Consider the following 49,040-nt stretch of genomic DNA (forward strand, 5'->3'; position numbering starts at 1 on the left):
GGCGGTCGCGTAGATGAAGAAGTCATAATATTCGAGAGCCGACCCGATCCAGCCGCTTGCAGCGGCCTTCCTTGACTGGCTCATATCATGGATCGCGCGCGTCGTAGCCATTAGGTTATTTGCTCTCGCTCAGTTGTTTGGCGACGTCCCGCGGGCGGGCTTCGCTGACAGTTGGACAGCAATCGCGCGCTCTCATATCCCGCGCGACACCCGGGAGAGGAGGGCCACGGCTTTCGCTCCGTCCGGGGCAGCCGGCTTTCTCGGCAAGCCTGATGGCCGAGAATCGATCATGCGGCTCCGAAAGTCGGGCCGCTAGCGTCGAGAACCGCGGCCGCGCCGTGGTGGGGAGAGCTTCCGGCAATGACAGGCTGCATTGCATCGATGCCGATGCCGCCTCCGACTTGATGAGTGTGAAGTACATCATTTGCTCCAGAGGCCGCAATGCGATCGCGGCAACACAACTCTAAGTTACAAACTGGCAATGCGCTTGAACGTCTTGGGCCACGATTGATCAATGCATGCCTCGAAAGCTGATCCCGCACGGTCGATCTACAAAAATCACATTTCACCGAATAGAATCCGGCCGCAATTTGCCGCACTTGCAAACGCGTGATCGACCAGAGTTCCATGCACTCGTCGCCCTGACAGGACGCAGCCACGGTCGATAACGGGGGCCTGCACCAGATCGGAAGACAAGAGCGAACGGCTCGACATGGTGCCGGGGCAGTTCCGCGTTGTCGTCATCCGACGTCCCAAATAGGCCTGCCGAGCCTGCGAAGATGGCGTCCTGCAGGCCGAGGCTCCGGCCCGGTTGACTGCCGACGGAGGCACCCGTCGCCCAGGTCTTGGTGTCCAAACATGCCGATCATCTGCCGCAGTACCGGCAGACCAAGATCTATGCCCGCCAGGGCTCGCTCTCGATCGATCGACACTGATGGACTGGGTTGGGCATCTTGCCTTCCATCTGCGCCCGCTGCATGAGCGCCTTCTCACGGTGCTTCGAGCGAGGTCTAAGCTGTTCGCCGACGAGACGACGGTGCCGGTGCTCGCTCCTGGTCGAGGGCGCACCAAGTCTAGCCAGCTCTGGGCCTATGCCGCCGACGACAGGCCTCGGGGCGGCCCCGATCCACTCGGACCCGGTATCGCCTATATCTATGCACCCGACCGCAAAGCCGAGCGGCTGTTCAGCCAACTTGCCGGCTTCAAGGCCGTCCTGCAGGTCGATGGCTACAATGCCTATCCAAAGCTTGCCGAATGTGGCGAGGTCGAACTCGGCTTCTGCTGGGTGCGCATGCGACAGTCCGGTCCCGCGCCGATCGCGAGCGAGGCGCTGAAGCACATGCGCGGACGAGCGTCGCCTCGGCGTCAGCAGAGAAGCCGGCCACTGGCTGATGCCTTCGAGGTATGGCTGCGCGCCAAGCTGGCTCTCATCAGCTAGAAGATCAAGCTCGTCGCTGCCATCCGCTACGCTCTCTCGCGCTGGCAGGGGAGATCCCCTGGCGGGCGGCTCTCCGACGTTGAACTCCTCCAGCGACCGCACGCGCTCCTCTGCAATGAGTGGCGCAAAGCGTTTCCCGATCAGGTCGGCGCATTGATAGGCAGTGTAGAAATTAGCCCAGACCACCGGCCCCTGCCCGACCCGTTTGATGCATGGCACTCATCAATCAGGACACCAAGGCGAGCCCGGTTCCTAGTGGCTCATCGGCAAAAATGGCTCCCGAGATCGCCGTGGCTGTCGGACATGCCAAGGCAGCGAAGGTCCAGGCAACGCGCAGGGCCTACGGGACCGACTTCCAGCTATTCGGCGCCTGGTGCAAGGGCGTTGCGCCGTTCCCCACCCCATGCTCAAGTTCGTTTTTCCTCGCCGTTAGCCCGATGGCGATCGGCCGTCGGATGTTTCCGCAACTTGACCGCGAGCGCAAGAGAGAGGGCGGTCAATCAGTCATGCGTACGCCCGCTTGGACGAAGCCCGTCTCATCGCCCCCAGCGATCCTGCCAGATCTTCTCGCCAATCGTGCAACTGACGCGCGGCTCCTTTTCAGCTACCGGAACGATGCGGTGTTCGGGCCTCCTTCCGGCGACCTCGAGCAGAAGTTTCGTACGGATCGCCTCCTTAAACTGGTCACGGTCCTTGATCGTCACGACGAACGAGCCGGGCCCGCCGATGACGCAATCTTCGTAGTACCAATCGAGATTGTCGATATCCATCGTAGAATAGGACGGCTCCTTGATCATGATCGGCAGTCCGTTGATGACGATGCCTTTCGCCAGCGCCTCGTCGCGAACCCGCGTGACCGGGTCGCCGTTGTTGTTCGGTCCGTCGCCGGAAATGTCGATCACGCGCCGCAATCCCCGCTGCGGATCCTGGTCGAACAGCGGCATGGCGAAAAGGATGGCTCCAGAGATCGAGGTCCGCGATCCCCGCCGGACCGGCGTCTGCATGATCTCGTTGGCGACGGCGTCGGCTGTCTCGGGGCCGTCGACGACGCGCCAAGGAAAGATGATCTTCTGGTCACTGGAGGCCGACCATTCGAAGTAGGTCACCGAGATTTTGCCGTTTGGACCGGAGCGCAGCGCCTGCAGGAATTCCTTGGACACGATGGCCTGTGCGTAGCCCTCCCGCTGGACCGCGAGCTCGTCCATGTCCATGGAATAGGAGACGTCGACCGCGATGACGAGTTCGACGTCGACGGAAGGCGCGGCCTGCTTGTCCACCACTTCCGATCTTTGGCTCGGCGCGACGATTCCGGCGACACCGCTGCCGGCGAGCAGACTACCGAGGATGACCGCACCCAATGAGACACACCGCTGCATCGTGGACCTCCGCATCCCCAATGGTGGCACGAGAGGTAAATCAAACAAAGCAGAACATGCCTTCGTCGCGTTCAAGTTAATGGGATTGCATGTACACTGGTTGGCGCGGCGCCTTGAGCGGTACCGACTAGGCCGACTTCCGTGCCGCTAGTTGCCAGCTTCCACCGCACGAACATTGAGGGAATGCGGGCGCTGATAGGTGTCGGCGGTTGCTGCGATGGACCCCCGGGAACTATGCCGGCGATGTCCAAAGGTTTTCTAGAACAAATCTTCCGGCCGGGCTTCGCCAGGGAGAGACATTTCCCGAGGCGCCTGCTTACCTGGCGTTCGGACCGCATCGTTGTAACAATGGGTATGCCCGCGGCGGTCTATTGCTGGTAATAAAGCCGATCCACGAAAGTCTCTGTGGACTTACATTCGCGGACGAGCATAAACGTGCGCGCTGGATCGAAGACATGCGCGGATACGGCCGATGCGGCAACTAACGGCGGACTCTCATCGCTGCACCGGCCGTAGCACGATCGAGCTCGGCCCACGCCCCAGCTTCCGTCTTGATTTGCCTCAACCTCGCCTCGCTCACCTTTGCTATTGTGTTTCTTGCTGTGGGCGAACGTGAAGGTCTATGACCATGGACGACGTATCCAGGCGAAAGATTCAGGCATTGCTCGATCAGCACCGCACGATGCGTATCGCGACGCTGCGTCCGGACGGCTGGCCCCAGGTAACTACCGTGGGCTACGCCAACGACGGCTTTGCGATCTATTTCCTGTGCGGGAAAGAAAGCCAAAAGGCATCCAATCTGACCCGCGATAACCGCGCATCTCTCGCGATCGACGACGACACGCCGCAGGTAATGGAAATCACCGGGCTGTCCATGGCGGCGCGGGCCGAAGTGGTCAACGATCCGGTCGAAGGCGAAAAAGCGTTGCGGCTGCTATTCCAGAGATATCCGGAACAGAAATCCATGCCGGGTGCGCTGCCGATGCCCGGAGATGTTCGCATCTTTCGGCTGACGCCAACCGTGATCTCAGTGCTCGACTACACCAAGGGATTTGGCCATACCGATCTCGTCACGTGCTGAACGCAGCTTCTATCCAGCACGTCCCTTACCGAGACGGTCTGAGGGGTGACTGGATGTCGCCTTTGGCTCATCGCGACATTTTACTGCCGCGCAGCAATTATGTCGCTCTTCACCCTGGCTGCGTGAAAACGCAAAAGTGCGAAACACGACTAGAATTGGATTCTACAGTTCGTCGTCAAAGTTGAAGGCACTTTCGACGTTGCGCGCGACATCGGTCTTGGACAAACAACTTCTTCTATCGCGCTCAAGCCTCTTAGCGTTTTCACGCAGCCAAGACCCGAAACGGACTTCGTTAGCAAAGAGAAGCTCGTTATCAATCGCACACCTCAGTCATTATTCCGTGAGTGAAAGCACCCTTGGGCAGCTGCAAGCGGCACCCTTGTCGCACTGGACGGCTATCTGAGAGTTGCAATAGAACTGCCCCGTGGCCTGCGGCTTTGCAGGCGCGGCTTCGCTCTTCTTTCTCTCGTCGTCTCGCGGCTTGGCATCCTCGCGGGTGGCAACCGGCTTCTTATTCGGCGTCTTCCCACACTCGTTGGCGTCGTTGACGCGATAGCCCGCGCGGCAGGTGACCTTCACGCAGGCATCGCCATCGGCCTTGAAGCCGTGCTCGCAGACCAGCGGGCAGACCCGGCCTGATTTGGCCTTGATGGCATCGAGCGCTTCGAAGCTCGCCTGCTTGGCGTCAAACTTCGTTCCCGCGTATTTGTTGAATAGCGTCAGCGAGCGTTGCGATGACGCGTTCCAGTCGCCGTCGGCCGCGGCCGCGAGACAGCCGACCCGGCGGAGTTCGGACTGTACCAGCCTCGCAGTCTCCTGCGGAGATAGGCTCGACGGTGAAGAGGTCGGGTCAACGGCGGCAACTTTCTGTTCGCTCTCCCGCGCTTTCGCGTCCGCCGCCTGCTTCGCAGCCATTTCTGCGGCCGCCTTGTCGCTTGCGATCTTGTCGGCGAGCGCCTTCTCGGCGGCCTGCTTGTCGGCCAGCGCCTTGGCGACGGCGGCTTCTGCATCCTTCCTGCGCTGTTCTGCTGCGGCTGCCTTGGCTTCCTCAATCTGCTTGGCCTTCTCTGCCGCTAGCCGCGCGTCCTCTGCGGCCTTGGCGGCCGCAGCTGCCTTGTCCTGTTCGGCTTTCTTGGCCCGCTCGGCGGCAAGCCGAGACTTCTCGTCCTCGGCTTGCCTCACCTTTTCCGCGGCGGCGGCCCGGGTTTCTTCGGTGACAATCTTGCACAATTGGCCCTTCGCAAGGTCGATATAGAAGCCGCTTGGAAAGCGGTTGATGAAAGAGGACCAGAACGTCGCGGGTGCTAATCTGGAGCGCGAGCTCGTAGTCCCGCCGGATTTCGCTGTCCGGGCTGGCCTGCGGTCCAGCCGCGACCGGCTTCGCCGGAACGAGCGACACGTCGTCGCCGCCGAGCGAACCATAGACAAAGGGCTCCTGCTTGTTGCCGGTGGCCTTGAGCACGTCGTCGCGGACGAAACGGAACGCCTTGCCCAGATCGAGCCCCGGCGTCGGCAGGCGTTCGACCAGCGCGGTGGCAAACGGGCTGTTCTTGCTATCGCCGTCCGAGGCGGTCGAGCCTGCCTTCGCAGCGAAGGCGATCAAGGTGTTCGGGCTGGTCGGCTCGACCTTGGCAAGGCCGCGGCCGATCGCGCGCGAGGCGATTGTCCGCTTCATGGTCTTGGCGAACGGGTTGTCGCGGCAGGCATCCAGGATGACGAGCCGCAGCTGCTTGGCCGGTTCCACGGCGAACAGCGCGCGGTCAAGCGCAACGGTCTCGTCGAGCACGTCACCGTCTGTCTCCAGCGCGGCATCAGTGGGGATCAAATAGTTGGTGCCGTCGAGCTCGATGCCGTGGCCGGCATAATAAATGACGGCAACGTCGGCATCGCGGGTCCGGCCCGCAAACTCGCGCAACGACCTGCGCATGCCGGCGGCATTGAGGTCGACCCTTACATCGACATTGTCGAAGCCGGCCGTCTTGAACATGCCACCCACCAGAGTGGCGTCGTTAACCGGATTGGCGAGCCTCGGGGCGCTCTTGTAGGCCGAATTGCCGATCACCAGCGCAACGCGCCGTTCGGCCATCGCCGGTCCGCATCCGAGCCACACGGCAAAAATGACCCAAATCAATGGTAGCAGCGTATCCAGAGCGTGGCGAAAGGCAAGCGGACGGTATGTGATGCCGATCACAGGGGGCTGGCAAACGCGCGTTGAGGGCCGATGGTAGGTAGTATTTCATACTCGGGCACAAGCGCCGCGGCGCAAAGCCAGTTCGTAGCGAGCGTCGAGAAAGTGTATTTCAGCTTGTGGCCCAGGCTGTGTGATAACCCTTTTGCCGACTGGTAAGTCGAGAGGCCCGGGATCGGTTTCGCGGCTAGAGTTGGCTCCGATACAAACTCCTTACGTCTGCATCGCCTCCAGCAGGGTTCGGCAACCCAAAATCGCTATTGCACGTTTCATATTGTAGGCGAGCACGTTCAGCGCCATCTCGGTCGCAACCTTGTGCTGTCTTCGCATCAGGAAGTGCGTGGCACCCATCCAGGCCTTTATGGTCCCGAAGGGATGCTCGGCCGTCTTGCGGCGTAAGGTCATCTTGTTGGGGTCTTGGTCGAGCCGCTGCTGAACCTTCTCCAGCACGGCCTCGTGCTCCCACCGCGCGATGCGCCGCTCAGGGCCGGTCGTGCACTGAGCTTTGAGCGCGCAGCTTTGGCAGGCGGTCGTCCAGTAACGGCGCAGCATCTTACCGTCCTCTTGGCCGGTGAAGCGGTACGTCAGCCGTTCGCCAGCAGGGCAGCGATAGACGTCCTCGGCAGCAAGATAGACGAAGTCCTGCTTGCCAAAACGACCTGCGGCTTTCGCGCCTGAGGTCATCGGTTTCGGCAATGTGACCGTGATGCCGGCCTGCTCACAGGCGCGAAGCTGTTCGCTGTCATAGTAGCCGCGATCAGCAACGACCTCGAGTGTCTCGACAGCCATCTCGGCACGGGCCTGTTCGGCCATGTCGGCAAGCTGGTGGCGATCGTTGCCCACGTTGGTCACATAGTGAGCCACGATAAGATGATGCTGCGTATCAACAGCAATCTGCACGTTGTAGCCAACGATGCCGGTGTCCTTGCCACTTGTAGCCATCGAGCGTGCGTCAGGATCGGAGAGCGAGATCTGCCTGTCCTTGCTCTTCATCATTTCCGCGTTGATCGCGTTGAGCCGGACGATCTCCTCCTTGAGCTTCTCGATCTTGCCCTTCAACCGCTCAACCTTCACCTCTGGGACCGCATCCCCATGCCGATCGGCGGTTTCAAGCTGAGAGAGGTACCGGGCGACGCTCTCATCGATGCGCTCAAAACGCCTCTTCATCTTGGCCTCGGTGAAGTTCTTATCCCGTGCATTGACAGCCTTGAACTTTGATCCGTCAATGGCGACGCTCCCGGTACTGAGCAGCTCAAGCTTGCGGCACAGCGCGACGAACTCGCGACAGACCTCACGGATGGCCTTGCCATTGTCCTTGCGGAAGTCCGCGATCGTCTTGAAGTCCGGCGCCAGATGCCCGGTCAACCAGATCATCTCGATATTGCGCAGGCATTCCCGCTCCAGGCATCGGCTCGACGGAACCCGATTAAGATAGCCGTAGATGTAGAGCTTGAGCATAGTGCCCGGGTGATAGCTGGGTCGGCCCGTGTCGAATGGCTGGACTCCGATGAACCCGAGCTTGTCGAGATCGAGACCATCGACGAACACGTCGACCGCTCGCACCGGGTTGTCCTCTGCCACATAGTCATCGAGCGATGCCGGAAACAATGTGCTCTGGCCGCGATCCAATCCTTCAACAAAGCGCTTCATTGGATGCCCCCGCAAACGCAGGGAATCTTATCGCGCGAATCACTCCAAACAGAGCGTTTTCACACAGCCTGGGCCCGTGGCTGACCTCAGCCCAGAGCACGGTGGTGTCGGCTTCCGAGAGATGACCCGACCAAGGGCATGCTGGCTGCCGAGGGCAGCCTTTGACCCATAGCGCTTCCCGGCCATGGCGCGAAACTGCGAATTTGTATAAGCTTGAGCATCGTTCTGACCCATCCGGGGGAGCGAGATGCGGCGACGCAGCGGAAGTGAGCATCCGGTCAAGGAGCGGCGCGTGAGCGGGCGAAAAGCGCCCAACCCGTCGAGCGCAGCCCCATCCATTGCCGACCTGCAACAGCAGCTAGACACGCGCACCCGCGAACTGAAAGAAGCACGTGAGCGGGAGGCCGCGACCGCGGAGGTGCTGCAGGTCATCAATTCCTCGCCCGGCGATCTCGCCCTGGTGTTTCAGGCGATGCTCGAGAAAGCGATAGGGCTGTGCAGAGCCGGGTTTGGCACTCTTTGGACTTACGACGGGGAGCGATTTAGCGTCGCCGCCACCTACGCGGTGCCAGCCGCGCTCGCCGAGTTTGTCCGCGAGCCTGTGCCGGTGGCGGCTTCGGCAAGTCTTCTGGACATCGTGCGCGGTCAAAGTCTGGTTCATGTTGTGGATTTGGCGGCGACAGAGCTCTATCAGGCCGGCAATCACGTGCGCCGCGCCTATGTCGACCTGGGCGGTGCGCGCACGCTGATCAGCATCGCGCTGCGCAAGGATAACGCCCTGCTTGGCGCTTTCAACGTCTACCGTCAGGAGGTGCGACCATTCTCCGATAAGGAGATCGCGCTCGTACAGAACTTCGCCGCACAGGCCGTGATTGCCATCGACAACGCGCGGCTCCTGGGCGAACTGCGCCAGCGCACCGACGAGCTTACAGAAGCATTGGAACAGCGGACGGCAACCTCCGAAGTGCTCCAGATCATCAGTCGTTCCCCAGGCGATCTTCAGCCAGTGTTTGCTGCGATCCTGGAGAACGCCTCGCGCATCTGCCAGGCCAAGTTCGGCATGCTGATGCTGGCAGAGGGTGATGCTTTTCGACTGGGCGCGGCCCACAACGCGCCGCAAGCATTCGTTGATTTCATGCTGCGCGGGCCGGTACGGCCCAATCCGCACATCACCTTTGGCCGCGCAGTAGCAACCAAGCAGGTTGCGCAAACGACAGACATCACCATCGAGCAACCTTACCTTCAAGGCGACCCTTTGGCGGTGGCAGCCGCCGAGCTCGGCGGCTATCGAACTGTCCTGGCTGTGCCAATGCTCAAGGAGAGCAACGTCATCGGCAAGCTGGTGTTTTTCCGGCAGGAAGTACGCGCGTTCAACGACAAGCAGATTTCGCTAGTCCGGAATTTTGCTGCTCAAGCCGTCATTGCCATTGAGAACGCGCGGCTCCTGGGCGAGCTACGCGAGCGCACAGCCGACTTGACTGAATCCTTGCAGCATCAGACCGCGACCGCCGATGTGCTGAAGGTCATCAGCCGCTCGACCTTCGACCTCAAGCCCGTGCTGGAGACGGTCGCCCGGACCTCGGCGCATTTATGCGAGGCTGAGATGGCGTTCATCTCGCAGCGCGATGGCGACGTCTTCCGCTACATCGCGGCCGTCAGTTCGACTCCTGAAGCGGCGGCTGGCGCCGTCAGATTGCAGAAGTACCTTGATACTCATCCGGTTTCCGGGCTTTCGGGCCAGCGCACGATGACCGGACGCGTCATCTCGCAACGCCGCGCCGTTCAGATCGCCGATATCACCGCCGACGCGGAATATCAGTTTCCCGAGATCTTCGAGCTCGCGAGAGTACGCGCGCTCCTCGGCGTGCCGCTGCTGCGCGACGGCGAGCCGATTGGTATGATGAGCATGGCGCGCCAACGACCTGAGCCGTTTACCGAACGGCAGATCGAACTGGTGTGCACCTTCGCCGACCAGGCGGTCATCGCAATCGAGAATGCGCGGCTCTTGACCGAGCAACGCGAAGCGCTCGAGCGACAAACCGCGACCGCCGAAGTGCTGCAAGTCATCAATTCATCGCCGGGCAATCTCGCGCCGGTGTTCAATACCATCCTGCTGAAGGCACACCGCCTCTGCGATGTCGCTTATGGCAGCCTGCAGGTCTACGATGGCGATCGGTTCCGCGCTGTCGCGGTGCATGATCTGCCGGAACAATTCGCCGATATCTTGCGACGGGGTTTTCGGGCATCAGATCATCCCGCCGGCCGGCGCCTGCTCGCCGGCGAGCGCCTCGTGCACCTCGCCGACTGCGCCGAAATCGACCATCCGGTGATGCGAGGTGCAGTCGAACTTGGCGGGATTCGTACCGCGCTGTTCGTGCCGCTGCGTCGCGACGAGACGCTTCTCGGAATGATCGTCTGCGGCCGACGCGAAGTCAGGCCCTTCACCGAGGACGCGATCGCCATCTTGGAGGGATTTGCCGCACAAGCCGCGATCGCGATCGAGAATGCTCGGCTGTTGGGAGAGTTACGCGAGCGCCAGGCCGAACTACGCACAACCTTCGACAATATGGGTGACGCTGTCGCAATGTTCGACGCCGCGGGTCGCCTGGCGGCATGGAACCACAATTTGCAGGAGATGCTCGACCTGCCGGAGTCCCTGCTTGCCGCGCGGCCGCGCCTTGCTGAACTTTTCCACTATCTCGCTGCGCGCGGCGAGTTCGGCTCGGCCGATCTCGAAACGCAACTGAGCCGCTCCCTCGAAGATACGAGGCACGAAATGCGTTACGAACGGACGCGTCCGGACGGTCGCGTCGTCGAGGTGCGCCGCAATCCAGTGCCGGACGGCGGCTTCGTGATGATCTATGCCGACATCACAGAGCGAAAGCGCGCGGAGGAAGCTATCGGCGCGGCACGCGATGCCGCCGAGGCCGCATTGCGTGACTTGCAGGCGGCTCAGGATCGCCTGGTCCAGACCGAAAAGTTGGCCTCACTTGGTCAGCTCACGGCGGGCATCGCGCATGAGATCAAGAACCCGCTCAATTTCGTCAACAACTTCTCCAGCGTATCGGTGGAACTGATCGACGAACTGCATGAGGCGCTCGGGCGAGTGACGCTCGACGACAATGCGCGCACCGAGATCACCGAATTGGCCGACACCCTGCGCGCCAATCTGGGCAAGATCGTCCAGCACGGCAAGCGGGCCGATTCCATCGTCAAGAACATGCTGCAGCATTCGCGCCAAGGTTCTGGCGAGCGTCGTCCCGCCGACATCAACGCGATCGTCGAGGAAAGTCTCAACCTCGCCTATCACGGTGCGCGCGCGGAGAAGCCGGGCTTCAACATCACGGTCGAGCGATACCTCGACCCCACCGCGGAGACGGTCGAACTCTACCCGCAGGAAATCACGCGAGTGTTCCTCAACCTGATTTCAAACGGCTTTTACGCAGCCACGAAGCGCAAGGAAGGCGCCGGCGACGGTTTCGAGCCAAGGCTGAGCGCAGCAACAAGAAATCTCGGCAGCGCCGTTGAAATCCGGTTTCGCGACAATGGCGCCGGCATTCCCGCTGAGGTCAAGGAGAACATATTCAATCCATTCTTCACCACCAAGCCGGCCGGCGAAGGAACAGGGCTCGGCCTTTCTATTTGCCATGATATCATCGTAAAGCAGCATGGCGGACGGATCGACGTCGATACCGAGCCTGGCGCCTTTACCGAATTCATCATCACGCTGCCGCGCACTGCGACCGCACCACTGCAGACCGGAGGCAAGAGTTGAGCGTTTATATCCTGGTCGTAGATGACGAGCCCGACGTGGAAGTGCTGTTCCGTCAGCACTTCAGGCGCGATCTGCGGCGCGGCCGTTTTCTAATGGAGTTTGCACGTTCGGCGCCGGTCGCGCTGCAACGCGCGCTCGAGATTCGCGATGCCACCCTCATCCTGATCCTGTCGGATATCAACATGCCCGGGATGAGCGGGCTGGAGATGCTGCCGATCGTGCGGTCGGCCCGACCCGATGTTCCCGTCATCATGATCACAGCTTATGGCGATGCCGAAACCAAGCGCAAAGCGCTGGAGAAAGGCGCGACCAACCTATTGACCAAACCGATCGATTTCGAGGCGCTGCGCCAGGAGATTGACGCAAGGATCGAGCAAGCCGCATGACCGCCACCATCCTCGTGGCCGATGACGGTATGCGTTCCGGTTGATGCGCACCAACCGCTGGCCCCATAATTTGAGATGGGAACGACATCTCCAAAGTCCGCTTTTGATGCTGTGGACCGCTCCTCCACCGGCACGAGAGTGCCAAGGAATGGTGCCGTCTTGAGGCTCCCACGATTCGGAGGAGCAACCTATGCAGTCGATTTCGACGATTGGCCTTGATATTGCGATGTCGGTCTTCCAAGTGCATGGCGTTGATGCAGCCGGCCAGGTGGTCGTACGCCGTTAGTTGAAGCGCCGCCACATCTTGGCGTGTTTCCAGAAGTTGCCGCCATGCCTGGTGGGGATCGAAGCTTGCGCATCATCGCACCATTGGTCAGCGAGCGCCGCTGCTGGCGCAGGAGCGCGTCGGAATCGCAACCGGCGAGAGCGGCGAACGAGGGCGTCTGGAAGAAAGTCAGCCTAAACGCAGCAATCTAGGAGGCTTCACAAATCCCGCAATTCAACAAAAAGAACCTCGAACTCACTATCCGCGCGATAGAAAACTGGCGGTCGTCCCAACGGCGCCGCGACAGATAGGTCCTGTCCGCCTGCAAATGACTGGCCGGTCCAGACATGAATCCAGTCGGTCCCTGTCGGAAGGTAGAGGCTCCGCTGATCCTGACCCGCCTGCCAGACGGGCGCGACAAGCAGATCACGGCCATAAAGGTAGCAATCCTGAATGCCATAGGTTCGCCGGTCGTCTTCGTGATGGAGAAACAGCGGACGTTGCACCGGCAGGCCCCGGCGCGCAGCTTCCAGCGACAACGCCCGCAGGTAAGGCGAGAGGTGAACGTAGATCGACGTCATCGCAGCGAAATGCGCGAGAACCGTCGGATTGCCGTCGAGCTGAAGATTGTCACGGGGCCTGTTGCCTTCGTGGCTGCGCATCACAGGCGTAAAGGCCGCCATCTCGCTCCAACGCATCAGCAGCTCGGGTGTGCGCACACTGCCGAATAGGCTGGTGTAGCCGCCGATGTCGGAGTGGTGATAGGCGTTGCCGAGCAATCCCGACGACAGGGCGGCGCAGATCACCGTGACCAGCCCGTCATGCCTGGAAAAGTCGACCGATTGATCGCCGGCCCATAGCCACGGGCAGAACTTCTGCACGCCCGTGAAGCCGGACCGCATGAAGAACACGGCCTCGCCAGTGCGGCCGCGGCTCTCCACCGCCTTCGCGTTCACTTCGGCCCACAGCGTCGGCCAGAGGTTGTGCGCAAGCCTTGCATCGATGCCGCTGGCAAGACGCACGTCGACCGGCAGATATTCCCCGAAATCAGCCATCCAACCGGATAGGCCGTAGTCGAGCATGTTCCTGCCGATGATTTCCTCGTTGAACCATGCCGCGGCATGCGGATTGGTGAAATCGACGGTGCCGCAGTGGAATTCACCGAAATCGATCAGGGCCGTTTGTCCGGAGGCATCCTTGACGAAATAGCCGGCATTCTCGGCCTCCGCGAACAGGACGCCATCGCTGGCGAGATACGGGTTCACGTAACCGAGAAAGCGGACGCCCTGGTCGTTCAATTCGGCGATGCGCTGCCGCAGGCCAGGATAACGCGTCTCGTTCGCCTTCCAGTCCCAGAACAGCCGCGCACCGAAGGTTGTCTGTCGAATCCCGACCCAGTCCTCGCACCAGAGACCGGACACCTTGACGCCCGCCGTGCGCATGGTCGCGAGGCGCGTGAACGAGTTCGCGCCGTCCTTCAGGCCGATGATCGCGCCATTGTAGATCCATTCCGGAAGCGGTGGTTGGCGACCGAACCGATCGGACAGCGTCTCCACCAGCGCGACGAACGACGGCGCGGCAAACAACTCGATGCGTTCAGGGACGGCCCAGGCCTCGATCTCGTGAAACTCGCTCTCGCGAAAATCGAACACGCTGTAGGCTGACGTCTCGACGTGAAGCGCGTAGCGCGCTGAGGAGATGTAGGTCGGCTGCGGATAGTTGGTGTGATAGTAGTCGCCGCCCGCGTGGCCGGTCGCGTCCGCCTTGAAGGTGATCTCCGTCGTCTTGTCGCGTCCGACGCCCGGCTCCGAACTCCACAACGGATACCGTCGTCCACGCAGATCAAAATAGGAGAATTGCTCGCCGCCGCCCCAGATATGCTCGTCGCGGTCAGCCACGACGCGCAGCCAGAATCGATTCACGGCGGAATCGAGCGAGCGCAGCTTCAGCGCATTGCCCTCAAGCGTCGCCGCGAGGCGCGGCGGCTGCCCGGTGGCAGAGGACAACATGATCGTGTTGCCGTCGATCTCGGCATGCGCGAGCGGGCAGCGTTCGACGAGGCGATCCTCGATTTCGAAGCGGCCGCGATGCATTTCGATGCGGTCATTGCCGCGGCCGATGAAGAAACATGGCGCCGCAGCGCTGTGCAAGAGTATCCGGCGACCCGAAATGGACAGCACAAAGCCGGACGAGGTCGTGTCAAGTTTCAAGTCCATTTCTTCCGGCCTTTCCGTCAGCCCTTGACGCCGCCTGCGGTCAACCCCGAGACGACGCGCTCCTGGAAAATCACGATCAGGATCGCGATGGGCACGATGCCGACCACAAGCGCAGCCGAGATCACCGGCCAGGGAAACGCAAACTCGCCCTGATAGAGCTGGATGCCGACCGGCAGCGTCCGCAATCCCGGATTGGAGTTGAACGACAGGGCCAGCAGGAATTCGTCCCAGGCGTTGACGAAGGCGAGGATGCCGGCGGTGAAGACACCGGGCGCCGACAGCGGCACCACCACCCTGAACAGGGCGCCGAACCGCGTGCAACCGTCGATCATGGCCGCATTCTCCAGATCGCGCGGAATACCTTCAAAGAAGGAGGTCAGCACCAGGGTGCAGACGGGCAGGCTCAGCACGGTGTAGGGCAGGATCAATGCCGTCCACGAATTGAGGAGATTGAGAGCGCGCATCGTCTCGAACAGCGGGACCAGCAGCGTCACCAGCGGAAAGGTGGAGACTGCGATGATGACGGACATGATCAGCCCCCTGAACCGCAAGTTCAGCCGCGCGAGCGCGTAGGCTGCGAGCACCGAGACCAGCAGTGTCAGCGCGGTCGAGAGCAGCGCGACCATGAAGCTGTTGAACAGGAAGGTGAGCAGCGGCTGGTCGGAGAACGCCTGGATGTAATTCCGCAGCGTTGCAGCGTGCGGGAGCCAGGTGATCGGCTTCTGCGTGAGCTCCGCCTCGGTCTTGAATGAGGTCAGCAGGATCCAAAGCGCCGGGAATAGGCCGTTGACGATGAGAATGAGCGCGGCGATGGCCCGCAGCGGCCTGCCTGACAGAGCCGAGTCGAACGTAGAGGCGGCAGCCGTGGTCATGATGCAGCCCCGCTGCCGCGGATCATGCGCAAGTATAGCGCGGTGACCAGCATCGACAGGCCGAACATCACCACGGCGAGCGCCGACCCGTAGCCCAGGTCAAGGAACGACACCGTGTTTTGATGAATGTACATGGCCAGCGTCGCGGTTTCGGTGCCCGGCCCTCCGCCCGTCATCATGTAGGGAATGTCGAAGGTCTGCAGCGCGGTGATAGTGCGGAAGATCAGCGCGACGACGATCGTGGGCTTCAGCAGCGGCAGCGTGATCTCGAAGAACTGCCGCACGCGCCCGGCGCCGTCGACGTCGGCGGCCTCGTAAAGCGAACGCGGAATGGTCTGCAGGCCTGCGAGAATGATCATCGCCATGAAGGACGAGGCCTTCCAGATGATGGCCAGGCAGATCGCGGCGAAGGCGAGCCGCGGCGAGTTAAACCAGATCACGCCCGGCAGGCCGATCCGGTTGAGTACGTCGTTGACGACGCCGTACTCGGAATGGAAGAACCAGCCGAAGATCAGGCCGGCGAAGGAGAGCGGCAACGCCCAGGGAATGAGCAGCGAAAGCCTGACCGGCCATTTCATCTGGAATGGCAGATTGGCGAGCAGCGCGAGTGCGAACCCGACGACGAGCGAGCCGGGCACGGTGATGAGCGTGATCAGCACCGTGTTCCAGGTCGCCTGCCAGAACACCGGATCGTCGGGCATCTGCTTGAAGTTCGCGAGCCCCGCGAACCGCGCCGGCAGGCCCGACGTCAGCGAGAGGTCGAGAAAGCTGGTGTAGATCAGCCGGCTCACCGGATAGACGATCATCACGCCGAGCAGGATCGCGGCGGGCGCCAGAAGCATCACGGCAAGTGTGGTGTCATCAGGGTCGGACCAGCGCGACAGCCACGAACGCCGCACAACCGGGCGATCGGCCTCGCTCTTGAACATCGATGTCGTCGTCATCAGGTCCGATCCGGACTGCAGTACGCGCTTTAGCGGATGATCCGCTTCAGGCGTGCCTCGATCTGAGCGGCGCCGTCCGCCGGCGTGGTCGCGCCCGCCAGCACCGCGTTGACCGTGGTCCGGATCGCTTCACTGACCTCGTTGTAGCGCGGCGTCACCGGCCGCGGCTTTGCCGTCTCGACGATCGACTGCGCGTCGGCGAACCACGGCACCGCCTTGGTCACGTCGGCATCCTTGTAAAGCTTGCCGTAGGTCGGCAGCAGGGAGCCGTTGATGGCCACGAATTTGGAGACTTCTGGACTCGATAAATATTCAACCAGCTTCTTCGCTTCGTCCTGATGCTTGGAAAAGGCGGAAACGCCCCACTCCCAGCCGCCAAGGCAGGTCGCCTGTTCGCCGCCCTTGACGGCCGGAAGCCGTGCGACGCCAACCTTGCCCGCGACCGCGGACTCGGCGCCCTGCGACATTGCCCATGCATAGGCCCAGTTCACCGCGAACAGGACGTTGCCGGCCTGGAACTCCTTGCGCGTATCGTCGGTCGCGACCTCGGCAATGTTCTTCTTGGCGACGCCGCTCTCGGCAAAACCCTTCCAGAGCGCGAGCGATTTAGTCGCCGCCTCGCGATCGAAATCGAGCTTGCCATGCTTGGTCACCACCTTGCCCTGGCTCCAGTACGGCACCAGGAAGGTGCAGACCGCACCTTCGATCGCCTTGCCCTGGAACGACAGACCCTGCAGGTTCGGATTGTTCTCGCCGTCCGCGACCTTCTTGGCGGCGTCCGCGAGTTCGTCCCAGGTTTTTGGCGGCTGAAGCCCGTATTTGTCCAGCAGGTCCTTGCGGTAATACAGAAACATGGAATCGGCGAAGGCGGGGAGCGCCACCACCTTGCCGTCGATCGTGTTCGCCTCGGCATAGGCGCGCAGATAGGAAGACATGTCGCTTGCGATCGGGCTGGTCCAGCCCGCCGCCGCAAACTGCGCCGGGCGGATCACGTCGAGCATCAGCACGTCGAGGGAGGAGTCCTTCGCCGTGAGCACCGTGTTGAGATATTGCGCCTGCATGTCCGAGGTCGTACCGCCGAGCTCGATACTGACCTTGACGCCGGGATTGCGCGCTTCGTACTGATCAAGCAGCGTGCGCCAGATGGCGGGCTGCCCCTGGCTCGTGACGAACACCTTCAAATTTGTCTCGGCGGATGCCCCGGTTGCGAATGCGGCCGCGGCACACGCGAGTAGCAATCCCGCCATCTTGGAAATGCGTCCTGAACTCATGCCTTCCTCCCGGATAATCCGCCGCTTGTTGCGGCTTGACTGGCTTGCTGTTGGTGGTCTCGCTGCGCACTCTTTACTGCAAGGCGCGCTCCGTCTCCGGATCGAACAGGTGAATCTTCGCGGGGTCCAGCCCCAGCTTGATGGCTTCGCCGGCTTGCGGGCGCAGCTCGGGCGGCAGCCGCGCGGTCAGCGTCGCGCCGCCCACCGCAAAATGCACCAGCGTATCGGAGCCGAGCGGCTCGACGACCTGAACCTGGCAGTTCAGGCCGATGTCGGACATCAGGGGCGTGAAATGCTCGGGCCTGATGCCCACGATGAATTCACGCCCGTCGGCGGCCCAGAGTTTTGTGCCGGCGAGGCTCGCAAGCGGCAGACGGTTGCCGTCGGCGAAGTCGAGATAGCCTTGGGCGGCCCTGGCCTTCGCAAAATTCATCGAAGGAGCGCCGACGAAGCCACCGACGAAAACGCTCGCCGGATCATTGTAGACTTGGTCCGGCGTGCCGATCTGTTCGATATCGCCACCGCGCAGGATGACGATGCGGTCGGCCAAGGTCATCGCCTCGACCTGGTCGTGGGTGACATAGACGATGGTGGTCCCGATCGTCTGATGCAGCCGCTTGATCTCCGTGCGCACCTGCCCGCGCAGTTTTGCGTCGAGATTGGAGAGCGGTTCGTCGAACAGGAAGACCTGCGGCCGCCGGACGATGGCGCGGCCCATCGCGACGCGCTGACGTTGACCGCCGGAGAGCTGTCCCGGCCGCCGGTCGAGCAAATGCGTGATGCCGAGCACCTCCGCCGCGTCCCTGATCTTGGCGTCCGCGTCCGCCGCATTCGCGCCGCGCACCTTCAGGCTAAAGCCCATGTTCTCGCGCACCGTCTTGTGCGGGTAGAGCGCGTAGTCCTGGAAAACCATGGCGATGTCGCGCTCGCGCGGCGGCAGATCGTTGACGATGCGATCGCCGATCCGGATCTCGCCGCCGCTGATGCGTTCAAGGCCGGCGATCATGCGCAGCGTGGTCGACTTGCCGCAGCCGGACGGACCGACGAGCACGACGAATTCACCGTCCGTGATCTCGAGGTCGATCGCCTTGACGACGCGAAACGCGCCGTAGCTCTTCTCAAGCTTGCGCAGGCTGACCGAAGCCATGAGCCCGTTCTCCCGTCCCGACGGTTCTTGCAGCCGCGGTGATCATCTATAGTAGCGCTGCGATTTATGGAAATCAACGACTGAGCCACACCCAGCTCAATCCGGCGAACTATGATGTACAACTCCATGATATCTAGCTGATTTCACAAACTATATCGTTAGACAGGCGAAACGAGGTTGTATGGCTTCCAAGCTTCAGTTAAGTAATAGCGCTATTATCTTGAGCCACGACCGCATGGCCGCATCAAAGCCCACACGCACCCGGCGCAAGATGCAACGGGTCACGATCATGGATGTGGCGGCGCGCGCAGAGCTGTCGCCCTCCACCGTGTCCCTCTATTTCAGAAAGCCAGATGCGGTCTCGGCCGCGGCGAGCGGGGCGATCGCACGCGCCATCGAAGCGCTCGATTACGTGCCGAACCTGATGGCCGGTGGCCTGGCAGCGGCCTCATCGCGCGTCGTGAGCATCATCGTGCCATCGGTCCGCAATGCGTTCTTCGCCGAGACCGTCGCGGCCCTGCAGGACGAACTCGGCAAGCAGCGACTACAGGTGATGCTCAGCCACACCGAGTACAAGGAGCACGACGAGGAGAACCTGGTCCGCACGGCACTGTCCTGGGCCCCCGCCGCTGTCGTCTTGACCGGCCTTTCTCACAGCCCGGCAACGCGCAGGCTGCTCCGCGACAGCAAGGTGCCTGTTGTCGAGATCTGGGAGCTTGGTTCCCCAACCATGGACATGGCAGTCGGCTTCCACCACGACCAGGTTGGTCATGCCGCTGCGTCGCATCTTGTTCAGCGCGGGCGCAAGCGATTACTGTATCTCGGCGCCCGTCTCCACGAGGATCGCCGCGCGGCGCGGCGTGCCCAAGGCTTCGTCGAGACGGCTCGAAACGTCCCTGACGTCACCGCAGAGATCATCCAGCACCCCGCTCCGGCGAGCGCCGAAGTCGGCGCCATGCTGCTTGGCGAGGCCATGCATCGGTTTCCGAATGTCGACGGGGTCGCCTGCTCCAACGATCATGTCGCCCTGGGCGTAATTTTCGAATGTCAACGGCTTGGCATCTCTATCCCCCAGCGCCTGTCGGTGGTCGGCTTTGGCGACTTGAGCTTCAGCGCAGCCGCAAATCCATCGCTGACGACAATCCGCCCGCCCGGCGACCTGATCGGCAAGGAAGCCGCGCGACTTATAATCGCTCGGATCCTGCATCCCGACATCGGGCCGGAACAGGCTGTAATCGATACGCGGTTCACCCTGCTGCATCGGCAAAGCAGCTGATAGTCAGACGATCACGCCGGGTTGTTTCAGCGAGATAGGCAGTGCTAATATCAATGGAGCGGCGTGGCGCTCATGCTGGTCCCCAACTTCCCGGCCGTTGTGGCCGAGCTTCGGCTCGAGCAGGTCGGCGGCGTGCTCCTCTTCTGCAACTCGCGCCAAGCGTGTCATTCGGCGCACTGATTGAGCCCTTCTCTGGAGTGCACCCCTCGGGCCGGACAGGATCAAGCTGTCATTGCTGATCCAAATGGGATCCCTGCCTTACCGGGCGCAATAGGCTGATAACATTTGAGAAGTTGTTCTTTCAGAGGGTTCCAATCGGCGCCGATTGGGCCCCCTCTCAAAGTGCTGAATTCGATTTTGAATCACGGATGAGGTCCCGACTTCGGTGCCGAAACACGTGCTGATCAACTATCCCGCCGAAGAAGAGCACGCCTGGGACGACGTCGTCACCCACATAACGGGATCGACGGCAGGTATCGACCGGGCCAAGATTGGTCACTGGAGGTGGCCGATGCAGCCAATAGGCCGATCTTCTCAATCAGCATATCTTCTACACGAATGCGTTAGGAACCAACTCCGGCTCTTGAACCAAGCCGCTCTATCCTTGGTTGCTCATGAATGGAGGAAGCTGCAATGCCTCGTTACTTCTTTCATTAGCATGCGCGAGCCAAAAGACAGAAGACCTGCGTGGAGAACTGTTCCCGACGGATGGGGCAGCATGTCACCGAGCCGCGCAGCGGATGCCAGACGGCCTCAAAAGAGCTGCGGAGCGTTCCCGCAACACCTATGTCTTCCATTGAGGTAACTGACGGCAACCGAATCCTGTTCGTGGTGAGGGGAACAGTCGTTGTCGAACGGGGGTAAGGCCACGTCGGCCGCGAGCGCGCGCGGGTCGCCGTACTGCCACTACTGCGGTGCATGAGTCCGGAAATGGCCCTTCGCTTCCCAGCGGCCCCTCTTAATTTGAGAATGCAAAAATGAGGAGGACAACATGCCGAACGGGTATTGGATCGGGCGCATCGATGTGATCAAACCCGAATACACCAAAGCCTACGGCCCCGCCCTCGCGGCGGTGCTCTGCAAATACCACGCGAAATTCCTGGTACGCGGCGGCACATTCGAGGCGGTGGAGGGCAAGGCGCGCGACCCCAACATCGTGATCGAGTTCAAGGACTACGAAACCGCGCTCGCCTGCTACCGCTCACCTGAATACACCAAGGCGAGGGCACTGCGCGCGGGCGCGACATCGATATCATCGTGATCGAGGGCTACGAGGGCCCGCAGCCCACGGATTGAGCCCCGCCTCGGCGGCGCGCACCACGCAGCTCTAATTGGCAGGACTGAAGATCATGATGGGACATCGGCAAGTCGAACAGGCTGCTTTGTTCTATGAGTTCTCGCTCGAGAGGCACTTCCCTTCCGACCACTTGCTTCGCTCGATCGATAGATTTGTCGATCTTGAACAGATTAGGCAGGACTTGGCGCCCTTCTACAGTAAGATCGGCCGGCTTCGATCGATCCCGAGCTGATGATACGGATGCTCCTGATCGGCTATTGCTTCGGCATCCGATCGGAGCGGCGGCTGTGCGATGAGGTTCATCTCAATTTGGCCTACCGGTGGTTCTGCCGGCTCGGCCTGGACGGTGCGGTGCCGGATCACTCGACATTCTCCAAGAACAGACATGGTCGCTTCCGAGAAGGCGATCTCTTCCCTCGCGTGTTCGAGAACGCCTTGCACCGTTGTATCGAGGAGCGGCTGGTCGGCGGTGAAGGATTTGCCGTCGATGCGAGCCTGATCAAAGGCCGACGCCAATCGGCAAAAGGGGATTGAAGGGGACAAGGGCCTCCCACCGGAGGCGGCAGGCCGGGCGATAGGCGAGTACCTCGCCGTCCTCGACGATGCCGCTTTCGGAGCAGCGACCGAGGTCATCCCGAAGTTCGTGTCGCCCGCCGATCCGGCGGCACGCTGGACGGGCGCGCACGGCGGCCAAGCCTTCTTCGCCTACTCGACAAACTATCTGGTCGACGTCGAGAACGCCATCATCGTCGATGTCGAGGCAACCACGGCAATCCGGCAGGGCGGAGGCGTTGGCTGCCAAGCGCATGATTGAGCGCTCGCTCAAACGGTTCGACCTTTACCCCACCAGGCTCCTCGGCGACAGCGGCTACGGCTCGGCCGAGATGCTCGGCTGGCTGGTTTACGAGCACGGGATCGAGCCGCACGTGACGGTGTTCGACAAGTCGGTCCGCGCGGACGGGACCTTTTCGCGCGAGGACTTCACCTATGACCACACCAGCGACGTCTATACCTGCCCCGGCGGCAAGATGCTGACCGCAACCGGAACACTGGTGAACGATGGCGCAACGATGCTCTACCGTGCGAGCAAGCGCGATTGCACCGGCTGCGCCTTGAAGGCTCGCTGCTGCCCCAAGGACTTGGTCCGCAAAGTGTCTCGCTCGATCTACGAGGGCGCTCGCGACATAGCACGATCATGGGAGGGCCGTACTTCACGCCGGTTGCGGAAGAAGATCGAGATGCTGTTTGCGCACCTCAAGCGCATTCTCAAGCTCAACCGTTTGCGATTACGAGGCCCAAACGGCGCACGCGACGAATTCACTCTCGCAGCCACCGCCCAGAACCTTCGGAAGATGGCCAAGCTGATAGCGACACCTATCGCAAGGCCCGCATAGGGACCACTTCGATCTCATCCCCGGCCCAACCATTACAACGGAATACTGCCGGCCTTTTTCAACAGAATCGACCCTTAGCCGACCTCGGCCAAGCATCGCGTGCCCACCTTCGCCGAGACGAGGCGTCTCAGCCGTTGTCAGCGCCGGCAACGTATTTATCGGGATGAAGAGGAGCCAAGAGGCTCCCCTTCGTCGCTGCGGTGGTACTGATGACCTCAGAAATCAAACGTCATACCGGTCGTGACGGCTTCGGCCTTGTTGCCGGCAACAACGTTGTTGTTTGCATCGCGGCCGCAGACGCCGTAGCCGTGTCCGCTGACACCCAGGCAGTAATGCGCGCCGGGGCCGTTGCGCAGATAACTGCCGACCATGTACCAGCTCACGAATGGGCTGAAGTGATACTTCACGCCGATGGCGTATTGGTCGGCGCTGGAGTCCACCGTGTTAAGCGCGAAGTCGGCGGCTCCGGCCGGAGCGGAGACCGCGACCCCGGGGGTGGGATAGGCGTTGATGACGCCCGTGCCCGGCGAGCCCGGCGAGGCATTGGCGTGCGCCCAGGAGGCACTGAGGTCCCACTTGTCCACGGTCTGCGTCGCGCTCAGGAAGTAGCCGTCGCGCGATCGCTCGTCGAAAGCGGCGACCGTGTTCTGACGGCGCATGACCTCGTAGATGCCGTAGAGCTGAAGGCTGCCGATCACGTCGTTGAACTTGTAGCCGGCGCCGACCTTCGCGGCCCATTCGTTGGCGATGCCGACTGCGCCGGGTGGCACGACCAGCACACCGCCGTTGCTGAGCGGTGTCACCGCCTCGTCGCCGGTCCGGTTTGTGCCTTCATGCAGCTCGTAAGCGGCGATGCCGGTGAAGCCGCCCTGATTGTAGGTCAGCGATGCGCTGTAGAGGTTGCCGTATGAGCCGTCGTTGCAGCCTTCCGGTGCCGATGTGAGCGGGAAACCCGAGCCGCTGCCGCGCGCCGAGGTGGCGGGGCAGTTGAAATCGCCGAGGGCGAAGTCGCTGTTGTCCTTCGCCGTGTTCTGGCCCGGCGAGATCATGAAGGTGGCCTGGAAGCCGTTCCACACCGGCGATTCATACCAGATCGCATGCGCGGCGCGCCAATCGAACTCGGCGCGGAGATCGCCGCCGGTGTTGCCCATGATCGAGTTGTAGTCGCCGAGCGTGGCCGAGAACGGATCGAACTTCGCCGTTGCTTTCTTGTAGGGCGTGTCGGCTTTGCCGGCCTTGATCGTACCCCACGGGCTCTCCATGCCGAGGAAGCTGTCGCGCGTGCCGAACGCTGCGCGCTCGGTCGGAACGGCTGCGACCTCGACGAGCGACTCGAACTGAGCGATGGCCGCCCATCCGGGATAGCCATAGGGATCGAGGTTGTGCCGCGCGCGAACGCCGAAATAGGTGAGGTTGCTGGAGACACCGAACTTCGTGCCCTGATCGTAAACGCGGGCATTGAAGATGTCGCCGGAGAGGTCGACGTGGCCGTAGAGTGTCACCGTGGTGTTGTCGATGAACGGATTGCTTCCGGGCGCCTTGCTGTAGAGCGGGGCGCCGCCGATGCTGACGACGGTGTGCTCGGGCGCCGCAGGTGCCGGCGCTGGGGACGGCGCGACCGCCGCGTGAAGAACCGGGTTGCCCTTGGGCGAAGCCGGGGCGACGGCTGTCGCCGCGGCCTTCGGCTCGCTCATGTGATTGACGCGATCGCGCAGCTGCGCGTTTTCCTTGGCAAGCTTGGCATTGCTGCGCTCGAGCGCATCGAGGCGGGCAACGACGTCATCTATAGTTGCAGCTCTTAACGGATAGCTAATATTGGTTGCACAAAGGGCCGCGAAGCCTGTGCCGAGCAGAAAGGCTTTCCTCATTGGTTTCCCCTTTATCGCCGCGGACTCTCAGTGGGTCCGGATAAAGTGGAGGGTAATGTATGCCAGATACCATATACAATGTGATTGGTGTGATGGTACTCGCTTTCGCAACCGAGTGTGTCTCGCAGGCAACTGTTCCCGACAAAGCGTGTCGCGCGGCGATCTGCCGCATTGCGGTGTTTGCCGCAGGTTTCGCGCTAAAAGGCCAATGAATTCTGGGGTTTGCGCTGAGCTAAATTCAGTCACCCCACGGCGTTTCGCCGCGGGCGAGACGGTTGGCAATGTCGGTCTGGAACACGGGCGGCCCGAATGCGAACCACTCGTCGCCGATCTGGTAGACCAGCAGTCGCCTGTTCTCGGCGCAGAACCGCGTCAGCCAGTCCAGCGCCTTCTTCTTTGGCCGCTCGCCGACCGGCACCGCGACGTCGACGGGCAGGCCGCGCCAGGCAAAGTTGGCGGCCAGCATGATCATGCCGGATTGGTCCGGCCGCATCCAATCGGGCAGCGGGCTCGACGCGACCAGCCAGCCGCAGACGAATTCGCGGCAGGGATGCTGGGGACGCTCGGGATAGATCGAACATTGGTGGGCAACGCTGAACGGGCAAGGGTGCCCTTTGGCCACCTTGTGGCCGCGCACCTCGATTTGCAGCCAGCCATCGCAGCAGGCAGTGCAGCTTCCGCAAGTTCTGGTGAGCTTAGTCAAGATCGCGACGACACTAGGTGCTTTCCTGGCACAGAGACTACTCACGATCATCGCATGCGTCGAGAACACATTAGCTAGTTAGACGCGCACCTGAAGAGCCGAATTGGAGAGTTAACATCTCAGCCTTCTCGCGCCTCTTTATCAGCTTTGGGAGATGTCAGTTTATGGCCCGTCTGCGAATCCGGACAACGTCCGCAATTGGTCGGCAAATGGTAGCGGACCGGACATCAATCGCGGGCCGCTCGATGAGTATGGCTTTGGCGATCGTCGACAAAACTACTGACAGAAGATGTTGCAACTGGTGCGGTGTTGATATTCGCGACGATCTTACTTAGAAGGCCCCGGTCAATAGCGACTCGGGAATTCAAAATGGCAAAAAAAAGCCAAGAAAAGAACACACCGCCCTTACAGCGCAGATGACGTCAAGCAACTGCGTGCGCACTCCAAGGCACGCACACCGATTGCGAAGATCGCCAAACAAATGAAGCGCACTGAAGGTTCGCTTCGCCAGAAGGCAATCAAGCTCGGAATCGGACTCGGTCACCAGCGTTGACTCGTCTCAGTTCGTTCTCTTGACGCGGAAAAGTCTTGCCCATTTCTGGAAAGACTTTTCCGAGTCGAACCAACCGCGAACACGCTACGACGTCGCGGCAAAGGATTGCTATCGCCACTGCGATTCCCCTCAGCCTGCCCTTGCGTTGCGTGCAGGCGAAGACCCAGCCGACTTAAGCCGCTTACTGCCTGCGGATGATCTTGAACGAGAACTCGACTTCCATCACAGGGCCGGTTTCATCGCACACCGCGATTGCCATTTGACGGATTTGGGAACCCCTGAAGCTTATCATGCTATCCGATGCAAGCCCTGCCAGAGCGCGAGCCGCCTCTCTTTGCACTGCGACTATGTCGCGCAAGTCGATCCCTTCCTCATCGAGGATGAGCTCATCTCCATCACGGAAGTTATCCAGCGTGTCGGTCGAACCGGGCGTGCCGCGTTCAATGATGTGATGCGCCGTTAGCCTGTCGTTCGGGGTGCTGCAAAAAGCCTCGGTGCACCGGTTACCGTCACGCTGCAGGCACGCGACCCGTAGCGCTCGCCACACTGCAGATTTGTAGAACGCGTCTGACTTGAAGACGGGTCTAACGTAGGGTCGCCACTGAGGCGGCCGGAATTGCTTTGCTCGTGTTGGCATTATAACATTTCGTGGTTGCAATTGTGAAACCCAGCCCTCGCTGGCGCGTTAGGGCTCGGTTACCGACATTTATTTCAAGCCTTGGCGTTTCGCCCTTCGCGGAGGGTTTTTGATGGATCAGCACCGGACAGCATTGGTCTTGTTTGCACTTGCCGTGGTCGCCGTTGTCGTGATCGCGTCTGCAGTCACCGTGGAAAAGGTCAACCTCCCGACAGCGAGCAACGACGCGCCGCCGTATACGACGGGCCTCGCGAGACCGCATCAACCACTTGATCGGGCTCCCGGTGAGCCGCTACCGACCGTAGGCGGGCCGGCTGGAGCGACTAGACAGCGTCCCTGACCGAACACAGCGGCGGTGCTTCCACCGCCCTGGGGGTATAAGGGGTTGGTAGCACATGAGGTGGAAGCCGGTGGAAGGGGGTGGAATAGGAGGTGGAAGCTTAGGATGCCCTCACCGCACGGAAAGAACTGGAAGCCAAGATCGCACGATTGAGGCAAGTCGCCGATGGCGTGGATGATCGCGAAGCCGCAACGCAAGTTCTAATTTCAGATACTGGCTCTGGAGGTTGAACTGCTCAGTGAAGAGTGAGGCCGCCTGAGTTGACGGCCTCTTTCTATTCTCCCCGCCGGGTATGAACTTTGATAGCGCCGGGCCGTTCACAGAGAAGTCTGCGGTGGAAGGCATGCTCTGGAGCTATCCTCGTGGGAAAGGCGGCGGACTTCAACATGACGCCTGCATCCCTGCCGACCTGCGGACGATGCCGCGGCAGCAGCGACGTAATCGTGAGCGAACTGGTCAACACTCGCATCGATGGGACGGTGACGATGTATCGGTGTCGATGGTGCGGGTATGTGACCTGGGACGAGCGCCCGGGGCCGCGCAATCAGCAGAGGCACGAGGACGTCCCTTCTTCATGAAGCGCTCTTAACTTCGACAGGGTCCTTAAAGTTGATCCCGCTTTTCCACACCCACGACTCCCAGTGGCTCGCGCTCGTTCAGTGCCACAAGGAATCAACCATTTGACTCTCGGCAGTACCGACGAGTGTCCGCCTTCTCAAACACGAAGCCGTGCCCGGCACAGGAAGCTTCGAGGTACGCTTCGCTGATGGTCGCCGGAGCGTCTATTTCTACTTCGACGACCTGCCATCGCGGCGGCTCCGTCCAGGACAAGTCCCGCGCGAGCAAGCGATCGATTGGCGAGAATGTTCGTTCGAATTACGCGTGGCTTGATCGAGGGTTGGGGCGCCTAACCCTGGTGCGTTGCTGGCCGTCTGCCAGCGTGCCGATTTCTCGTTCGGCCATTCTGGCCTCAGGAGTCACATGATGAAGAGCGATGAAAGCTGCAAGGAATACTTCGGGACGCGCCAGGCGGCTGAAATGAGAGCCGTCCGATTTGGCTTCAAGATCGAGCCGCCAAAGGCCTGTTCCCCGGTGCAAGGTGACCGGAAAGGAGCCTATCGAGCGCCAAATTTCACGGGGTGGAGGGCCCGCCAGCATGAACCGACGGTATTTCTGACAATCAAACGCTCGTGGCCCGGCGCGGTTCTTGTCCGGTGATCGCGCACCGGGCCTAACCATTCCCCGCTTCCCCCGTGAGGTTTGGCTAAGGTGAAGATAAAACGATTCTCGGGACAGCTTGTACTTGTTTGTGCAAGCCCCAGAACGCGATCAGCAGACGGGTGATGGCCCCATTCGAGCAACAAGAGAACGCTTTCCACACCCACGCGCGCAGTAGCTCGCACGGCCCCGACCAACTTTGGGCTTTGGAGGAGGACGGGTCGGGGCCGCTGGAGGTGCTTGGTTCGAAGGCACCAAGCAATGAAAAGCCTGCTCACAGATCGCAGGGTGGCTCTGTTCGCTTTCGCACAGTTCCAGCTGCATATTTTTCCCGACTAGATTCACATGTGTCTTGCAGCCGCGGAATGAGCGAGGCCTACTCAACAGATTGCAAAAGAGACCAAGAGACCGTGGTGGGTGAAAGTGGGCGAACCACAAGCAGATTTTTCATTCGAATGGGGGGCAAAGGTTGGATGGTTTACGATCGAGAGCGCCGGGGCCCGGCGCTGCTCGGTACGGACATGGCAGCCAATTTGACGAGGGAGCAGGCAGAGCGAGCCTACGAAGTTCTCACTCGCTCAACACCGGAACGCTAACCACGGAAGAAGCCCGCCAGCGCCGCGCTTCGATAGCGCCATGCCCTGTTCTCGACGCCACACGCCCACGCACGCGGACGGCCGGCCGCTCAAGATCACGCTGGGCGACTTAAGGTCGACGGGCGTGCGAGATCTGATCGTGTTCTGGTTGGACTATCGCTGCAGCCACAACGTCAAGCTTGCAGCCGAGTACGTCGACCGATGGCCGAACGAACTCAGGATTTCGCAGCTCGAGCCGCGGTTCGTCTGCACAGCCTGCGGCATGCGCGGGCCCTGTATTGTCGCCGGCAGCAACGGCACCGAGCAGGCCATTTTGCCGAGCAAGATTCGGAGTGCCCCGATGGATTGAGAATCGCCTATAGGACGCACCGCAAGGGGCTGATCAATGAAGCTGATGAATGAGCGTCCGTATTCTGATCCAGAGGTCGCAGCACGGAAGCTGGTCGAGCTCGCCAAGGGTGTCGAGGCGGTCCAAGCCGGCCGCATCCACATCGAGAGGATCAACAGCCCTTTCCTGTCGAAGTCCGGATGCAACACGACGGGCGCCGAGTTCGGCGCCGGCATCAAATACGCGATCAAAAACGGCTGGATGGAACTGCACGAGAGCGGGACCTACGTCCGGCTTTTGTCGCCAGGCGACAATCAGATGTCGCGATGACCACCCGTAAATTTTCCAACGTCCTAAGTTGACGCGTTGAACCTTGGCATGGCGCGTGCAGACTAACAATTACCGGGGTTTTGCAATCATCCCCCTCGGGGCTGGATAGTCGCCGCCTGCGCTTGTTTTCAAGCAGGCGGCCTTTTTGCTTTTGATTTGACGCCCGCCGAATTTCGATAGTCCCCCAGTATTTCGCCGGTCGTGCACTCCACAGATGGAGAACCTAACCTGCCGCGATGACGCGGGAGAATCCACCGATCCTTATCTGCAAGGAGTGCAGACGGCCCATGGATTACCTTGCGGTGCTGCCACGGGTTGCAAATTTGCCCGCCGTATACGCCTACAGATGCTTGCCGTGTCGGAGGGTCGATTCGATCCCTATCACCGCCTGATAGGTTTACTGGGCAATCGTACTCCGAGGGCAGCGACATTTAGCGCAGCGTCGATTGTCGTAAACTGCCTTTCGTCTTTGCCCCGCTTTGGCGTCGATGCTCTAGTGACCAGCCACATACGGCTAGCGCAGCTAGCACATTCATAGAGCTTCAGCTCGCAGCCGTCAGGCACCGGAAAAAGAGCTATCAGCACTCTGGCTTGACAGCAAAGGATGCATCCGGCTTCGCCATGCACGTTGGTCCCCCATCGAGGTAAGTCCGGCTCGATGAAGAAGCCTGAGTCTGAAGTTTGGGGCAATGGCCTTGACGGATAGTGTCGAGCGGCCCGGACGGAATCTTCATCGCCCCGTTCGAGCTGGGCGAGATCGGACCGGATCTGTTCCGAGCAGCCGTCGGAATGGGCCTCGAGGGTATCGTCTCGAAGCGTCGGGATCGACCCTACCAGGCCGGCCGCTCAAAGGAGTGGATCAAGGTCAAGAACCGGAGTCATCCGGCAATGAACAGCGAATTGTGATGGCGGCTTGGCTCGTTTGGCTTCGGGACCTTCGCGGCCCGCCGGCTCAGCCAGGAGTATCCGCTTACCCCGCAAGCCGGCGAATGATGTAGGCGACCCCGATAGAGCCTGGAGAACGTCAGAGGGCGTGGCACTCCAATATGAGGTTATGGAGTAGATAGGGTGAAGGGCACGGCGCTAACCGCGAAATCATCTGGCCTCTTATTTGCGCCCATTGCACAACATTTGCGCCCATCCATCGCGCGCCGATGGCGTTCACTAGTTGTGCGGGTCCTTGGTGCGACACCTCATCCGCGTGAGCCTTGCGCCATCCACCTGCACGGCCCCTGTCGCGTGCACCGGCAGGGGGTTGTTACTGACGCGCCGCCAGCGTGAACCCGCGCGGGGCATGATCAACTATTACTCGTTGAAACAATTGGTGTTCCATCTGCCGAGCGAATGGCCGACCGATGTAGCGGTTCGGTGACAGCATCTTCCGACTGTGTTGCTAGAGTGTTCGCAACACATCGGAGGCCCCGCATGGCAATCGATCACGCTCAGAGCCTTAAACCGGACGAAGACCGCACCAAGGTCGCCGCAGATTCTGCCCGCGCCGTCCATACTCAACCGTCCAATGTCAATTTCGCCGAAACGGAAACGTGTGCGGAAGACGGTAGCCATTACTTGCCGGGCAAATGGAGCTGGGGGCCGGCGAAGTCGTCATTCGAATGGTAGTGCAAGTGCTCAGTGCCGCATAGAACACGTGCGCAGAGTTAGCCTGCCAGCGCGACGGCAGGGCACCAAGATATTCAAATGCCTTGGATGACCAGCGGTGATCAACCGCCAATCGGGCCGGACAGCGTCTGGAGGCCCACTTCTATGGCGGCAATGTCCTGCTCGACCTCAGCAATGGAAGCTCGACAGTCGAAGCCGGTTCTGGCTTTCAGGTCGATTGCCAAGTGTCGACGATGGGTCCTCAGATTTTCCAGGGACTGACGATCCCCGAGCTTGGCGTACCCGCTCACAATCATCTCGATCGCACTCGACATAACGCTACTCCACAACAAAATTTCGGATTTGCAATCGGGAGATGCTATCGAGAGCGGCGCTCCTTGTAAATTAGCTAAAAACCGCCGTCGCCCCGCCGGCGAACGAAAGCCGCAGGCGCGACGTTCCGCACGATCGGCGCGGCACACGAGTCCTAAGCACATCGTAGGCCAACCTGGCCGGAGACGCTCGCGCTCACCTGCGACAATTTCGGCATCCGTTGTCGGACGATTGGCACTGCACGTTTTCAATTCAGTCTTCAAGGGCTGCCCCAAAGGAAAAAGCCGTCCACGTGAACGGCATCCAGCTTCGTCACCGGAGCTGGATGCCCCAGGTTTCCGCAACCCGCTTGACCGAAGCGATATACCTTCGCAGCGCGCCCGCAATCTGGACGGCGCTTGGTCGAGATCGGGCTGAAGGCTACAAGGCGCGTGAGCTAGATGCTTGATTCAAACGCAACGCCGATACGCATGTCTTGCCGCCAGATAACACGGGCTGAAAAGCGCCGGCCTTCTAGGGTTAGAACGAGCGTGAAGTAATCGGGCAGGCCGAACGAGCTGCTTACGTCGAGCGCGGCACCCTGCTCGGAAAAATTGCGGATCATGCACGCCACTGAGTTTAGACCAAACTCGATGGTGCCTGGCAATAGCACTTCGGTTCGTATCGAAGCCCGCTCTCGCATGGAGGAAAGCTGCATGGTCAAGATGAAGAATCTGTACTTGGAACGCCTAAATTTCTAGGCAGTATCTTGCCCAGAGCGTTGACCCGGTCGGTTTGTAACCGTGCGGATGTGGTGACACGATTGACGTGAATTTGATGCGATCACGCAATGGCAGTTAGCGGTGGTGAACGGAAAGCCGACCTTCCATCCGTCCCTGTGGGTACCCGCTGAAAAATGCGGTGCCCACTTCTGGATCGGCGATGGAAAGATCACTTGGGTCTAGCCGCCCTACGCCAGCAGTGCCAAGCCGATCGGCTTAGAGAGAGCTGGTCGCAGCTTGACGGCAGCAAGAAGAACTTGGTCTCTCGCTCACCAATCTCGATCCAGTCAACCGGCTGGATGCGATCGATAGTACGATCATTGCGCCGATATCGCGATAAGCCCGAAGGCAAGCTGGCTGCCCTATTGCCATAAGCGACCATTCAAATGCTCTATGGCTCGTGAAGGCCAAATCCTCTATTGAAGGGTGCTGCACCAACACCTCAGCAAAAGTTACGCACTCGCCAGGTAAAGAGGTAAAGGCGTGATGATGTCGTCGTCGGCCGAACTGAACTCTCGGCCCGTTTTCCTCCGGTACACGACGAAATCCCAAGAGCTTTCCCTAACAGTGAGTTGAGAAGTGACCCGGTCGCGAGCTACCCGGCCCCAATGATAGCATTCGCATTATCGGTCCGCAGACTGACTCCGTTTGCGATCAAACATTATCAGTCCGGGCAATACGACCTCTCAGCAGGCTCCAGGCTCTTGGCGAAGCGTTGGAAGCATCGATACGCTCGGAGGTAGGGGTGTCTGTCAACCCTTTTTGAAATTGCTGGAGTTTTCCGTCCTCGCCCCGCACGCTCTACGGCCCTAGCTACGGTGTGTTGGCGGCTTCGTTGCGATGGTCCGCACGAACTCACGCATCTTACCGCGCATGGGAGATATCAATACGAGCCGGCCTGTTGCCCCGGCCTGCGCAAGGCTGCATCAAACGGGTTAATCTTCGGCGCAAGCGCCTCCGCCTCGCGCCGGAGCACCTGGACCACAGTCGGCAAACGCTCAGCATTGAGCCGCGCGACTGTGGTGCCGATGCTGATTGCGGCGAGCGGTCGGCGCTCGCGATCGAGAATCGGCACCGCAACCCCAGCCATATCCGGCAGAAGCCCCGACCCGCGCGCGGCAAAGCCGCTTTCCCGAACCTGCTCGATCTCATTGCGGAAGAACACTTCGTCGAACAGGCCGAAATGGAGGAGCCGCGGCAGGTTGAAGCGGATCACCTCCTCGCGCTCCGCTTCCGGCAAGTGAGCGAGGATTGCCATGCTGCCTTGGCCAACGCCAAGTATCACCTTGCCGCCGACGTCGTTGGTAAAGGAGCGTATCGGCACCGGCCCCTCGCAGCGGTCGAGACAGACCGCATCATACCCACTGCGCACCAGCAGGAACACAGTGTCGCCCAACGCCGCGGACAACCGCAACAGCACAGGTCGACAAATGTCGCGCAGATTGCTCGGATTCCCCGCTCGGGCCGCAAGCGAAAAGAACTCAACACTCAGCCGGTAGTACTTGCTGCGCACATCCTGCTCCACCATGCCTTCATCGATCAGCATGCGTAGCAGCCGATGCGCTGAGGCAGGGGTCAATCCAGCCGTTTGGGCGGCATGCGTCAGCCTCGCCCCCTCGCCGCCACTCGCGGCCAGTGCACGCAGCAGTGCAACCGCGCGCGGCAGACTTCCGGAAGGTCCGTTTCCTAAGGCATCATCCATCATATGAAAACATTCTGTGCCTAGGGGCCCCGGCGTTACATATATTGGAAAAGTAGGGCCACCTCTTTGCACATATCGGAATATGGCATTGACACGACAGACATCAAAGACCTGAATAGCGGGTGACGTCCTCGCTTTGGCAGTCCCGCCCCATGCGCGAACCGGTCTTGCGTGTCGAAGATCTTCGAGCCGAATTTCGCGTTCGCGCGGAATGGTATCCGGCCGTCGACGGCGTCTCCTTCACGCTCGACCGCAATGAGACGCTGGCCCTCGTCGGCGAGTCGGGCTGCGGAAAGTCGGTCACCGCCCTCTCCATCATGGGTCTCGTGCCGCAGCCGCAGGGTCGCGTGTCGGCGGGGCGCATCCTGCTCGACGGAACGGACCTGCGAACGCTCGATGAGACAGGATTCGAAGCTCTGCGCGGCGACCGCATGACGATGATCTTCCAGGAACCGATGACGAGCCTCAATCCGGTGATGAGCATCGGCGCGCAGGTCGGCGAGGCGCTGCGCGTCCATCGCAGCCTGTCGCGGGAGGACGCGCAGGCGAAGGCGCTCGCTGTGCTCGAGGAAGTGAAGATTCCGTCCGCAAAGCAGCGCTTCCACGATTATCCGCATCAATTCTCAGGCGGCATGCGCCAGCGCGTCATGATCGCGATGGCGCTCGCTTGCGAGCCTATGCTGCTGCTCGCCGATGAACCGACGACTGCCCTCGACGTCACCATTCAGGCGCAGGTGCTCGGGCTGCTTGCCGACCTGAAGGCGCGGCATGGCATGGCGATGCTGTTCATCACGCACAATCTCGGCGTCGTTGCCCAGATCGCCGATCGCGTCGCGGTCATGTATGCGGGCCAGATTGTCGAAGAAGCGCCTGTGCACGAGATTTTCGCAGCGCCTGCCCATCCCTATACGCGCGCGCTGTTCTCGGCCATCCCGCGGATGGATCGCGCCGAGCAGACCCTCGCCGCCATTCCGGGACGCGTGCCACCCTTGAACGACATGCCGAAAGGGTGTCGCTTCGCACCGCGCTGCCCGTTGCGCCGCGAAGGATGTGAGGTTCCGCAGATTCTGGTGGCCGCTGCCCCACGGCATCTCGCGCGGTGTCACGTCGCAACCAACGCTTTTGGCAAGGAGCTTGCCCGTGCTTGAGGCGGATGGTCGCGTCGTCATGGTTTCCGGTGCCTCGCGCGGGATCGGCCGCGCGGTGGTGGAGCGCCTGATCGATGGCGGCTATCGCGTCTCGGCCGGGGTGCGCGATTCCCGTGGGCTGGTCGGGTCCGATCGGCTGATGCTGCATCGTTACGACGCCGAGTCACTGCCCTCGGCGGAAGCATGGGTTGCAACGACAATCGAGCGCTTCGGCCGGGTCGACGGCCTCATCAACGCTGCCGGAATCAATCCGGAAGCCAATCTCACCGATCCTGACGAAACGGCGCTCGACGCCATGATGCTGATCAACGTCAAGGCGCCGATGCGGCTCATTCGCCTCGCGCTTCCGCATCTCGCAAAGAGCGGCGAAGGGCGCGTGATCAACGTCGCCTCGATGTCCGGCAAGCGCGTCCGCAATCCCAATGCCGGTTATGCGATGAGCAAGTTTGCGCTGCTCGCCCTCACCCATGCCGTACGACAGTACGGCTGGGAACACGGCATTCGCGCGACTGCGATCTGCCCAAGCTTTGTTGCGACGGACATGACCGCCCATGTCACCAAATGGCCGCGCGAAAAAATGAGTGATCCGCGCGACATCGCCGAGCTGATCGCGACGGTCCTGCGACTGCCCAACACGGCGACGATCGCCGAACTGCTGATCAATTGCCGGCTGGAGGACATGCTATGAGATTGCGGCGGCTGGCGGAGACGGACCGGCCCACGGTGTCGTTCCTGCTCGACGGCACTCCTGCGGACGCACTCGAGGGCGATACTTTGCTCACGGCCATCCTCGTGCGGGACGGTCACCTGCGCACAAGCGAATTCGGCGATGGCCTCCGTGCCGGCTTCTGCCTGATGGGGGCGTGCCAGGACTGCTGGGTCAACGTCGAGGGTGGTGGCCGCGTGCGCGCCTGCACCACGCAGATCACCGAGGGCATGTGCGTGACGCGCAGGATGGTGCATCCATGAGCACTGTTATTGTCGGCGCTGGTCCAGCCGGTACGCGCGCGGCCGAAGTTCTTGTCGGCGCGGGCCTGCGCCCGGTCGTGATCGACGAGGGGCTGGAGAACGGCGGGCGAATCTATCAACGCCAACCCGCCGGCTTCCGCCGCGCCGCGTACACTCTCTATGGCTTCGAGGCCGCAAAGGCCCGGGCCATCCACGACGTCTTCGACCGGCTTCGTCCTTCGATCGATTTCCGACCGCGAACCCTGGCTTGGAATTTGCGGCCTGGCGTCATCGACACGATCTGCGAGGGCAAGGCGCACACAGTGCCGTTCGCGCAAACAATCCTCTGCACCGGTGCCATGGATCGCGTGATCCCGCTCCCGGGCTGGACGCTGCCGGGTGTCTTCACCTTGGGCGGATCGCAGATTTCGCTGAAGACCCAGGGCTGCGCCATCGGCGCGCAGGTCGCCTTTGTTGGAACGGGCCCCCTGCTCTATCTCGTCGCTTATCAATATGCGCGCGCCGGCGCGCAAGTTGTGGCCGTGCTCGATACGACGCCGTTCGCCACCAAGGCGAAACGAGCGTTTGGGCTGATCCGCGGCGGGACGACCTTCGCCAAGGGACTCTATTATATCGCCTGGCTGCGCGCGCACGGCATTCCCATCGTCGAGGGCGCGGCCCCGCTTGCCATCGAGGGCAACGGCCGGGTCGAATCGCTGAGCTGGCGCGACGCGGGCGGCGCCAGGCACGAAGCGTCGGTCGATGCCGTTGCGCTCGGCTGGGGGCTGAAGCCCGAGGCGCAGCTCGCTGATCTCGCTGGCGTGCCGTTCGACTTCGATCCTGTGCAGCACAATTGGGTGCCGCACCGAGACCCCTCAGGCCGAACTTCCGTAGACGGCGTATTCCTGGCCGGCGACGGCAGCGGCATTCGCGGCGCTGATCTCGCCGAGGCGGCCGGCGCTCGCGCCGCCTGGGCTGTGCTGGCGGCGCGCGGCCTCGGGGTCGATGCGCGCGCAGTCGCGCGCCTCGATGCGATTCTGGCGGCCGGCGCCACCTTCCGCGCAGCGCTGGAACGGGCATTTCCGTTTCCGGCAAAGCTCGCGGCTGATATCGCCGACGATACCATCCTGTGCCGGTGCGAGTTGATTACGGCGGGTGAACTGCGCGCCGCTGCCAACGAGGCGTTGGCCACGCTTCCGCCGCCGGAGGTCAACCGGGCGAAAGCCCTGACCCGTGTCGGCATGGGACGTTGCCAGGGGCGCGTCTGCGGCGCAGCGGCGGCCGAAGTGCTGGCGTCCACACTCTCCTGCCCGGTAGAGCAGGTTGGACGGCTGCGCGGTCAGCCGCCCGTCAAGCCGATACCCATCCTTCCGGCGGAGGCAGCATGAGCGCGACGCTGACCGATGTGCTGATCGTCGGTGGCGGTGGCGCAGGCTGCTCCACGGCCTTGCATCTCGCAAGCCGCGGCGTGCGGTGCATCCTGCTCGAGCGCGGCCAGATCGGCGGACAAGCCAGCGGCGTCAATTACGGCGGCGTACGCCAGCAGGGACGGCATCCGGCCGAATTGCCGCTCGCCCGCCGCTCCCGCGAAATCTGGGCAAGGCTGCCGGAGCTCATCGGCACCGACTGCGAATTCGAGGTGACCGGTCACCTGAAGCTCGCACGCAACGAAGCCGAGGAAGCCGACCTCGTCGCCTATCTCGACGTTGCCCGGGACAACGGACTTCCGCTGATCATGATCGGGGGCAACGCCGTCCATCAGCAATATCCATGGCTGGGTTCCGATGTCGTGGCCGGCTCGCTCGCACCCGATGACGGCGCCGCCAACCCGCGTCTGCTAAGCCCAGCGCTTGCGCGAGCCGCGCGCGATAAAGGCGCTGACATCCGTGAATTCATGCCGGTCAGCCATCTTACCCATGACGGCACAGAGTTCATCGTGCAGTCGGGCGAGCACGAATTTCGAGCCCGGCATCTCGTCAACACAGCCGGTTATTGGGGCGGCGCGATCGCCAAGGCATTCGGCGAACCGGTTCCCGTTTCGGCGCTCAGCCCGAACATGCTCGTGACCGAGCCCATACCCTACTTCATTACGCCCAATCTGGGCGTTGTCGGCGGCGACGTCTACCTGCGTCAAATCCGACGCGGCAACGTCATCTTCGGCGGCGGCCGCGGGGAATCCGATCCGGATGTTCCGCGTTCGCGGCCCTTGCCCGAGCCAGGCTATGCGGTCATGGCGAAGGCGCTCCAGCTCGTGCCGCAGCTCGCGGGTGTACAGGTGATCCGCAGCTGGACCGGCATCGACGGCGAAATGCCTGACGACATTCCGGTCATCGGCCCCAGCCGCACGACGCGCGGCCTGTTTCATGCATTCGGGTTTTCAGGGCACGGCTTCCAGCTCGGCCCCGTCATCGGGGCCATCATGAGCGAGCTAATCCTCGACGGCCGCACGGATGTCCCGCTCGAGCCGTTTCGTATCGATCGTTTCGCGCAGGACGGATCATTCAACCAGCAGGGACAGAGACATGAAGCTTCGCGTCACGCTTAGCGCGGCACTCGCCGCCGCCACGCTCATTGCGGTACCCGCTTCGGCCGCACCCAAGACCGATCTGAGAGTCGGCATGGCCGCCCAGGATGTAGGCCAGCTTGATCCCCATCGCGCAGTCAGCACGATCGACCGCACGGTGGTTGCGTGGATGTACAACGGTCTTGTCCGCTTCAAGCCGGGGACGATGGACCCCACGCAGATCGAGCCGGATCTCGCCGAGAAATGGGAATCGAGCGCCGACAAGCTCGACTGGACGTTCCATCTGCGTCATGGCGTCAAGTTTCATGGTGACTTCGGCGAACTGACCGCCGATGACGTCGTCTTCAGTCTCAAAAGAGCCAGCGAAGCCAAGACATCGGCCTTCTCGGCCGATTTCGCCGCTTTCAAGACCATTGAGGCAACGGACCCTGATACGGTCCACATCGCGCTGGCGCGGCAGGTGCCGAGTCTGCTCGGGTTGCTCACGAACTATTCCGGCGGCTACATCGTCAGCCGCAAGGCGGTCGAGAAATATGGCGCGGACTTCACGCGCAATCCGGTCGGTACCGGCCCCTTCGCCTTCGTGTCCGACACGCCCAACCAGTCGCTCGAGCTCGCAGCCTTCGACGGCTATTTCCGCGGCAAGCCGAAGCTGGCGCACGTGAGCTATCGCTACATTCCCTCGGACTCCTCGCGTGACCTCGCCTTCCAGAACGGCGAAATCGACCTCGTCTACGGCAAGCAGGATCAGGCCTGGATCAACCGCATCCGCGCCCTGCCGAACTCGGTCGTCGACATCTTCGAGCCCGGCGAGCTCGCCAATCTCAATCTCAACATCACGGCAAAACCGCTCGACGACATCCGCGTGCGGCAGGCGATCGCCTACGCCGTCAACCGGACGGAGCTCGTCAAATGGCAAGGCGCCGACACCGCGCGGCCGGGCCAGAGCGTGATTCCGGCGGGCTATCTCGGATCCTCGAAGGATGTCGGCCTCGTCAGCACCGACGTCGCCAAAGCCAAGGCGCTGCTCAAGGACGCTGGCTATCCGGACGGCGTGACCATCAAGGTGATCCACACGCAGTTGCCGCAGATGCTGGGTAGCATGCAGGTCGTACAGGCCCAGCTGAAGAAGGCGGGCATCAATCTCGACATTGAGGTGGTCGATCATGCCACGTTCCACCAGCAGATCCGCAAGGATCTGAGCCCGATCGTCTATTACGCGGCGGCGCGTTTCCCGGTTGCGGACATCTACCTGACCCAGTTCTTCCACTCGGCGAGCATCGTCGGAAAACCAACGGCGGTCACCAATTTCAGTCACTGTGACGTGGCGGACAAGGATATCGACGCCGCCAAGACCGAGGTCGACGCCGAGAAGCATGTAGCCCTTTGGGTCGAGGCCCAGAAGAAGATCGTCGCAGCCGTCTGCGCCGTTCCGCTCGCCGAAGCCCTGCAAATCTGGGCGCATCGCACCGACCTCGACTACGGCTACGATTTGAAGGCGTCGCTATCGCTTGGTCCGCTCCTGACCGAGGCCACGCACTTCAAGTGAGGTCAACGAGACAAAGCCACAGGATCGTCCGGTGATCAACTTCATCATCCGCAGGCTGCTTGCCTCGATACCGACGCTGCTCGCGGTATTGACGCTCGTATTCCTGCTGGTGCGTGTGGTCCCGGGCGATCCCGCCATTGCAATCCTGGGCGATCGCGCAACCCCGGACGCCCTCGCAGCCCTGCGCGCCGAGCTTGGCCTCGATCGCTGGATCGCCGCACAATATGTCGACTTCCTGGGCCACGCCTTGCGCGGCGATCTCGGCACCAGCATGGTCACGCACCGTCCGGTCTGGACCGAGATTGCCGAAGCCTTGCCGCACACGATCGTGTTGACGTTGGCAGCCATGGTGATCGGCTGCCTGATCGGCATCCCGGCCGGCGTCTGGGCCGCACTGCATCGCAACGGCCCGATCGACGTGATGACGCGTCTCTTTTCGTTGCTCGGGCTGTCATTTCCCGTCTTCGTTTCGGGCATCTTTCTCCTGATCGTCTTTGCGCTGCAGCTCCACCTCTTTCCGGTGATCGGCAATCCGCGCCCGGGCGACTGGATCGACGGCCTGCACAAACTCGTCCTGCCCGCAATCACACTCGGCATCGTGATGGCGGCCTATGTGGTGCGCGTGACGCGCAGTTCGATGCTACAGGTTCTGGGAGAGGACTACATCCGCACCGCGCGCGCCAAAGGCGTGCCGCGCCGCTCCATCATCTGGCGCCACGGCTTTTCCAATGCCTTGATTCCGGTGGTCACCGTGGTCGGCCTCTATGTCGGCATCCTCATCGGCAATTCGGTGCTCACCGAAATCGTCTTCAACCGGCCCGGGCTCGGCAAGGTGATCGTCAGCGCGCTGACCCAGCGCGACTACACCATGTTGCAGGGCATGATGGTGATCTATTGTTTCCTGATCGTCGTCGTGAACCTGATCACCGACCTCAGCTATGGCCTCATCGATCCAAGGGTTAAGCAATGACCGATGTGGCCGTTTCTGCACCGCCTTCGCCATGGCGCGCGATGGCCGGCCGGATCTTGACCGACCCCACGACACTCGCCGGCGTCATCGTCTGCGCGATCATCGTGGCCGGCGCACTGCTGGCTCCGTGGCTGGCCCCTCATGATCCCCTCGAACAGAACATCATCGATCGCCTGGCCGGACCCGGTTCGGAGTATCCGCTCGGCACCGACCAATTCGGCCGCGACGTGCTATCACGGCTGTTGTGGGGCGCGCGGGTGTCCCTGCTGGTGTCGTTTCTTTCCATCGCCGGTGCCGTCATCATCGGCGGGGCGATCGGCATGGTCAGCGGTTATGTCGGCGGCCGTTTCGATCTCATCACCATGCAGGTGATGGACGTCCTCCTGTCGTTCCCGAGCCTCATCCTCGGCATGATCATGGTGGCCCTGCTTGGCTCGAGCGTCACCAATCTCGTCGTTGCAATTGCGCTGACCGCGATAGCCCCCTTCGCGCGTATTGCGCGAGCTCCCGTTCTGGTACTCAAGGAGCGCGCCTTCATCGAGGCCGGCCGCGCACTCGGCTTCTCGCATTTGCGCATTCTGTTCGTGCATGTGCTGCCCAGCATCGTCAACGATCTCCTGGTCATGGGCACACTCTGGATGGCGACGGCAGTGCGTACGGAAGCCTCGCTCTCCTTCATCGGGCTCGGTGTCAAGCCGCCGACGTCGACCTGGGGTGGCATGATGCGGGACGGTTTCGAGAATATTCTCGATTCGGCATGGCTGTGCATATGGCCGGGCCTCGCCATTCTTGCCTTGGTCTTGGGACTGAACCTCGTCGGTGACGGGCTTTACGACGCGACCGATCCGAAAGCGAACGCGCAATGACGGCGTCCCAAGCCCTGCTCGAGGTCCGCGACCTCGCCAAGCATTTCACCGTCACCAAGGGTTTCCCCCGACCGGTCACAACCATCGTCCGTGCCGTCGACGGCGTCAGTTTCGCCGTCACACGCGGTGAGGCGTTCGGTGTCGTCGGCGAGTCCGGCTGCGGTAAGTCGACCGCGGCGCGCGCGGTGCTGCGCCTGATTCCGCCGGATGCTGGCCACGTGCGCTTCGCCGATATCGACGTGACCGGCGCCCATGGATCAACGCTGCAGCGGCTGCGCCGCCGCATGCAGATCATCTTCCAGGACCCGTATTCGTCACTTAATCCGCGACGTACGATCGGCCAGACCCTGACGGAGCCGCTTGGCGTGCATGGCCTCGCCTATGGTCGTGCCGCGCGTGAGCGCGCAATCGCATTGCTGGAGGAAGTCGGCCTGCCGTCATCCGCCTACGACCGCCATCCGCACGAGTTTTCCGGTGGCCAGCGTCAGCGTATCGGGATTGCGCGTGCCCTGTCTGTCGAACCCGAACTGATCGTTGCCGACGAGCCGGTCTCCGCGCTCGATGTCTCCGTTCAGGCTCAGGTGCTCCTGCTTCTGAAGGACCTACAGGCACGGCGCGGCCTGACCTTCGTATTCGTCAGCCACGATCTCGGTGTTATCAGGTGGTTCTGCTCGCGCGTCGCGGTGATGTATCTTGGACGCATCGTCGAGAGCGGCCCGGTGGCCCGCGTGTTCGGCTCACCACGCCATCCCTATACGCGCATGCTGCGTGATGCTTCGCCGATCCCCGATCCGGGGATCAGAGGCAAAATGCCACGCATCGTTGGCGAAATTCCATCAGCCGCCAATCCGCCGGCAGGATGTCACTTCCACCCCCGTTGTCCGCGCGCGTCCGACCTGTGCCGCACTGTGTATCCGGAATGGCGGACTGATGGTGATGCGGGTGTCGCCTGTCATCATCCTGAGAACTGATTGGTCGCATCGGCCGCCGGCGCGCAGTCATGCTCTGGACTCGGCGGCGCAAAATCGTGGCTTGTCACCGTAGCTGCTGGAAGTGATCGCTCCTCAAACTCAGATAGCTACAGAGTTTTCAATATCATACCGAAGCTGGTTCGGAGGAGTGGATATCCGCTAACACGTGCTTTTGACGGGATTTGCCCACACTCCAACTGGGCGCGTTAACGAAGAAATCTTCGCCAAGACGTCATTATCTTCACCAGTTGCCTCACGCCTCCGCGCGTCATCTCGCCTGCTCTGACGCAATCGCGAACGCAGGTCTCTGGGCCGCGAAACACCTCGCGCGCGTCTTCTCTGACCCGCGTTAACCCTGTCTCTGAACTTGTCCCGTATCCGCGCGAGACTGTTCGCTTCTGCCGCTAAGCCGCCTCATTGGACTTCTGCAATCGTCCTCCATTTTCGGAAGCTCATTTCCGGCGGGTGTTAATGAGCGGCTTCTTGTCGCGGCAACGGGTGATTTCAGAGCGAAATCAGATATCGCCTTCTACGTGCCCGGCGACATCCCGGACCTTCACTCTTTGCACGTACCAACGATGGATCATGATCTGTGCAGCACGGGTCCGTCCACAATCGCCACCGTGAGCCATGTTGTACTCAGACAGGTGTTGCGGGACTTCCCCGGACTAACCTACGCTCTTTGGGGAGAGTCCGTAATTCAGGCGGCAATTTACCGAGAATGGGTCGAGAACCTCGGAGCACGAGCTGCACTTCCGCGAGTTGCGCACTTACTCTGCGAACTCTCAACGCGACTACAAAAAGTCGGACTGGCGGGGAATGGCAAAATGAATTTGCCCTTTCACCCAAGCTGACTTTGCCGATGCCTGCGGCCTTTCGGTGGTGCACATCAACCGCACCATTCAAGAACTCCGTCGTCGCGGCCTGATCGACTGGCAAAGCCAAACGCTAGAGTTGCTGCAACGTGCGGAGTTGGAGCTCATTGGAGAGTTCAACGAAGAATACCTGCATTAAGAAAATCGAAGTTCGTCATCATTAGTCGATGGTCGGCTTGTGGCCCATCGCTGCCACGTCCTACGGCCAAGGATCTGTCGGCTGTCAGGGGATAGACCGAACTAACTTAAGAAGCTGGGCTAAACCGTCGCGATTGACTCGATGCCGACATTTCAGCTCTCCAATTTTGCACCTACAACTGTGACGGTCTCGCCTATCTCGAAACTCAACAGATCTTCGCCGACGACGAGCGGCCCGGAATAGGTCTCGCGCGTCGCTGAAATTAAATCCCCTATGCTAGGCGGCGCGACGGCTCTGCTCGCAAGCATAACGAGATGGGTAAAAGCGGCCATTTTCGGCCTTGTCTTTGCAAATACCCGTCCAGCCTCCTGCGGCGAGGTGTGATGATTGAGGATGCGCTGGATGTAAATTTCATCCAAAAGTTCAAGGCGCGCCATCGCTACCTCATGCACCAGCAGATCGGCGCCCGCGCCGTAGCGCACCACGTTGGCGTTGTAGCGAGTGTCGCCGGAGATCACGGCAACCCGGCTCTGGTACTCGATCCGGTAACCATAAGCCGGCCTGATCGCCTCACCATGGTCGACCGAGAAGGCAATAACCTTTAGATCGCCGGCCTCGTAGACGATGCCGTCCTCGGAAAATTCCTTCACCGTGATAGCGGCGTGCTCGCGAACGAGCTTCTCATCCTCGATACGAATCTCAATGTCCTGCGCATAAGCCGCTTCGAGATGATGCATAAGCCTTGCGGTGCCGACCGGGCCGACCACGTTGAACGGCCGACGACGGTTGGCGAAATAGGAGCTCAGCCAGCCTGTCAACCAGAGGTCGGGAATGCCCACGGTGTGGTCCGAATGAAAATGCGTGAGCAAAAGCGCATCGAGTTTGCCGATGGGAACACCGAGCTGAAAGAGCCGCATCGTGGCGCCGCGACCAGCATCGATAAGGAGAGTGTGATTGCCCGCCTCGATAAGCGTACTCGGCCCGAACCGATCTGGACGGGGGATCGGTACCCCCGTCCCGAGCAGCGTCACCCGGAAATCCGCGGTCATTGCTACTCGACCTTAATGCCGGCATCGGAGATGACTTGGTGCCAGTGCGTGATCTGATCGCCGACCATGCGGCCGAATTGCTCGGACGTGCCGCCTGCGGCTTCGGCGCCGATCTTTCCCAGTGCTTCCCGCACCGACGGCCTTTGTAATGCCTTGTTGATCGCTGCGTTGAGCTGCGTCACCGCTTCCTTTGGCGTGCCGTGCTTGACCGCAAACCCCGTCCAGTCCTCAACCACCAACGATGGATAACCCGCTTCGACGATGGTTGGCACGTCAGGAAGGGCCGGCACGCGCTTCGGACCAGTCACTGCCAGAGCCCGCAGCTTGCCGGTCTTGATCAGGTCTACCACGGGCAAAATGGTGATGAACTGGAAGGCGTTGGTGCCGTTGAGCAGGTCGCCGATTGCTTGCGAAAATTGCGCGTATGGAACGTGCTGGGCGCGCGTACCGGTCTGCTGCTTGAACTGCTCGCCGATCAGATGCGCGGGCGTGCCGAACCCCCCCCCGAGGAAAACGTCAGCTTGTCCGGCTGGCTTTTCAGCAAGGCGACCAGCTCCGCCACTGTCGTAGCCGGCACGGACGGATTCACCACCAGCACATTGTAGGATACGGTCGCCTTTATGACGGGATCGAAATCTTTGTCGAGGTCAAACGCGATTTTGGGCAACAGGGACGGTGCCGCGACCGATGGCACCGACATCGCATAGAGGCTGTTGCCGTCCGCCGGCTGGTTCAGGACGTCGGTCGCAGCAATGGTCGTGACGCCCCCGGGGCGGTTCTCGACGATCACGCGCCAGCCTTCCGATTCCGCCAATTCCTTTGAAATGATCCGGCTTATAATGTCGGGCGGCGTACTGGCCGAGTTCGGCGCCACGAATCGAATAGTCCCAGAAGGAAAGGATTGTGCTGAAATCGGTAGGCTAGAAGCCATCAAAAGCGCTACGGCCGCGATCGGCAATACAGTTCTGTGACTAAACTGGCGAGGTGTCATGGAAGTCTCCATCAAGGGATGAACTCTCAATCCGCAACCTGCAGGCACATGACTTTCCAGCGGGTCGACGAAAGACGCTATAAAAATCGACGTGCGTTTCACAATGTGAAACGCCGTGTTCCACAATGTGGAATCTGAATGGACGGAACTCTGGTGGCGGGACCTAAAATCATCAAGAGCCTAGAGCGAGGGCTGCAGGTGCTTCAGGCGCTGCAAATGCAGCCGGACTCCTCGCTTCAAGAACTTTACATTTTGACCGGCATCTCCAAGCCCAGCCTGCTTCGGATCCTCCACACCCTCGCTCGGTCGGGCATCGTCACGCGACGGCTTGGCGACGGCCGTTATCGCATCGGCGCGATGCTTTCGCAGCATGCGCCGTCGCACCGTGAACATCGCGACAAGATTGCGGAAGTCGCGGCTCCGATTTTGGACCGATTATGCGAGCGCGTATCTTGGCCATCAGATTTGATGGTGCCTGCCGGCGATCACATGGAGATCTGCGAGACAACCCGAGCGCGGAGCCCGTTCCTGTTGCAGCAGGAGCGCATAGGATTGCCGGTAAACTGGTTATGGTCTGCTGTGGAGACGGCTTATCTTGCGTACTGTCCTGCGAAAGAACGTCAGCGCGTTATTGGCTTGCTGCGCGCGTCCACCCGCCCGGAAGATCGGCTGGCGCGCGAACCTGCGCGGCTGAGTGCCATTCTCGATGAGGTTCGGGCGCGCGGTTATGGCATACGGAACTCCATGCACACAGGAGGCTACTATAGCGGACCGCCGCACTCAGACGGCCTGTTTTCAATTTCTGTTCCCCTGCTGGACGGACCCCGCGTGCTGGGAGCGATCAATATGCTGTGGCTCAAGAACGCATTCTCCATCGAAGCGTTCGCGGCCCGTCATCTCGGCGAACTTCAGAATGCAGCGGCGGAAATCGCAAGTACAGTTCGGCGGCGAAGAAAGCGTTGATGTCTCCTAGTGGACCCGTTTGAGACCTAACGATGAGCACTGAATATGTCCGCTCATCGGGTCTGCCCGGAAGCCATCGCGGCAGGACTAAACAGACGCGATTGAACCATCCGCGACATGGGCACGTTCAGCCGACCAGCTGGCAGTGCCCGCTGATAACAGTGCCGTCGCGTTTATGCGCCTTAAGCGTGCCGTCGACGCGGTTGATGAAACCTTGCCAGACAGCGGTCGGGTCGAACAGATGTTGCCAAATGTTGCCGAGGGTAAGCGCCGTCTCAAAGAACAAGTGCGTATCCGTGACGTGGACGGCCAAATTGCTTCCGAATGTCCGAGAGTGCATCGTCCCCTCGTCCAGATTAACGGTAACCTGTTCCCCGCTTATGTAGACCGAGTTGCGCTCGCCACCCGTAAGGCCCCGCGCCCAGCATTTCAGATCGATCGTCTCGGCATGTGCAGCCGTTGTAGCTAGCAGCGCTACGACGATAATGGTTGCTTTCAGCTTCACAGTTATCTCGTCGCTTTGTGACGGCCCTGCCGGGGGTTCGGACACGGCGGGACATTCGATGACTTTGCCGAAATTTCGATGTCGCCTTCGAAGGACATGCAGAGGACTCAGTCGTTCAGAGATGAGCACGCGGCAATAGCCATCCCATGATCTTCTGATACGGATCGCGACGACTGCGGACGAATGCGTTCTCGTTCTGCTGAGCGGCGGTCCTGGCGAATTCAGAAATCCCGTCCATAGATTGCCGTTTATCCTTCGGAAGCTTCGCCCATTGGCGAATGGTCTTCCGGCGGGCTTCGCGTTGCTTTTCCCTTACGTCAGGCATCGGGACGCTCCTTGAAGAGGATTATTCCGTCGACCTAGTATTGTTTGGGCTCCCTAGAACTTCAACGTCCAATCAAGAACTCTTAGCCCCTCTGATCGTGCAGCGCTATACACGGGGGCGAGTCTCATATTGGCTTTGCAGGCCCGCCGCCCTAGAATTGCGGCGATCGCAGGACGGACGAAATGCAGTATGTTTGCGACGCGCCGAAGGGCAAGACCTGGTTCCGTATCGAGACGGAAGGTGAAGCGATGCATGAGTCGCGCCTGATGGGCCACACAGTTGAGAAATATTTCCGCCGCGAGCGGGAGAAGGCAGTCCAGTCCTGGCGTCCCGAGCGGCCCAACGCGATCGAGCGCGACATCGGCCTCGAGGCCCATATACAGCGAGAGATGCCGCTTTTCCTCACGCTGCGCGACAGGGAGGGCAATGCACTGACTACAGCGATGCTGCCACCGGGTGGCAAGGATCGCGGCGGGTTCCGGATCATCATCGTTGCCGCATCCAATGCCGATCCTTACCCGCAGCAGGACGCGGCCATCGCTGCACTGGGAGCGCATTTCGGTCTCACACTCGATCGCAACCGCTGCTTCCCCTACGGCCGCTAAGGAGCCTGACAAGTATCGCCGCTTGATTGGAGCGATGCCGGCTCATGGGCCTGAATGCGAAGTCTAAGCGGGTAGCCAAATAGTCTGCTTATCGGGGGTGACCGGAAACGGCGATGCGCCCGCGAGCAATAGCCTCTGCGCTCACGGCCCGTTGTTCAAGGGCGTCCGACGAGCAATGGCAGCACGTCTGCACCGCCCGCCATGAGTGGATTCGACGGCTCGAAATGTTCTCGCAATTCTCGCTTCCGGACGAGTGAGCGCGCATCGAGAAACGCATCCTTCAGGCTGACGGCTTTCCGGAGCGCGACATTGAAAAACGCGTCCCCAAAATAGGTCCACTTGGCCTTGTCCTGGCAGCCGAACGACGGATGCTTGTCATCGGCCGCGGTGATGACCAGCACATCGGGAGTCGCCAGGCGCGGAATAAAAACCCCCGAATAACAAGCCGAGATGACCACCACCTTGTGTCGCACACCTGTCTTCGCGAGCATGTCCCGGAGACGAGATGGTGTAAGCGTTTCTGTCAGCCGCCCCGCCTTGATTGCAAGGCCATCAGGAGAGCCATGCGAGGTGAGAATCAAAAAGAGAACATCGTTCTCGGGATCCAAGCGGTTGGCTGCCGTCTGCAACGACTTGGTCAGAGCTTCGATCGTTGCGCTTCCGCCTTTCTTGGAATTGTACTCCACGTTGATCGGTCCAGTCTCAAAACGGTCGGCCACGACCTGAGCCGCGCCGGTCGCCTCGGATCTAAACACGCCTTGATCCCCATACAGGCCAAAGGACACTACGCCAACCTTCGCAGCGCCCTCAATAGCACGTACCGGAGGAACCAACGGCCAGATGGTCAGAAAAAAAGCGACGAGCAGCGCGCCGAGCCGCCTGATCGAGCACCTGGAGGTCATCGCGAACCTCGTTTCGAGATCGCCGCTTCCGCAAGCACCATCCGTCTCGATGATATGCGCGCAATGAGGTAAACTACTGCCGGATGACGTTGCGGCGCAATAATGAAAGCAACCGTCAATGGCATGGCACCCCAACATTCGGTACGGCACCGAAAGATATCCCGAA

41 protein-coding genes and 7 pseudogenes are annotated in these 49,040 nt (G+C 61.2%); 28 read left to right on the forward strand and 20 right to left on the reverse strand.

The features are described 5' to 3' along the window. Nucleotides 1–688: 688 nt before the first annotated feature. Nucleotides 689–1,435 (forward strand): annotated as a pseudogene (locus XH80_RS05340) (IS66 family transposase); the annotation flags it as partial. Nucleotides 1,436–1,974: 539 nt separating this feature from the next. Here the strand turns inward: XH80_RS05340 and XH80_RS05350 are convergent. Continuing rightward, entirely contained in the window at nucleotides 1,975–2,814 is an 840-nt protein-coding gene (locus XH80_RS05350) for a DUF1194 domain-containing protein (protein ID WP_271597655.1), read from the reverse strand. Nucleotides 2,815–3,042: 228 nt separating this feature from the next. Between XH80_RS05350 and XH80_RS43895 the strand changes: the two are divergent. After that, a pseudogene (locus XH80_RS43895) lies at nucleotides 3,043–3,299 on the forward strand (NAD(P)H-dependent oxidoreductase); the annotation flags it as partial. Between the two features lie 143 nt (nucleotides 3,300–3,442). Then, on the forward strand, nucleotides 3,443–3,895 hold the full coding sequence (locus XH80_RS05360) for a pyridoxamine 5'-phosphate oxidase family protein (protein ID WP_271597657.1): 453 nt from the start codon (nucleotides 3,443–3,445) through the stop codon (nucleotides 3,893–3,895). Between the two features lie 313 nt (nucleotides 3,896–4,208). Here XH80_RS05360 and XH80_RS05365 read toward each other — a convergent pair. Next, nucleotides 4,209–5,981: pseudogene (locus tag XH80_RS05365) on the reverse strand (caspase family protein). A gap of 315 nt (nucleotides 5,982–6,296) precedes the next feature. Further along, a complete protein-coding gene (locus XH80_RS05370) occupies nucleotides 6,297–7,733 on the reverse strand; it encodes an IS1182 family transposase (RefSeq protein ID WP_271597658.1) in 1,437 nt (478 codons plus the stop codon). Nucleotides 7,734–7,980: 247 nt separating this feature from the next. Here XH80_RS05370 and XH80_RS43900 point away from each other — a divergent pair. The 4 genes and pseudogenes from XH80_RS43900 to XH80_RS05385 form a co-directional block, all read left to right on the forward strand. Next, nucleotides 7,981–10,227 (forward strand): annotated as a pseudogene (locus XH80_RS43900) (GAF domain-containing protein); the annotation flags it as partial. A gap of 21 nt (nucleotides 10,228–10,248) precedes the next feature. Next, nucleotides 10,249–11,508 carry a sensor histidine kinase gene (locus XH80_RS43905; protein WP_442869120.1) on the forward strand — a complete coding sequence of 420 codons (1,260 nt, stop codon included), beginning with the start codon at nucleotides 10,249–10,251 and terminating at the stop codon, nucleotides 11,506–11,508. After that, nucleotides 11,505–11,894, forward strand: a complete 390-nt coding sequence (locus XH80_RS05380; protein WP_271597660.1) for a response regulator — start codon at nucleotides 11,505–11,507, stop codon at nucleotides 11,892–11,894. Before XH80_RS43905 ends, XH80_RS05380 begins: the two co-directional genes overlap by 4 nt. Before the next feature lie 190 nt (nucleotides 11,895–12,084). Then, nucleotides 12,085–12,270 (forward strand): annotated as a pseudogene (locus XH80_RS05385) (IS110 family transposase); the annotation flags it as partial. Between the two features lie 107 nt (nucleotides 12,271–12,377). Here XH80_RS05385 and XH80_RS05390 read toward each other — a convergent pair. From XH80_RS05390 to XH80_RS05410, 5 genes are all read right to left on the reverse strand, one after another. After that, the gene (locus XH80_RS05390; RefSeq protein ID WP_271597688.1) at nucleotides 12,378–14,396 is read right to left on the reverse strand and encodes an alpha-glucosidase; all 2,019 of its coding nucleotides are present in this window, start codon (nucleotides 14,394–14,396) and stop codon (nucleotides 12,378–12,380) included. After that, entirely contained in the window at nucleotides 14,393–15,247 is an 855-nt protein-coding gene (locus XH80_RS05395; protein ID WP_271597661.1) for a carbohydrate ABC transporter permease, read from the reverse strand. The genes XH80_RS05390 and XH80_RS05395 overlap by 4 nt, the downstream gene beginning before the upstream one ends. Continuing rightward, on the reverse strand, nucleotides 15,244–16,191 hold the full coding sequence (locus tag XH80_RS05400; protein ID WP_442869117.1) for a carbohydrate ABC transporter permease: 948 nt from the start codon (nucleotides 16,189–16,191) through the stop codon (nucleotides 15,244–15,246). The genes XH80_RS05395 and XH80_RS05400 overlap by 4 nt, the downstream gene beginning before the upstream one ends. Before the next feature lie 29 nt (nucleotides 16,192–16,220). Beyond that, nucleotides 16,221–17,438, reverse strand: coding sequence for an ABC transporter substrate-binding protein (locus XH80_RS05405; protein WP_442869121.1), 1,218 nt, complete (start codon nucleotides 17,436–17,438; stop codon nucleotides 16,221–16,223). A gap of 97 nt (nucleotides 17,439–17,535) precedes the next feature. Further along, nucleotides 17,536–18,609, reverse strand: coding sequence for an ABC transporter ATP-binding protein (locus XH80_RS05410; RefSeq protein ID WP_271597663.1), 1,074 nt, complete (start codon nucleotides 18,607–18,609; stop codon nucleotides 17,536–17,538). A 181-nt stretch (nucleotides 18,610–18,790) separates the two neighbouring features. Here XH80_RS05410 and XH80_RS05415 point away from each other — a divergent pair, with 181 nt between their 5' ends. The 3 genes and pseudogenes from XH80_RS05415 to XH80_RS05425 all read left to right on the forward strand — a co-directional run bounded on the left by XH80_RS05415 (nucleotide 18,791) and on the right by XH80_RS05425 (nucleotide 22,576). Beyond that, nucleotides 18,791–19,885, forward strand: a complete 1,095-nt coding sequence (locus XH80_RS05415; RefSeq protein ID WP_271597664.1) for a LacI family DNA-binding transcriptional regulator — start codon at nucleotides 18,791–18,793, stop codon at nucleotides 19,883–19,885. A 991-nt stretch (nucleotides 19,886–20,876) separates the two neighbouring features. Then, a complete protein-coding gene (locus XH80_RS05420) occupies nucleotides 20,877–21,146 on the forward strand; it encodes a DUF1330 domain-containing protein (protein ID WP_442869118.1) in 270 nt (89 codons plus the stop codon). Between the two features lie 88 nt (nucleotides 21,147–21,234). Further along, nucleotides 21,235–22,576 (forward strand): annotated as a pseudogene (locus XH80_RS05425) (transposase). A gap of 215 nt (nucleotides 22,577–22,791) precedes the next feature. Here XH80_RS05425 and XH80_RS05430 read toward each other — a convergent pair. Further along, on the reverse strand, nucleotides 22,792–24,444 hold the full coding sequence (locus XH80_RS05430; RefSeq protein WP_271597665.1) for a porin: 1,653 nt from the start codon (nucleotides 24,442–24,444) through the stop codon (nucleotides 22,792–22,794). Nucleotides 24,445–24,682: 238 nt separating this feature from the next. Beyond that, nucleotides 24,683–25,198 (reverse strand): hypothetical protein, encoded by a 516-nt coding sequence (locus XH80_RS05435; protein ID WP_271597666.1) that lies wholly within the window; start codon nucleotides 25,196–25,198, stop codon nucleotides 24,683–24,685. Nucleotides 25,199–25,520: 322 nt separating this feature from the next. Here XH80_RS05435 and XH80_RS43910 point away from each other — a divergent pair. After that, nucleotides 25,521–25,700: pseudogene (locus tag XH80_RS43910) on the forward strand (hypothetical protein); the annotation flags it as partial. 181 nt (nucleotides 25,701–25,881) lie between these two features. Here the strand turns inward: XH80_RS43910 and XH80_RS43915 are convergent. After that, nucleotides 25,882–26,337 carry an HNH endonuclease gene (locus tag XH80_RS43915; protein ID WP_442869119.1) on the reverse strand — a complete coding sequence of 152 codons (456 nt, stop codon included), beginning with the start codon at nucleotides 26,335–26,337 and terminating at the stop codon, nucleotides 25,882–25,884. A 2,194-nt stretch (nucleotides 26,338–28,531) separates the two neighbouring features. Between XH80_RS43915 and XH80_RS05445 the strand changes: the two genes are divergently transcribed. The 4 genes from XH80_RS05445 to XH80_RS05460 all read left to right on the forward strand — a co-directional run bounded on the left by XH80_RS05445 (nucleotide 28,532) and on the right by XH80_RS05460 (nucleotide 30,769). Continuing rightward, nucleotides 28,532–28,840: a hypothetical protein gene (locus XH80_RS05445; protein ID WP_271597667.1), complete on the forward strand. Its 309-nt coding sequence runs from the start codon at nucleotides 28,532–28,534 to the stop codon at nucleotides 28,838–28,840. A gap of 36 nt (nucleotides 28,841–28,876) precedes the next feature. Beyond that, nucleotides 28,877–29,149 (forward strand): hypothetical protein, encoded by a 273-nt coding sequence (locus tag XH80_RS05450; RefSeq protein ID WP_271597668.1) that lies wholly within the window; start codon nucleotides 28,877–28,879, stop codon nucleotides 29,147–29,149. Between the two features lie 705 nt (nucleotides 29,150–29,854). Then, entirely contained in the window at nucleotides 29,855–30,055 is a 201-nt protein-coding gene (locus tag XH80_RS05455) for an ATP-dependent DNA ligase (RefSeq protein ID WP_333968644.1), read from the forward strand. 519 nt (nucleotides 30,056–30,574) lie between these two features. Beyond that, entirely contained in the window at nucleotides 30,575–30,769 is a 195-nt protein-coding gene (locus XH80_RS05460; RefSeq protein ID WP_271597669.1) for a hypothetical protein, read from the forward strand. 101 nt (nucleotides 30,770–30,870) lie between these two features. On the opposite strand, the gene XH80_RS05465 is transcribed toward XH80_RS05460, so the two are convergent. Beyond that, complete coding sequence (locus XH80_RS05465) at nucleotides 30,871–31,083, reverse strand: hypothetical protein (protein ID WP_271597670.1); 213 nt, start codon at nucleotides 31,081–31,083, stop codon at nucleotides 30,871–30,873. 434 nt (nucleotides 31,084–31,517) lie between these two features. Continuing rightward, on the reverse strand, nucleotides 31,518–31,778 hold the full coding sequence (locus tag XH80_RS05470; RefSeq protein WP_271597691.1) for a PilZ domain-containing protein: 261 nt from the start codon (nucleotides 31,776–31,778) through the stop codon (nucleotides 31,518–31,520). Between the two features lie 124 nt (nucleotides 31,779–31,902). Between XH80_RS05470 and XH80_RS43920 the strand changes: the two genes are divergently transcribed. Beyond that, nucleotides 31,903–32,025 (forward strand): DUF6527 family protein, encoded by a 123-nt coding sequence (locus XH80_RS43920; protein ID WP_442868591.1) that lies wholly within the window; start codon nucleotides 31,903–31,905, stop codon nucleotides 32,023–32,025. Between the two features lie 700 nt (nucleotides 32,026–32,725). Here XH80_RS43920 and XH80_RS05475 read toward each other — a convergent pair. Further along, a complete protein-coding gene (locus XH80_RS05475; protein ID WP_271597671.1) occupies nucleotides 32,726–33,547 on the reverse strand; it encodes an IclR family transcriptional regulator in 822 nt (273 codons plus the stop codon). A gap of 149 nt (nucleotides 33,548–33,696) precedes the next feature. Between XH80_RS05475 and XH80_RS05480 the strand changes: the two genes are divergently transcribed. From XH80_RS05480 to XH80_RS43925, 10 genes are all read left to right on the forward strand, one after another. Further along, complete coding sequence (locus XH80_RS05480; RefSeq protein WP_271597672.1) at nucleotides 33,697–34,692, forward strand: ABC transporter ATP-binding protein; 996 nt, start codon at nucleotides 33,697–33,699, stop codon at nucleotides 34,690–34,692. Continuing rightward, on the forward strand, nucleotides 34,685–35,380 hold the full coding sequence (locus XH80_RS05485) for an SDR family NAD(P)-dependent oxidoreductase (protein ID WP_271597673.1): 696 nt from the start codon (nucleotides 34,685–34,687) through the stop codon (nucleotides 35,378–35,380). Before XH80_RS05480 ends, XH80_RS05485 begins: the two co-directional genes overlap by 8 nt. Next, nucleotides 35,377–35,661 (forward strand): (2Fe-2S)-binding protein, encoded by a 285-nt coding sequence (locus tag XH80_RS05490; protein WP_271597674.1) that lies wholly within the window; start codon nucleotides 35,377–35,379, stop codon nucleotides 35,659–35,661. Before XH80_RS05485 ends, XH80_RS05490 begins: the two co-directional genes overlap by 4 nt. Beyond that, the gene (locus XH80_RS05495; protein ID WP_271597675.1) at nucleotides 35,658–37,028 is read left to right on the forward strand and encodes an NAD(P)/FAD-dependent oxidoreductase; all 1,371 of its coding nucleotides are present in this window, start codon (nucleotides 35,658–35,660) and stop codon (nucleotides 37,026–37,028) included. Before XH80_RS05490 ends, XH80_RS05495 begins: the two co-directional genes overlap by 4 nt. Further along, on the forward strand, nucleotides 37,025–38,185 hold the full coding sequence (locus XH80_RS05500) for an NAD(P)/FAD-dependent oxidoreductase (RefSeq protein WP_271597676.1): 1,161 nt from the start codon (nucleotides 37,025–37,027) through the stop codon (nucleotides 38,183–38,185). Before XH80_RS05495 ends, XH80_RS05500 begins: the two co-directional genes overlap by 4 nt. Continuing rightward, a complete protein-coding gene (locus XH80_RS05505; protein WP_271597677.1) occupies nucleotides 38,163–39,713 on the forward strand; it encodes an ABC transporter substrate-binding protein in 1,551 nt (516 codons plus the stop codon). Before XH80_RS05500 ends, XH80_RS05505 begins: the two co-directional genes overlap by 23 nt. 31 nt (nucleotides 39,714–39,744) lie before the next feature. Continuing rightward, nucleotides 39,745–40,683: an ABC transporter permease gene (locus XH80_RS05510; RefSeq protein WP_271597678.1), complete on the forward strand. Its 939-nt coding sequence runs from the start codon at nucleotides 39,745–39,747 to the stop codon at nucleotides 40,681–40,683. Beyond that, nucleotides 40,680–41,549 carry an ABC transporter permease gene (locus XH80_RS05515; RefSeq protein ID WP_271597679.1) on the forward strand — a complete coding sequence of 290 codons (870 nt, stop codon included), beginning with the start codon at nucleotides 40,680–40,682 and terminating at the stop codon, nucleotides 41,547–41,549. The genes XH80_RS05510 and XH80_RS05515 overlap by 4 nt, the downstream gene beginning before the upstream one ends. Next, a complete protein-coding gene (locus XH80_RS05520) occupies nucleotides 41,546–42,520 on the forward strand; it encodes an ABC transporter ATP-binding protein (protein WP_271597680.1) in 975 nt (324 codons plus the stop codon). The genes XH80_RS05515 and XH80_RS05520 overlap by 4 nt, the downstream gene beginning before the upstream one ends. Nucleotides 42,521–43,351: 831 nt before the next feature. Beyond that, complete coding sequence (locus XH80_RS43925) at nucleotides 43,352–43,534, forward strand: helix-turn-helix domain-containing protein (RefSeq protein WP_442869122.1); 183 nt, start codon at nucleotides 43,352–43,354, stop codon at nucleotides 43,532–43,534. 152 nt (nucleotides 43,535–43,686) lie between these two features. On the opposite strand, the gene XH80_RS05525 is transcribed toward XH80_RS43925, so the two are convergent. From XH80_RS05525 to XH80_RS05535, 3 genes are read right to left on the reverse strand one after another with little or no spacing between them, the layout of a single operon-like run. After that, nucleotides 43,687–44,583, reverse strand: coding sequence for an MBL fold metallo-hydrolase (locus XH80_RS05525; RefSeq protein ID WP_271597681.1), 897 nt, complete (start codon nucleotides 44,581–44,583; stop codon nucleotides 43,687–43,689). Nucleotides 44,584–44,585: 2 nt separating this feature from the next. Continuing rightward, nucleotides 44,586–45,062, reverse strand: a complete 477-nt coding sequence (locus XH80_RS05530) for a Bug family tripartite tricarboxylate transporter substrate binding protein (protein WP_333968645.1) — start codon at nucleotides 45,060–45,062, stop codon at nucleotides 44,586–44,588. Further along, nucleotides 45,059–45,574, reverse strand: a complete 516-nt coding sequence (locus XH80_RS05535; protein ID WP_271597682.1) for a Bug family tripartite tricarboxylate transporter substrate binding protein — start codon at nucleotides 45,572–45,574, stop codon at nucleotides 45,059–45,061. The genes XH80_RS05530 and XH80_RS05535 overlap by 4 nt, the downstream gene beginning before the upstream one ends. Before the next feature lie 138 nt (nucleotides 45,575–45,712). Between XH80_RS05535 and XH80_RS05540 the strand changes: the two genes are divergently transcribed. Beyond that, a complete protein-coding gene (locus XH80_RS05540) occupies nucleotides 45,713–46,537 on the forward strand; it encodes a helix-turn-helix domain-containing protein (protein WP_271597683.1) in 825 nt (274 codons plus the stop codon). A gap of 127 nt (nucleotides 46,538–46,664) precedes the next feature. Here XH80_RS05540 and XH80_RS05545 read toward each other — a convergent pair whose 3' ends face one another. Both XH80_RS05545 and XH80_RS05550 read right to left on the reverse strand, forming a co-directional pair. After that, the gene (locus tag XH80_RS05545; protein ID WP_271597684.1) at nucleotides 46,665–47,042 is read right to left on the reverse strand and encodes a hypothetical protein; all 378 of its coding nucleotides are present in this window, start codon (nucleotides 47,040–47,042) and stop codon (nucleotides 46,665–46,667) included. A 115-nt stretch (nucleotides 47,043–47,157) separates the two neighbouring features. Further along, the gene (locus XH80_RS05550) at nucleotides 47,158–47,367 is read right to left on the reverse strand and encodes a hypothetical protein (protein WP_271597685.1); all 210 of its coding nucleotides are present in this window, start codon (nucleotides 47,365–47,367) and stop codon (nucleotides 47,158–47,160) included. Nucleotides 47,368–47,549: 182 nt separating this feature from the next. Between XH80_RS05550 and XH80_RS05555 the strand changes: the two genes are divergently transcribed. Next, the gene (locus XH80_RS05555) at nucleotides 47,550–47,972 is read left to right on the forward strand and encodes a hypothetical protein (RefSeq protein ID WP_271597686.1); all 423 of its coding nucleotides are present in this window, start codon (nucleotides 47,550–47,552) and stop codon (nucleotides 47,970–47,972) included. A gap of 155 nt (nucleotides 47,973–48,127) precedes the next feature. Here XH80_RS05555 and XH80_RS05560 read toward each other — a convergent pair. Further along, on the reverse strand, nucleotides 48,128–49,040 hold a 913-nt coding region (locus tag XH80_RS05560), incomplete at its 5' end, for a C13 family peptidase (protein ID WP_271597687.1).

It is taken from the genome of Bradyrhizobium sp. CCBAU 45384 (genome assembly GCF_028128665.1).
GTDB classification, from domain to species: Bacteria; Pseudomonadota; Alphaproteobacteria; order Rhizobiales; family Xanthobacteraceae; genus Bradyrhizobium; species Bradyrhizobium manausense.

Bases quoted from the DNA above. Each gene is read 5' to 3' on its own strand.
- XH80_RS05350 (WP_271597655.1), bottom strand. From the start codon at position 2,814: ATGCAGCGGTGTGTCTCATTGGGTGCGGTCATCCTCGGTAGTCTGCTC.
- XH80_RS05360 (WP_271597657.1), top strand. From the start codon at position 3,443: ATGGACGACGTATCCAGGCGAAAGATTCAGGCATTGCTCGATCAGCAC.
- XH80_RS05370 (WP_271597658.1), bottom strand. From the start codon at position 7,733: ATGAAGCGCTTTGTTGAAGGATTGGATCGCGGCCAGAGCACATTGTTT.
- XH80_RS05395 (WP_271597661.1), bottom strand. From the start codon at position 15,247: ATGACCACGGCTGCCGCCTCTACGTTCGACTCGGCTCTGTCAGGCAGG.
- XH80_RS05400 (WP_442869117.1), bottom strand. From the start codon at position 16,191: ATGACGACGACATCGATGTTCAAGAGCGAGGCCGATCGCCCGGTTGTG.
- XH80_RS05405 (WP_442869121.1), bottom strand. From the start codon at position 17,438: ATGGCGGGATTGCTACTCGCGTGTGCCGCGGCCGCATTCGCAACCGGG.
- XH80_RS05410 (WP_271597663.1), bottom strand. From the start codon at position 18,609: ATGGCTTCGGTCAGCCTGCGCAAGCTTGAGAAGAGCTACGGCGCGTTT.
- XH80_RS05415 (WP_271597664.1), top strand. From the start codon at position 18,791: ATGGCTTCCAAGCTTCAGTTAAGTAATAGCGCTATTATCTTGAGCCAC.
- XH80_RS05420 (WP_442869118.1), top strand. From the start codon at position 20,877: ATGCCGAACGGGTATTGGATCGGGCGCATCGATGTGATCAAACCCGAA.
- XH80_RS05430 (WP_271597665.1), bottom strand. From the start codon at position 24,444: ATGAGGAAAGCCTTTCTGCTCGGCACAGGCTTCGCGGCCCTTTGTGCA.
- XH80_RS05435 (WP_271597666.1), bottom strand. From the start codon at position 25,198: ATGATCGTGAGTAGTCTCTGTGCCAGGAAAGCACCTAGTGTCGTCGCG.
- XH80_RS43915 (WP_442869119.1), bottom strand. From the start codon at position 26,337: ATGCCAACACGAGCAAAGCAATTCCGGCCGCCTCAGTGGCGACCCTAC.
- XH80_RS05445 (WP_271597667.1), top strand. From the start codon at position 28,532: ATGCCCTGTTCTCGACGCCACACGCCCACGCACGCGGACGGCCGGCCG.
- XH80_RS05450 (WP_271597668.1), top strand. From the start codon at position 28,877: ATGAAGCTGATGAATGAGCGTCCGTATTCTGATCCAGAGGTCGCAGCA.
- XH80_RS05460 (WP_271597669.1), top strand. From the start codon at position 30,575: ATGGCAATCGATCACGCTCAGAGCCTTAAACCGGACGAAGACCGCACC.
- XH80_RS05465 (WP_271597670.1), bottom strand. From the start codon at position 31,083: ATGTCGAGTGCGATCGAGATGATTGTGAGCGGGTACGCCAAGCTCGGG.
- XH80_RS05470 (WP_271597691.1), bottom strand. From the start codon at position 31,778: ATGCAGCTTTCCTCCATGCGAGAGCGGGCTTCGATACGAACCGAAGTG.
- XH80_RS05475 (WP_271597671.1), bottom strand. From the start codon at position 33,547: ATGATGGATGATGCCTTAGGAAACGGACCTTCCGGAAGTCTGCCGCGC.
- XH80_RS05480 (WP_271597672.1), top strand. From the start codon at position 33,697: ATGCGCGAACCGGTCTTGCGTGTCGAAGATCTTCGAGCCGAATTTCGC.
- XH80_RS05490 (WP_271597674.1), top strand. From the start codon at position 35,377: ATGAGATTGCGGCGGCTGGCGGAGACGGACCGGCCCACGGTGTCGTTC.
- XH80_RS05495 (WP_271597675.1), top strand. From the start codon at position 35,658: ATGAGCACTGTTATTGTCGGCGCTGGTCCAGCCGGTACGCGCGCGGCC.
- XH80_RS05500 (WP_271597676.1), top strand. From the start codon at position 37,025: ATGAGCGCGACGCTGACCGATGTGCTGATCGTCGGTGGCGGTGGCGCA.
- XH80_RS05505 (WP_271597677.1), top strand. From the start codon at position 38,163: ATGAAGCTTCGCGTCACGCTTAGCGCGGCACTCGCCGCCGCCACGCTC.
- XH80_RS05515 (WP_271597679.1), top strand. From the start codon at position 40,680: ATGACCGATGTGGCCGTTTCTGCACCGCCTTCGCCATGGCGCGCGATG.
- XH80_RS05520 (WP_271597680.1), top strand. From the start codon at position 41,546: ATGACGGCGTCCCAAGCCCTGCTCGAGGTCCGCGACCTCGCCAAGCAT.
- XH80_RS05525 (WP_271597681.1), bottom strand. From the start codon at position 44,583: ATGACCGCGGATTTCCGGGTGACGCTGCTCGGGACGGGGGTACCGATC.
- XH80_RS05535 (WP_271597682.1), bottom strand. From the start codon at position 45,574: ATGACACCTCGCCAGTTTAGTCACAGAACTGTATTGCCGATCGCGGCC.
- XH80_RS05540 (WP_271597683.1), top strand. From the start codon at position 45,713: ATGGACGGAACTCTGGTGGCGGGACCTAAAATCATCAAGAGCCTAGAG.
- XH80_RS05550 (WP_271597685.1), bottom strand. From the start codon at position 47,367: ATGCCTGACGTAAGGGAAAAGCAACGCGAAGCCCGCCGGAAGACCATT.
- XH80_RS05555 (WP_271597686.1), top strand. From the start codon at position 47,550: ATGCAGTATGTTTGCGACGCGCCGAAGGGCAAGACCTGGTTCCGTATC.